We start from the raw sequence: 57671 nt of genomic DNA on the forward strand, positions 1-57671 counted from the left end.
ATTCACTGGGATGCTTATGGGACATCAGGTACGTTTTTGATAGAATATACAACTGATAATGGAGCAACTTGGACAACTATTGCTGCTGCTGCACCTGGTACTAGCCGATTTCTAAATTGGACAATTCCTGCAACGATAACAGGAGAAGCAAGAGTACGCATATCAAGATCTGGCGTAACAGATGAAAGTGATGCGAACTTTACGATTATAGAGCGACCTCAAAACATACGTGTCAACCGAGTGTGTCCAAATGTAAATGAAATTCAATTGGCTTGGGATGCGGTGCCAGGAGCAACGGGATACGATGTATTTTTATTAGGACAAAAATTCATGGATTCAATAGGAACCACCACAGCATTGACCTATAATGTGGCTGTAACTGACATCAACGATCCTCAATGGTTCTCTGTTCGAGCTGTTGGGTCCAATGGAATAAGAGGCTTACGCCAAATTGCTGTTAATTATGCAGGTGCTTCTGGTGGCACTTCTGTTTGTTTCTTGTCTTGTTCTGGTGATAATGATGCTGGAGTAGCGAGTTTGGACGCCCCTAGTTCTATTTTGGAAACTTGTGGAGGGGTTTCAACGGCAACGGTTTCTATGACAGTAGAAAATATTGGCTTGTTTACAGAATCTAACTTTCCTGTTTATTATCAATTTGGAAACGATCCTATGGTAACAGAAACCTATACGGCTAATCTAGCAGCAGGAGGTTCGGCAAGTTTCTCCTTTACAACACCGATTAATATTCCAACAGCAGGAGTCTATGAGTTAAAAGTCTGGACAGGATTGAGTGCTGATAGTACGCATTGTAACGATACGATTACACAAATGATAACGGTGTTGGATCCTTTGGGCAGCTTCCCTTATGCAGAAGATTTTGATGGTGGAACGTTTCCTCCTCCTTCTTCTTATATTATAAATGGGGATAATGATAGAACATGGGAATTGGTCACGACGACAGGAGCAGCAGGAGGAAATACAGCTGCTATGTTTGTGAATAACTTTTCTTATAATGCTCCAGGACAGGAAGATATTTTCAGTTTTGTAACTTTAGACATGACCCAAGCTCCTGCGACAGCTAGTGCTATGCTTACCTTTGACGTGGCTTACCGTCGTTTTAGTGCAAATTTGTCCGATGATTTACGCATTGATTTGTCAACAGATTGTGGGCAAACTTTTTCTCAAGTATACTTTAAGGGAGGAGCAGCTTTAGCAACAGGACCTGATGCAGGACAAACATGGCAGCCTAATGCAGCAAGTGACTGGAGAAATGATACGGTGGATTTGTCGGCTTATTTAGGTAGTAATGTAGTATTGAGGTTTGTTAATATTAATGGGTATGGTAATAATTTGTATGTTGATAATATCAATGTAGATGTACTAGGCGCATTGCCGCCTGTAGCCGATTTTTCTTCTAATTTGTTGTACACTTGTGATGGAACAATTGAATTTAAAGATGAATCAGGAAATCAACCTTCGCAGTGGTTGTGGACGTTTGGAGATGGCGGTGTTTCTACGCAAGCAAACCCAACCCATACTTATGCATCAAGTGGAACATACAATGTGTCTTTGCAAGTAACCAATAGTTTGGGAGTGGATACCGAAGTTAAAAATGCTTATATCGTGGTAGAATATCCTGAAGTAACCTCTACTAATAATGGTGCTGGATGTCCTAATACGTCTATAGCTTTATCTGCAACGAATAATAATGGGACCTTGCATTGGTACGATGGAGCCAATAGTTTGGTACACGTAGGAGATACTTTCAACACTCCTACATTGGTAGCAACAACGAATTATCAAGTACAAAATATTATTCTTACACCTACTTTGAATGCAGGTCCTGCTAATGGAACTGCTGTAGGTGGTGGTGGATATCACGGTAGTGGTTTCTATGGGGTTATCAACTTTACAGCTTACAATAGTTTTGAATTGATTTCAGTATGGGTAGATGCTGATGGAGCAGGACCAAGAACCTTCACATTGTGGGATGGTTCTATTGCCAACGGCGGTGCAGCACCCACGAATACTGTTTTGGCGCAAACAACAGTTAATTTAGTAAATGGAGGGCAACGTATTTTATTAAATTTCCAAGTGCCAGGACCAGGGGATTATAGTATAGGAGGAAATAATATGGATTTGTATAGAAATAATACAGGAACAGCTTACCCATATACACTCCCCAATGTATTGACCATGACAAGTTCTGCTGCAAATAATCCAACAGATTTTTATTACTATCTATACGATTGGGAAGTACGTTTGGATTCTTGTGCAGGTGCTTTGTCAACCGTAACGGCAGAAATTGTAGAGGCTCAATTTACAGCAGTTACTAGCGGCGGAACAGCTGCGTTTACAGATGCATCAACAGGGGCAACTAGTTGGTTGTGGAATTTTGGAGATGGAAATACTTCTACACAGCAAAATCCAACCCATACATATACTAGCAATGGCCCTCATTATGTTACTCTAACAATTAATAATGGTGCTTGTTCCTTTGCAGATTCCGTTTCAGTTTCTGTTGGTATAGAAGAAATTAGTAATAATATGAACCTCGTCATTTTGCCCAATCCTGCTACTTCAGAAACAACACTTCGCCTTAGCGAAGTATTGCCAACAGAATTAATGGTAGAGGTGATTGCAGTTAATGGAAAGGTTTTATTGGAGACTCAAATTCCAGCAGGAGTGACTAATAAAACACTAGATGTAAGCCATTTGCCACCAGCAATGTATTTGATTCGATTGAGTACAGATGCTGTTGTTGACGTTCGAAAATTGATTATTAGCAAATAAAGATCTTATAAAAATGGATAGAATGACTGCTTTGAAGTACTTTCAGGGCAGTCATTTTTTTGTATAATAATTCAAGTTTTAACAATAAAAACTAGCATCTTCGTTAATTATCCATTATTTTATGACTTTTACCAGAGTTCCCCACGCAAACTTCGTGTATTAGCTTCTGATACCTTATTGACAAACTATGATAAGTTGTGTCTATATGTAAATCGAATTTATTGATGATTGCATTCAGACTAAACTACTTGCAAGGCGTCTGCTTAAGTTGTCTATGTTCTGATAGGCTTGCCATGGAGTAAAATATAAACATAATTTCAACTCAATTTACGTTATGAAGTACGTTTTATTAATGGGTGTTTTTTTATTCCCAATCCTAACTTTTGCCCAACCTACTCGGTTAATGGTCCCCTTTGAATCTGCTAGTGGTGATGTCTACGAATACGCACTTACGGGAGGTTTGACCAATCCTCAGTTTTCAGAAATAGACTTAGATGGAGATGGAGATCAAGATTTAGTGTATTTTGATCGCGTTGGATTTGCAGTGGTTCCTTTTTTAAATGGAGGAACACCAAATACGGTGGACTATACATTTGCACCAGAATATGCCTATCGGTTTCCAAAAGTAGAAAACTGGATGTTGTTACGAGATTATAATTGTGATAATTTAGAAGATTTGTTTGCGTATAAATACGACAATACAACAGGTGTGGTCAGTATTACCGTTTATCGAGCGAGTCGAGATGCGCAAAATAAAGTACAATTTTCTTTGGTCAAAAATACAATTGAATACACTTTAAAAGGACAAAATCAAGGGTATAACTTATTTAATTCAACCGTTGACTTGCCTGCTGTAGATGATATTGATGGAGATGGAGATATGGACATTCTCAATTTTAACTCATCTGGAGGGTATATTGAAATGTTCAGAAACGAATCTCAAGAAAATGGTTGGGGATGTGACAGTTTGAATTATGTCTATTATGATAACTGCTGGGGGCGTATGTACGAAAGTGGAATAACAGAGACGATTGATTTGAGTCCTAGAATAGATAGTTGTGCAGGATACCCCAATTGGAATCCTGTTAGAAGTGGTCGTCATGCAGGATCAACTATTTTGACTTTGGATATGAATAATGATGGGGTCAAAGAAATTATTTTGGGCGATTTATCTTTTTCTAATCTAAACTTATTGACCAATGGAGGGAATAAAGATACAGCGCATTTAACAGCACAAGAAACCTTCTTTCCAATGAACTCTATTTCTGCTGATGTTGAAATTTTTCCAGCTGCTTTTTATGTAGATGTGAACAATGATGGCGCAAAGGATCTGATCGCAGCACCTAATATTTTAGGAAATTCTAAAAACTTAGAAAATTGGTATTACAAAAATACTGGAACGGCGAATTTTCCTGTGTTTACTTACGAAGAGAATCATTTTTTGGTGGACGAAATGATTGATTTAGGAACAGGGGCAGCACCTGTTTTTTGGGATTATAATGGAGATGGTTTGATGGACATTGTGGTCGGAAATTATAATAAATATGTTAGTGTAGCCAATCAAGGCTGCTATTTGAGTTTGTATGAAAATGTAGGCTCAATTACTCAACCAGCTTATCGATTGGTCGATGATGATTTGGCAAGTATGAAGCAGTTTAATTTGCGTCGTTTGGTACCGACTTTTGCCGATTTGGATGGCGATAATGATAAAGATATGCTATTGGGCGATCAAGATGGGCTATTGATTTATGTAGAAAACCAAGGAACAGTTTCTAGTCCCAGTTTTACAAGTTGGGTGCCCAATTATGCGAACATTGACGTGGGGCAAAATGCAACCCCTCAATTGGTCGATGTCAACAGAGATGGAAAAATTGATTTATTGGTAGGCGAACGAAATGGGAATACCAATTATTTTGAAAATACAGGTACACCAACGGCACCTGCTTTTTCTAGTACTGCCACGAGCGAAACATTTGGACTTATAGATGCCAAATTACCAGGAACAATTGAGGGGAATTCTGCGCCGCATTTGGTGGATATTAATGGAGAGTACCACTTGTTTATGGGAAATGAAGCAGGAGAGGTGTGGCAATATACCAATATTGACAACAACTTGCAGGGAGCTTTTACTAGAATAAACAGTGTGCTAGATACGATAGACGAAGGAGAAGAGTCTATTATTAGTGTTGCCAACATTAATAACGATGGACAATATGAGTTTTTGATTGGCAACAAACGTGGTGGATTGGGGTTGTATACGGAATATATCTTATCTTCTATTGAGGCAATAGAAAAGAATACCAATTCGTTTACAATTGCCCCTAATCCTACTTCTGAACAAATAAATATTCAGTTTGATCAACTACTTAATGAAGAAGTTATGATTCGAGTAACCAATGCCTTAGGTCAAGTAGTGCTTGATCAAAAGGAGTGGTTGGAGCAAAATACGACTCTAAATCTTCGCTCTCTACCAACAGGAACATATATTTTAAGCATCGAAACAGAAAAAGAACGTTATATTAGCAAATTGGTCAAACAATAAGCTTTTTCCTTCTTGCAAAAAAGAAATAGAGGAACGTGCAATCGTTCGTTGTAACCACACAGTACACCGAAGATCATCAAAGAGCTACTAAACGGGATAAAATAATTAAAAACAGGAATCCAAGAATTGGCATTGTGGAGTGTTTTATTGTTTGAATGCAGGAAGCGAAAGTAGCTTGACCTTCGTTATAAGGGAAACCTATTAATTGTTATACAAATACTAAAATTAACTATGAAAACAGTATTACTTTTTATGGTCTTGTTTTGGGGGGCAAATGTTGTTGCACAATATACCCCAATGGACATTCCTCTTGTTAAAAATGGAACGAACATGCGCAATGCTTGGGCAGGAGGACTTAATTTACCCCAATTTTCACCAGTAGACCTCAATAATGATGGAATCAAAGATTTAGTTGCTTTTGACCGAGATGGTCGAGTAGGCACTGCATTTATCAATCACGGAACGCCAGGGATCGTAGACTACGAACATGCACCAGCTTATACGAAACGCTTGCCGAAAGACATACAGAATTTTATGCTTTTTAGAGATTATAACTGTGATGGCATTGAAGACATCTTTGGTATGTATTCTGTTTATGGACAAGGATTAGGAGTGGCTATTTGGGAAGGAAGTTATGATGTCAACGATACCATTCAATATACTTTGGTTAAAGAGCAAGTACGTTATGATGTGCCAGGAAATAATCCATTTGATTATAAAATGTTTGTATACAATACAGACTTGCCTTCCATAGACGATGTTGATGGTGATGGCGATCTAGATATTTTAGCATTTACTTTAGATATATGCTTTCCAACGAATGTATTTTGGTATAGAAATATGTCTGTAGAAAATGGCCATAGTTGCGATTCGATTCAATTTTATTTAGAATCTGAATGTTGGGGATTGTTTCAAGAGTCAGGAGATAGTAGTAAAGTAAACTTTGGACCAAGTACAGATAGCTGTTATAATAATCCTTGGTTTAATCAACGATTGGATGTGCAACCTGATAGAACAGGAAGTGTTCATAGTGTGAGTAATGGTAGAAATGCACGACATGTAGGTGCCAATGTTACAACATTAGATTTTAATGGTGATAATGTTCGGGATATGGCTTTGGGTGGTGTAACCTTTAAGAATGTGAATATGGTTAATGGTACCGAAATTAATGACACGATTCTTATTACGACACAAGATTACCATTATCCTGTTTATGACAAACCTGTTGATATTTACACCTTTCCAGCGACATTTTTTATGGATGTGAACAACGATGGATTAACGGATATGTTAGCAACACCTTCTGAAATGGGAGTAGGAGAAGCCGTAATGGATAGCGTTGCTTGGTTTTATCAAAACACAGGAAGTAATGCTAATATGATTTTTGATTTTCAACAAAAAGACTTTTTAGTAGGTGAAATGTTGGATGTTGGACAATATGCTTTTCCTGTGTTGTTAGATTATAATGCCGATGGTTTGATGGATATGATAATAGGGGGCTATGGTCGTTGCCAAGATGGAGGTAGTTATGATTATGGAATGACATTGCTAGAAAATACGGGGACACTGACAAGTCCAGCTTTTGAATATGTGACTAATGATTATGCGGGGACCAATGCTTTGCAAATGAATAGTTTGTACCCAACGGTGGGTGATCTTGATGGAGATGGAGATATGGATATGATTTGTGGACGGCAAGATGGTAGATTGACTTTCTTTGAAAATACAGCAGGTCCTGGTAATCCAGTTGCTTGGAGTGCGCCTTCTAACTTCTTTTTTAATATTGATGTAGGCGACAAAAGCACTCCTCAATTGGTTGATTTGGATCGAGATCTAGATTTAGATTTGGTTATTGGACGTTATGGTGGCATGATTCACTATTATGAAAATACAGGCAATGCAACTAGCCCTAACTTCTCGTCTACTCCTACGTCAACTATGTTGGGAGGATATAGTGTGCAAAACTTTAGCCGTACGCCAATGCCATTTGTTTATGATAACAATGGCTCTTACGAATTATTTATAGGACACCAAGTAGGGAATATCATTCAGTTAGGGAATATTGATGGGAATATTCTAGGTACTTACGATACTTTATCCGAAAATTATAATAATTTCTACGAAGGTTGGAATACCAATATGTCTATAGCAGATCTAAATAATGATGGTAAGTTGGATTATATCTTTGGAACTGGACGAGGAGGTGTTGTAGTTTTGGAAGAAAAAGATACAATAACAACTGTTCTGCAACCTGAAACAACACAAAAAGTAGTGCACCTTTATCCAAATCCAGCACAAAATTCTTTAAATATTAGCTTTTTGACTCCCAATACAGAAACTTTACACTTAACGGTTTACAATGCCTTAGGTCAAGTCGTTTTACAACAGACGACAACAAGCAATGATCAACAGTATGAGTTGGATATTACTAGTTTAGCAGCAGGAGTTTTGTTCTTAGATATTCGAACAGATACTTATCAAGAAGTCGTTCGATTTGTTAAGAAATAAATGGATAAGGAGCGAATTACTAGATTGCTCTATCTATGGTAGTTGGTACCAACTATCTTTAAACTTAATGCCTCACGATCAAAGGAAGCTAATTCTCCTTTGGTCGTGAGTTTTATGCTTGTGGTTTTGTTTCTAAGCTATAAAAACTACTTTTTTGAAGGCATCTATTGTTCAACTCAGGATAGAAGCCACAATTCCTAGCTTGATTTTAACCAATCATTTATAGGATTTAATAGCGACTCTATAATAATAGTAGTTAGCTACGCTGCTACTTCGTGGTCGTTGATTAGCTACGTTGCTACTTCGTGAGATCGCAAGCTTAGTTACCAAAAAGACAAAAAAGCACATTTATATTATTTTACTTCGTGAGTGCGCAGCTGACTATTGTAATAATAGAAAGCCACTTGTTTATTCCCTTCCTCTACAAACTTCCTTCAGTTATGAGAATACTAATTTTATTTATAACCACTTTTTTAACTGTTCATGCATTTGCTCAATATGTTCCAATGGATATACCTCTTGTTAAGAATGGAATCAACATGCGGAATGCTTGGGCGGGAGGACTTAATTTGCCTCAATTTTCAGAAGTAGATTTAAACAATGATGGTATTAAAGACTTAGTTGTGTATGATCGTGAAGAATCTATAGCATCTACTTTTATTAATAATGGTACTGCTGGTCAAGTTGATTATACTTATGCACCTGCTTATATGAAACGTCTTCCTCAGCGTTTGGCGCGTAATTTTATGTTATTGAGAGATTATAACTGCGATGGGATTGAAGATGTTTTTATGTATAATGCAACCCTACAAGGATTAGGGCTAGCTGTTTGGGAGGGAAGTTACGATGCGAATGACACCATTCAGTATACGTTGGTAGTTGATAGATTGATGTATAGCAAAAAAAGTGGCAATCCATTTCCTTCACAGCTGTTTATTTATAATGGAGATTTGCCTGCTATCGATGATGTCGATGGAGATGGAGACATTGATATATTAGCTTTTACTTTGTCATCACGTTTCCCTTTTAATATTCATTGGTATAGAAATATGTCTATGGAAAATAGTGGTAATTGTGATTCCTTAGAATATGTATTGGAGTCAGAGTGTTGGGGCTTGTTCCAAGAATCAGGAGATAGTAATAAAGTAAGTGTTAGCCCTAGTGTTGATAGTTGTTATAACAATCCTTATTTTAATTTAATGCAACGAGTATCTACCCATATTACCCAAGACCTACAAAGTATGGCTTCTAACTCAAGAAGTGCGAGAGATGTTGGTGCAAGTTTGACGTTGATAGACTTTAATGGAGATGGAGTAAAAGATATGATTTTGGGTGGAAATGATTATACTACGGCTAATATGATTAGTGGAGTAGAAATTAACGATACAATTTTGATAACAACACAGCACAATTTTTATCCAACATACGATGCGTCAATAGATATTTATACATTTCCCGGTATGTATTTCTTAGATGTAAACAACGATGGGAAAAAAGATATGTTGGCAGCTCCTTCCAAGACTGCTCCTGGTGGCTCTATCAAGGATAGTGTGGCGTGGTATTATCAAAATACAGGCACCAATGCCAATATGATTTTTGACTTTCAACAAAAAGACTTTTTAGTAGGGGAGATGTTGGACGTTGGTGAGGATGCGTATCCTGTGTTGCTAGATTATAATGCAGATGGATTGATGGATCTATTAATTGGTGGCTTGGGACGTTGTCAATATGGAGGAAATTATGAGTATGGAATGACATTACTAGAAAATACAGGAACATTAAGTAGTCCCTCTTTCGAATACATTACCAATAATTATGCAGGAACAGATTCGCTACAAAAAAATGGTTTGTATCCAACAATAGGCGATCTAGATGGGGATGGCGATATGGATATGATTTGCGGAATGCAAGATGGAACACTTAGTTATTTTGAAAATACCGCAGGTGTTGGGAATCCTATCGTTTTAAATGCGCCGGTACATTCGTTTTTTAATATTGATGTAGGTGGCCGAAGTACTCCCCAATTGGTAGATTTAGATCGAGATTTGGATTTAGATTTAGTCATTGGGCGCCGTGGAGGAACAATTCATTATTACGAGAATACAGGAACATCAACTAATCCTGTTTTTTCCTCTAGCCCAACAACCAATACTTTAGGTGGTTACAGCTTACAAGGCTACAGCGATGACCCGATGCCTTTTGTCTATGATAATAATGGTACTTATGAGCTGTTTATTGGGCATTGGATTGGTGGCAATATCATTCAGTTAGGAAATATAGAGGGTAATATATTGGGAACATATGATACGCTATCTCAAAATTACAAGGATTTTTATCAAGGGTGGAGTACGCATTTTTCGATGGCTGATTTGAACAATGATAATAAGCTAGATTATATAATGGGAACTAGCCGTGGTGGAGTGATTATACTAGAAGAAAAGGATACTATAACTACTGTTTTGCAACCTAAAATAATACAAAAAGTAGTACATCTTTATCCAAATCCAGCCAAAGAAACGGTGCATATTCGTTGGCTAGAAGACAATGCTCAATCGATAGAATTACGGGTTTACAATGCATTGGGACAACTAATTTTAGAGCGGGAAGTTGCTAGTGGAGACAATCAATACGTATTGGATGTTTCAAGCCTAGCCGCAGGTGTGTTGTTTTTAGAAGTTAGAGCAGGTGATTATCAAGAAACATTGCCTTTTGTTAAGGAATAGGAGTAAGGCAAGCAAGTAGTATTTTTAAAAATAAAGAAATGAAGCAAATTTTAGAGAAAATTTTTGAGCAAGCCAATGCTGCAAAAAGTTTAGAACCTACTGAACAAGCACCATCTTCTACATGGTTAGGCTTTTCACCCGCTACAGAAGCAGCAATTGTAGAAAAAGAAAATGAGCTTGGAGTAAGATTTCCAGACGACTATAGGGCATTTCTAAAACTTTGTAACGGTTATGCTAGGGTTTCAGAATACGAGTCTCGTATGTTAAAAGTAAATGAGGTAAAACGATTAGAAGATGTTAGTGTCATAGGAATAGAAATCTGGAAATACAACAACCCAGAGGTCGAAGAACCAAAGATAGAACGAGGAATTGTTATAGGAGGAGAAATTGAAGACGGGTATATCGTCAATAAAAATGGCTATGTTTTATTGATTCCTCCTTTAAATGAAGGCGAGGACTGGGAATATTGGGGACTTACTTACCGAATGGCATATGAAGATGTTTATGAGAACTTAACAGGTTATTTTGAAGATGTTTTAGAGTTTATAACAAAACATCCGACCTAAGGAATTGAAACCTATTCTATCTATACAATAAGAGAGACCACCTGATCAAAACTTATATCAGGTGGTCTCATTTTTTTATTTAGGACAAATTGCTTACTTAAAACAAAGTGTTTTGTTTGTCTTCTTCAGTAGCTTCCCTTTTAGAAGCTTTAGCCTTTGCTTTAGCATCATCATCTTCTTCCGAAGGTTCAATTTCTTTATGAATCGCTTTGACGCTAATAAGCTTGCTGTCACTTAATTTATTTCCTAAGGACTTCCATCCTTTTATATCAATGAAGTCCGTTAGTTTAAGTTCTCCTTCGATACTCTTAGAACGTCCCGCTCGAACTTTGTATTCTACAACAGGGTTGGGATGTAGAGAGCCAAAGAGCAATTTGGTGCTAACATATTCATTGGGTAGAAAGTTGAATTTTTGATTCAACGTATTGGTTTCAATATTAAAGCGCTTAACGTATGTAGATTTGCGTTCCCCATCGTAGTGTATAGAGGAAACGACCATATCCTTATGCCATTTTCTGAGTTCGATAATTGTTTTGGGATCAAATCGATTGGTCAATTCATAATTGGTTAATTCATAGGACCCGTCTTGATACAATGCAATAATTTTATCTTCTTCCTCAAACGCACCAACGTATTTCCCATAAGCAGAAGAATTGATACGCCCAGTTGTATCATCATACCAAATTTTGATAGCTCCTAGCGTTGAAGTTCCCTGTTGTGTAACTTTGATTTTTCGAATTGGATACTTAGTAATAATGTTTCCCCTAGAACTGCGACCTTTGACTGCTAATTCTGCAAAGTCATATTCAAATTCTTTCTTTTTGGCGCTACAGCTCTGAGTCAATTGCACACTGATAATCTCAGCTTCACCATTAGGATTGGCAGAAAAATGCAGCACTTTGGACTTTTCTATTTTAGAGGCAACAGGATATTGTTTGTCTCTAGTAATAGCGGAAACATTGAAGCGTTTGGCATAGTTGACCCCTTTGTTGAGATCCGCATAAACCATATTATAAACCATTCGTTTGTCTCCCTTTTTCCAAATGGCGACATGAAGAGGATGTTTACCAATAAACACCTTGTCAGCAATACGAACAACTTTGTAACTACCATCTTTGTAGAATACAATCACATCATCAATATCAGAACACTCTGAAATAAACTCATCTTTTTTGAGACCATAGCCCATAAAACCTTCGGCTCTATTGATATAGAGTTTGGCATTATTAACGACCACACTTGCCGCGTTAATGGTTCCAAAATTGGTGATTTCTGTTTTGCGTTCTCTACCTTTCCCATACTTTTGCAAAAGGTCTTTGTAATAAGCAATTGTATATTCAACAATATGAATTAAATGATGTTCAACTTCTTTTAATTCCTCTTCAATGGCTTTGAGTAGCTCATCAGCTTTGAATTTATTGTATTTAGAGATACGCTTGATTTTAATTTCAGTCAATCGAATCAAGTCATCTTCAACCACCTCTCGCTTTAGGTTCTTTATAAATGGCTTTAGGCCATTATCAATCGCCTCTAGTACTTCTTCCCAAGATTCACAATCCTCAATGTCTTGATAAATTTTATTCTCAATAAAGATTTTTTCCAAGCTTGACTGATGCCATTTATCTTCTAATTCCTTTTTGCGAATTTTCAATTCCCATTCTAACAAAAATTGAGTTTGATCGGTACAAATTTGTAACAATTCCTCAACAGTAGTAAATACAGGAGTGTCCTCATTAATAGTACATGCATTGGGCGAAATAGAAATTTCACAATCGGTAAAGGCATATAGCGCATCCATGGTCATTTCAGGAGAAGCTCCAGATGGCAATTCAACCGAGATTTCCACATCAGCCGCCGTATTATCAATGACCTTTTTAATTTTAATTTTATTCTTATTATTAGCTTTGATAATACTATCTATAACACCTGTCGTAGTCGTGCCATAAGGGATTTCTGTGATAGTCAAGTGCCTTTTATCAATGATATTAATTTTGGCACGAACACGAACTTTACCGCCTCGTTTACCACCATTATAGTTAGAGAAGTCAGCTAGCCCTCCAGTATGGAAATCAGGGAAGATTTGAACTTTTTTGCCTTTTAGTAAACTAATAGAAGCTTTTATTAATTCGACAAAATTATGAGGCAGTATCTTGGTCGAAAGTCCGACAGCAATACCCTCTACACCTTGTGCTAGTAACAATGGAAACTTCATAGGAAGCATGATCGGCTCCTTTTTTCGACCATCGTAGGACAATTGAAAATTAGTTGTCTTAGGGTTAAATGCAATATCTAGTGCAAATTTTGATAAACGAGCCTCGATGTAACGAGAAGCCGCTGCACGGTCTCCTGTTCTGACATCTCCCCAGTTCCCTTGACAATCAATCATTAGGTCTTTTTGACCAATATGAACCAAAGCATCTCCAATCGCAGCATCACCATGTGGATGAAATTGCATTGTTTGCCCAATAATATTAGCAACTTTATGAAAACGACCATCATTCATTAAGAACATAGAATGCAAAATCCTTCTCTGAACAGGTTTTAGACCATCCTGTGCGGTAGGTATGGCACGTTCTAAAATAACATAGGAGGCATAATCTAGAAAGTAATCCTTATACATATCCTCAATAACATCTATTTGTGTCACTTTAGAGGCGTCTATTTCATTTTCTTCTAAATTATCGTCTAAGTTTTCGTTGTTTTCTTCCATTCTAGTTTATTAATTATAGAATATGATTTTTTGATATATTTAGTAGCTGATTAAATACATCATTTCATTTAAAGGGATTTTGAGAACACGAATATACAACTTTTTGTTTGTTTTTGCATAAAAAAGCAACAGAAAGTGTCACTTTTTTGTTTTATGTTTTCACTATTGTAAACAAATAATAGATTTTAGGATGTGTGTTATAACAGTCTGCTTGTTGTTTGGCTAACGAATGTTTTTACAATAGTTCGGTGAAACCATACAGTAGCAACGCAGTTAAACAACGAACTACTATTTTTAAAGAAAAGAAATAAAATAAATAGGTGTTTTTTTTATACCAATAGATGATGGTATTATTTTATGAATATTAGTAACTTATTGCAATAGATCATCGTATGATAATAAGATGTAATGATTAAGACCTCCCCTTATACTACAATATATTATTGTTAATTTAATCTTATTATACGAATGAACCGTCTCAAAAAATCAACAATTTTGTTCCTTATGTCAGCTGTTAGTATCGCTATGGTATCCTGTGCAGGGAATAAAGAAGTCGCTGAAAAATCAAATTACAAAGAAAAAGGTGTTTTTGTACGAGGAGTAGATAGTCGACAGGATGAAACCTATAGCGTTATCAAAGGAAGCGTAAAACGCCTACACTCTATTATGTGTGGCAAATTTGTACAATACAACACAGCTTTAGATCCCGAAGGAAAAAAATATTCTACATGGCTAATTAATGAAGGGCAAGATAGTGTAGTTGTTTACCATTTGCCTGTTGGTAATCCTAACAAAGAAGGTTATTGGATGTACAATTGCCAAGTGATGACTAGTTTGCCCAATGAGCCCTTGCATGCAACCTTTTCTAAGTTGGTAGAAATTAATAGAGATACTATTCATGCGGTTTATTATGACCTACCAGAAGAGTTTGAAGCATCCTTGGAAGATATGTTGTCTAACCCTGAAAAAGCATTTGAATCAGTTAATCTGCTAGAGTTGAAAGAATCGGAGGGGGCAGAAGTCGTTTATGTAAGAGAATCGCCCATACATTATAAAGGAGAAACTAGGTGGTTTGCTGACGAGCGAGAAAACAACGAGGGTGGTTTTGTAGCGACTTATTTTTTGGTTCGCCCACAAATGATGGTTTTTGGAAGGAATGTTTACAATAAAGACAAGGAATATCTTGGACAAACGCAAGGAGAACGTTTAAGAAAAGATGCAATGATAAATCCAAGTTATTTGCGATAGCTATCAAATCTCTAGCCAGCTAAAGCTGGCTTCTCTTGGTATCAAACGGTTAACAGTAATGTCTTATTTTGATAAAAAAAACAAGCTTTTCAAGGAAGTATTACTATAAATAATGTAATTTGTGCCCTCTTAAAATTTACTGTTTAGATTGATAACATAAAACAATGGTGCCTGGTCAGAAATATGATTTTAAAGAAGGAGCAACTCTTTTAGTAGACAAGCCTTTAGAGTGGACTTCTTTTGATGTGGTTAATAAAATTCGTTACGCATTAAAAAAAGCATTGGGTGTACGCAAAATTAAAGTAGGACATGCTGGGACTTTAGACCCGTTGGCTACCGGTTTGTTGATTATTTGTACAGGTAAGTTTACGAAGAAAATTGAAACCTACCAAAGCCAATATAAGGTATATGATGGAAGTATTCGTTTGGGGGCTACAACCCCTTCTTACGATGCAGAAACAGCTGTTAATGAGATTTTTACATTAGACAACATTACCCCTGAAATGATTGCGAATAATGTGCCACATTTCGTGGGAGAAATAGAGCAAATTCCGCCAATGTTTTCTGCAATCAAAGTAGATGGTCAACCTTTGTATAAAAAAGCACGAAAAGGACAGGAAGTAAAGGTGAAATCGAGAAAAGTGACCATTCACGATTTTAAAATAACGAATATTCGTTTTCCTGACTTGGATTTTGAGGTGAAGTGCAGCAAAGGGACTTATATCCGTTCTCTAGCGCATGATTTTGGACAAAAATTGGACAATGGTGCTTATTTAACAAAATTAAGACGCACACAAATAGGAGAGCACACTTTGAAAGATGCTTGGCAATTGGATGATTTAATTACACACATTCAAGAAAATTATCATCCAGAAGTGACAGAATAAATTTTCACTTTTAGCGATATGCTTGCCATATTTCTGCTACTCTATCTGGATAATCCGAAATCAAACCATTGACCCCCATTTGGATTAATCGGTCAATATCTGCTTTTTCATTAACAGTCCAAGGAATAACTTGGATGTTATTGGCATTGGCGTAATCCATCATAGCGGCATCAATTTGCTTAAAATAAGGACCATAAACAGGTGGTTGGAAACCTAAGTCGGTCATGTTTTCTGCTATACTTTTATCGTTATCAACCAAAAATGATAACCGTAGGTTTGGAGCTAATTGGCGTGCTATCTGCATACATTCGATATCAAAAGATTGAAATTGACTGCGATGCAGCACATTTTTTTCTTTTAAAATATCAATGATTAAGGTAGTAAATTCGAGACCATTTGGATGAAATAGACCATCGTCTTTAGGGTGGCGTTTGACTTCGATATTGTAAGCGATTGGTAATAGACCATTTAGTGTCGTATATGCTTCCATGGCATCAATCATATCTCGCAACGAAGGTTTGTAGGTGCGCATTGGCTTTTGAGAGGGGAAACGAGGGTGTCCAATACTTCCACAATCAATTTGCTTTATTTGGGCATAGGTCATTTGGTACAAATTGTACTCTTTTTCATTGGAGGGATTTAGCGCTTTACCATCAGGAGCCAAGCAAATTTCATGATTTAACCAAGGTTCATGGGAAACTAAAACTTCCTTGTCTTTAGTAACTACAACATCCATTTCTAAGAAATGACAGCCCATGTCAATTGCTTTGTAAAAAGCAGGAATTGTATTTTCGGGTAAATATCCTCTACAACCTCTATGTCCGTGTATTGTAAACATTGCAACTAAGATTAATGATAAAAAAGAAGGGGTACTTTTGTTCTTTAAGTGCTTTGGCATATTGGGCATACTACTGATGCCCAATATATAATGTTTTTGTTGGGTAGAGCTACAAACAACGCCCCAACAGGACGGCTAATTTGTACAAAATGCGTGCCCCAACATTACCATCCCACTCACTAGCACTGCCCACTTCACACAAATCAAAGCCAATAATGCGTCGACCACTATTGATAATTTGATGCAACAAATGGACAGCTTCCATATATTCTATCCCCTCAGGAACGGGAGTGCCTGTATGAGGGCACAGTTTGGGATCTAACCCATCAATGTCAAAACTAATATATACTTTGGGCGGTAAGGAGTCAATGATTTGTTGGCAAATTTCGTGGTAAGTTTGAAATTGTGCATAAAGTTGCTCTCGAATATAATTAACTCCATATAGCGTGATTCTATCGTTATGGGCATGAGCATAGTCAAATTCTGCCTGACAAGCATCTCGTACCCCAACTTGTGTCAGTTGTGTGATTTGTGGAATTTGTTCCAAAGCATTATAAAAAATAGAGGCATGAGAATAGGTAAATCCCTCGTAAGCAGCACGTAGGTCACAATGGGCATCAATTTGCAAAATACCAAATTCTCCTTCCTGTTCTGCTAATGCTTTTAGGTAGCCTAAAGGAACACTATGTTCGCCCCCAACTAAGCCTACTTTTTTCCCTTTTTTTAAAAATGCTTTGCTTTGCTCGTAGACCCAATTGTTGAGTTGCTCTGAATTTTGATTGACTTGTTGTACTAAGTTGGGATCCGAAGCTTTTGCTTGCTCTAGATTGTCAATATGTTGCGTTGCCAATTGGCGAGTTGAGTCGCTCAATGCTTGTATGCTCGCATCTACTGGCATCATATAAATGGGCGTCTCCCATGCATTGCCAAACTTCCAATCTACTAAGTCCAATTGATAAGAAGCCTCTAGAATATTGCTAGGTCCTAGAGCTGTTCCCGCAGCATAAGAAACCGTAGCTTCCCAAGGCACTGGAAGAAGTATAATTTTAGCGTTTTCTTGATCGTAAGGCAATCCAATAAAATTACCGTTTTTAATGGCATAGCCACTAGGATCAAAGTCTTTTTGCATGAATATGAAATTTAATAATTGACGAAAATGAAAAAGTTGATAAAGTCTTTTATTTTTAAGTAGAGATATTGCCAAAGAACGGTAATAATCTTAATACTTGCAATCTAATTTAAAATTACTTTGTTAGATATTTAATGGTTAATACATTAGAATTAGAAAGTATATCTACTGCTGGAAGTGTTGGCTTTTTATTGGTATTTGCTATTGTAAATTCGGTAGGTTTTAAGTTGTCCAATAAAACCAAAGGAAACGCTTTTGTTCCTGCTTTGGCTTGTGTGGCTTGTTTGGTAGCAATAATTGTCATGTTAGTACAGCATTATTCGACTAGCAAGTTAGATGTTTTTATCGCCTTGGGAGTGGTTGTCATTTGTTTTGTATTGGAATTTGTTTATAAGAAAATAGAACAAAAATCATAAGAGATGGAAACTAGATATATCAAGACAAATGGCATTCAATTGCAAGTTAGAATGATAGGTCCATCAGATGGAAAGCCTATCTTTTTACTGCATGGATTTCCTGATTTTTGGTTTACGTGGGAAAAGCAAATGGAAGCGCTTGCTGCCAGTGGCTTTAGAGTTATTGCACCGGATCAACGAGGATACAATCACAGTGATAAACCTCTAGAAAAAGAGGCGTACCGTCAGCGTATACTTGCAGCAGATATTATGGGCTTGGCGGATGCGTTAGGCTATGATACAATAAGTTTGGCCGGACATGATTTTGGGGGTATTGTTGCTTGGTCTATAGCAACTTTGTATCCAGCGCGAGTCCAAAAGCTGGCAATAATTAGTGCACCTCATTTTTTGGCTAGCATGAAATATAGCAGAACGAATACATCTCAAAAATTTAAAAGTTGGTATGTCTTATTTTTTCAATTACCTTTCTTGCCAGAACGATTGATCAAAGCATTTAACTACAGAGTGTTGCGAAAGAGCATGCCTAAATCTTTGTCACCTCAACTGTTAAAACGATACTTGTCTGCTTGGTCACAACCCAATGCCATTCATACGATGGTCAATTGGTATCGAGGATTTGTAGATGGTGTTAAAAGTAGAGAAATACAGTATGGGCAAATTGACATTCCGACTCATATTTTGTGGGGCGAGCAGGATAAGTATCTAGAAGTAGGGTTGGCAGAATTGAGCTTAAAACAATGTACAGAAGGACGTTTGACAGTTTTTGATAAAACAAGTCATTGGGTAATGCACGAACGTTCAAATGAAGTTAATGCTATTTTGTTGAAGCATTTTAGTTCTTTGTAGTATTGAATAAACTAGGTTACTATAATTGTATCAGGAACTTATTGGCTATACAGGACTCAAAAAATGGCACCGTAAATAAGTGGACAGACTGTGCCGCTTAAAATAAGTGCGCAGAAAAAAAATAATAATTGGATTAAACCTTGCAGGGTATGTGTTGTCGAACTAGGCAAAGTATACCTTGTAAGGTTTTTTTATGGGGGTATTATGAATATAATAGTTAGCTACGCTGCTACTGCGTGGTTTTAACGAACTATTGATGAATAAATAAAATGAATCAATTGGCCATTCATGTTTTTTTAATAAGAAACCAATGACAGAAGAACAAAAGATACAACACTTATATTGGCGGGCAGGCTTTGGTTTGTCTCCTATTGAATTCCAAAAAAAGAAAAAACAACCACTAGAGAAGGTTCTGAATGATTTGTTCAAGGAGGCTAAAAAAGTCAATCCTGTTCGAATACCTTATTATAATATGCCTTCTGCGCAAAGTTTCAAAGCAATGGAAAAAAAAGAACGCAGAGAAAAAATGAAGGAAATACAGCAACTAACAACGGAGGTTAACTTAAACTGGGTGCGCCAAATGACCTCAAATGAGTCCAATTGTTTACAAGAAAAAATGACATTATTTTGGCATGGTCACTTTGCTTGCGAGTCGAAGCGGTTTGATTATGCTGCTCAGCAAATTAATACCATTCGTCGCTATGCTTTGGGGAATTTTAGAGATTTAGTGTTGGCTATATCCAAAGATGCTGCAATGATTTTGTATCTAAACAATCAGCAAAATAGAAAAAATAAGCCCAATGAGAATTATGCTCGTGAACTAATGGAGCTATTTACTATTGGTAGAGGGAATTACACCGAAAAAGATATTCAAGAAGCGGCAAGAGCTTTTACGGGGTGGTTTTCAGATCGAGTAACTGGAGATTTTAAGTTTACAGAGCGGCAACATGATTTTGAGAAAAAGGTGTTTATGGGCAAAACAGGGAATTGGAATGGGGATGATATTATTGATATTATTTTAGATCGAAAGGAAACAGCAACGTTTTTGGCAAGAAAGGTTTATCGTTATTTTGTTAATGAGCAAGTGAATGAAAACAATGTTGCTGTATTGGCAAAAGTGTTGTACCAGTCCAATTATAATATTGAAACTATGATGCGCACATTATTTGAAAGCGATTGGTTTTATGCCGCAGAAAATGTGGGGACAAAAATAAAATCACCAATAGAATTGTTGGTTGGAATAGGAAAGGTGTTGAATTTGAAATATGGAAATGCTAAATCTGTTTTGTTTCCACAACGGGCATTGGGGCAAACGTTGTTTAGACCTCCTAACGTAGCAGGTTGGCCAGGAGGAAAAACGTGGATTGATAATGCTACCTTAATGCTTCGAATGAATTTTGCGGCGTTTGTGTTTCAACGAGCTGAATTAACGTTAGAATTAAAAAATGAACCAGAAGAGGCAAAAGGAGGACGACTCAAAAATTTGGAACTAACGGGCGATGTTAATGGATTAACCAAAGCGTTTTCAAAGATAAAAAACGATGATTTGGGAGTGGCCCTAGAAGCCTATTTATTACAAACACCATTTTCTATTCAAAATTCATTCATTGAAACAATGGCTAAAGAGGCTAGCTCAACAGAAGGCACTATGAAGGCTTATGTATTGGGTATAATGAGTTTGCCAGAATATCAAGTATGTTAACTCCATTTATAACTGCTTGTAGTGATTTATAGTAGTTCGTTGATTTTTACTTTTTTAGCTCGCTGCGCTCGTGAGATCGCAAGCTTAGTTGCCAAAAAGATAAAAAAGCACATTTATATTAGGTTGATAATCAAAAATTTAACATAAAGTGCAACAAGTTTGCAACTTACTGGTTATCAATCTAATAAAGTTTTTTGACGAACTATTGATTTACCAACGAAAAACAGTAACTATGAAAAATATATCACGTCGTCAATTTATAAAACACACAGGTTTGGCAACTGCAGGAACAATGTTGTTACCTATGTTCCTAAATGCATTTGATCGACAAAGCATACAAAATTATAAAAATAGAAAATTGGTTGTGGTACAATTTTCGGGAGGAAACGATGGTTTGAATGCCATTGTTCCTTATACAAACGATGTTTACTATAAGAGTCGACCAACAATTGCAGTGCCATCCAATAAGGTTTTAAAGGCGACGGATGCATTGGGGTTTAATCCCAAGCTTCAAGTTTTGCAGCAATTATACGATAGTGGAGATGTATGTATTATTAACAATATCGGTTATCCTAATCCAGACCGTTCTCATTTTAGATCCATGGATATTTGGCATACCGCAAGTGCTTCCAATGAATTTTTATCAACAGGTTGGTTGGGGCGTTATTTAGACGGCAACTGTGCTCATTGTCAAAATCCACACCATGCAATAGAGATAGACGATACCTTGAGTTTGGCTCTAAAAGGTTATCAGAAGAGCGGTTTTGCCATGAAAAATCCTAACCAATTAAGAAATACGACTCGCAGCAAAATTGTGCAGGCAGTAGCACAGCACCATCATCATCACGAACATGAAGAAAATGTTGCTTATTTATACAAAACATTGGCAAATACAATTTCTTCGGCAGATTACATTTATGAAAAATCAAAGGTCTATACTTCTAAAGCTAATTATCCTAAAGGACAGCTGGGAAAAGAACTGAAACAGGTAGCAGAGTTGATTGTTTCGGAGGCGGATACGCAAATTTACTATGTGACATTGGGTGGTTTTGATACCCACAACAACCAAGTAGCTCAGCAAGAGCGGCTGTTACAGGCTTATTCGGATGCTATGATGGCTTTTGTTCGCGATTTGAAGCAAAATAATAAATGGGAAGATACCTTGGTCATGACTTTTTCAGAATTTGGTCGTCGAGTAGCCGAAAATGGAAGTCGAGGAACCGACCATGGTGCAGGAAATAACCTTTACTTAATGGGAGGCAAGCTTAAAAAACAAGGCTTTTACAACGAAGGCCCTAATTTGTTAAATTTAGATAAGGGAGATGTAAAGTACGCCATTGATTTTAGAAATGTTTATGCGACAATTCTCAAAGATTGGTTGAAAACAGATGACCAAGTAGTCTTGCAGCAACCATTTGATTCTTTGGGTTTTGTATGATAACGTGTGGGTTGAACTAGAACGCATCTAGAATGCTCCAATGGATATTTGTGATGAGCAAAAAAAAACGCCACCTACTAAAAAGATTAATAGGCAGCGCATTGATTCAAACTATTTATTATTCAGGTGGAAGTTTGCTAATTTACTTTTTTACAAAATGTTTTGTGATTAAGGTACCATTCGGTTCTCTAAGCGTTAAGTTGTACATTCCCTTCGCTAATTTTTGAATGTTAATATTATATTTATTGGTTGTCAATTCATTAGACCAAACCAAACGCCCTGTTCCGTCAATAATAGATACCTGTGTTCCTGCTTTTAGATGATCTAATTCAAGGACTAGTTGTTCGCTAGCAGGATTTGGATAGATGACCAAATTAGAAGCCGTTTCTTTTTCTGTTGCCATTAGAGATGATCCGTCGGAAAATACATTAACATTTGGATTACCTGAGCCATTAGAGTTAGAACTTGCTGTAGCGACACAGAAATTCGTTGCTTCTGTACTATTAAATGAACCTCCAGTCTTGATAGTTGTCGATCCTTCAACTAATGAGTAGGAGCCATTACCATAAGCACAACAAATACCATCTCCATAAGAATCATTGATGGTAAATGTATAATTGCCATCTGCTAAAGTCCAATTGAACGTATAGGTACGACTATTGGCGTAGTTGCTACCAGAAGCCACTGTTGCGCCATTACTGTTGGTTAATACCCATGAAGTTTCTGAACCATAACGATCCGTATTTAAGGTAAAAGTTACATTGGTTCCAACACAAGTAGGGTTGGGGTTACCTCCGCCGCCACCATTAGCTGCAAGAAGTGCTTGATGCGCGTTGACACGTCCGTGACCAAATTCTACATCGAACCCACTAGCTCCCATATCATCGGCGGTTGTCTCTAAGATGTTTTGAACTTGAGCACTCGTTAAGTTTCCATTGGCTGACAAAACTAATGCGGCTACACCACTCACTAAAGGACAGGCAGAAGATGTTCCTCCAAAGTTGCCTGTATAATTGCCACTAGAGTAACCTGCACTACCCATTCTATCAGTTGTGTAAACGCCTAAAGTACCACCAGATGAAGGAGCAGAAATATCTAATTTGTTCCCTCTATTGCTGTAAGCCGAACGAACACCAGTATTCGTAATCGCACCTACTCCAATAACATTTGAACTGTTGCCAGGATAACTAACACATGAGGCATAGTCATTACCAGCAGCAAATACAATCACACAGCCTTTTCCGCCTCGACCGTTATTTTTGGCGTCGGCCAAAGCTGTATTTAAAACATCAAGACTATATGTACAAGAAGAGTAGCCCCAAGAATTACTCATGACATCTGCATTTTGATTCTTGGAATAAGTGATTGCATTGGCAAGGTCACTACCTGTTTCTCCTCCATAAAAAATATTAACAGAAAAGATTTCTACATTAGGTGCAATACCAGCAACACCAACATTATTATGAGCAGCACTAATGCTACCTGCGCAAGCAACGCCATGTCTTCCGCTAGAGGTTGGTGTACCATTGCCATTATTGGCAGGTGTGTATCCCAAAGAAGTATTCAACGTAGGCAAGTCTTCGTGTGTTTCTAAACCGTCGTCGATTACAGCAACACGTATGCTAGATGAACCTTTGTTGATATCCCATGCTTCAGGAGCATCACAGTCAACATCATTGGAATTGTTCATTTGAAACTGATTGCTATAAAGAGGATCTGAAGGTGTAAAACTATGCTTTATTTTTGCATAAAAATCAGGATGTGCCCATACTACAGTAGGACTTTCGTAGAGTTTATTTGCTAGCGTTACCACCTTGTTAATGTCGCTAACTTCTAAAATAATTCTATTGTATTTTGACTCCTTGATCGTTGCTTTTGTCTCGCCTATAATAGCATTTAAATCACTCATAGTAGCATCTTTGCGTAGTGCCAAGACGATTTGATGGGTGGGCCAGATTTGAAAACCATCGTTAAGTGTTAATCCAAAAGAAGCGCTTTCTAATTGGTTGACATCAATACCTAGTTTTTCGGCAACAGCAATAGGGCTAGAGGTCTGTTTGGACGTTAATTGAACAACGGCTCTGCCTTGAACATCGTGTATTTCTACCGATGCAATCAAGCTGTTTGCCTGTTTGAAGTAGGATTGGATGGTAGTATTGTCTTTAAATTGAAAAATAATACTACTGCGATCTTCTTGAATTGGTATCTTGTTATTGTTGGACCAGTAGTAGGTAGATTGAGCGCTAACTGTAGTTCCCATAATACAGCTTAAAATAAAACATAGTGTCCCTAATCCCAATCTAGTAGATTGAAATAATATTTTTGTGAGTCTCATAAATGTTGATTATAAAAGGTAATGATTAAATAAATATTTTGTGTTTACTTACCCCTGTTATACAGGTGCTATTCAAGAATTCGTCAGACCAGACTTAGTTCGATATAGGCAATAGCTTCTTTTTCAGATCTAAATAATTAGAAATGACAAAGGATAGCCCTCTTTTTTATCGAGTGCTTTGGTCTTTACAATAGTTCGTTGAAATCGTATTCTAATAGCGCACTACTGATCTTGTGATCTTATAATTGAGCTAAAGGTTGAAGAATCAACGAATTGATTTATTGAATTAAGTATAAAATAATTAGAGGGGAAGCAATGGTCTTCATTTGTAGGAATATCCTACTGTAAATGGGCAAAAACAGCCAATTAAAAGCAATTGATTATTTTTGCCATTTACTCGTTAAAATGCAATATTTATCATTGGTCAGCAATAAATATTATTCGTACTTCAATGTTCTAAGTCATAGTGAATTTTTTTAATTGTGATAACAGTACTCTTTGAAATTATATGTGCTATAATTTCAAAAAATTGCTTGTTATACAATTTTTCTCGGAACAGTAGTAGTGTCTCTTATTGCATAGGGGAGCGGTGGAATAAGAGATTTGAATATTGATGCTTTTGTAGTTCTTTTTTTTTGTGCTTCTGTAATAATATTTTATGTATTGCTGACTCTACAATATTATAAATTTTATTTTAATAAATGAAAAGAATAATAAACTGAATCAATCTATAAAAAAGCTTTTAAGTTATTCAAAATCAATGTCTCTGATTTATTCTTTTGGAGAGTGTTTGAAATTTTAGCGCTGATAGTCAGTTAGTTATGATTTGTTTTCTGTATGTGCACTAATGAATATATTAAGTATTCAAATCATAAAAAAATATAAAATTATTTCTTTTGAGTTGATTATCTGATTGTTGTAGTGCTTCGGGAACACTTCGAGAGCAAAGAGAGAAAGATTGCTAAATAATGAACAAATAGAAGAAGTAAAGCAAAAAAAAACTTGTATTTTGTGCCAAATTTCAATTAAAAAATCAGCAATGAAACAATATTTAGACTTACTAAAACATATTCAAGAGCATGGTGTTTCTAAAGAAGACCGTACAGGAACAGGAACAAAATCTGTTTTTGGTTACCAAATGCGTTTTAATTTAGAGGATGGTTTCCCTTTAGTTACTACTAAAAAAATACATTTAAAAAGTATTATTTATGAACTGTTGTGGTTTTTGAATGGTGATACCAATGTACAATATTTGCAAGAAAATGGCGTGCGTATATGGAATGAATGGGCTGATGAAAATGGAGATTTAGGACCTGTTTATGGCAAACAGTGGAGAAGCTGGGTTGGGTCTAATGGCGAAACTATTGATCAGATCCAAGAAGTGATTCATACACTCAAAACAAATCCCGATTCTCGTCGAATTATTGTTAATGCTTGGAACGTAGCCGATTTGCCAAAGATGGCTCTATCACCTTGTCATACCATGTTTCAGTTTTATGTGGCGAATGGGAAGCTTTCTTGTCAGTTGTACCAACGCAGTGCAGATTGCTTTTTGGGCGTTCCATTTAATATTGCATCTTATGCTTTATTAACAATGATGATTGCACAAGTATGTGATTTAGGTTTAGGAGACTTTGTGCATACTTTTGGAGATGCTCATTTGTATAATAACCATTTAGAGCAAACAAAATTACAACTAAGTAGAACACCGAGACCTTTGCCAACTATGAAAATCAATTCAGCTGTTACGTCGATTTTTGATTTTAAGTATGAAGATTTTGAACTGGTAGATTACAACCCACATCCCCACATCAAAGGTGTTGTCGCAGTTTAGCGATTGTTATTCTATCTAAACCTATTTCAGAGCTGTGAGAGTTCCCCCAATTATTTGTAATATTCCTATAAGAAGCGAATAAATGAAACAGCTATTATTACTAACATTAGTATGTATTACAATCAATTTAGTAGGTCAAGTAGACCCTAGTGGAAAAAAGATATTAAAGGCTATTTATGTTGAAAATGCTCCTAAGATAGACGGTGTTTTGGATGAATCTGTTTGGGATCAGGCACCTATTGCAACTGATTTTGTTGAAAATACCCCAAATCCAGGACGCAAAGCTTCTCAACGGACAGAAGTTAAAGTTTTGTACACGACAGAGGGAATTTATATTGGAGCAAAAATGTACGATACTGCTCCTGATAGTATTTTAAAACAATTGAGTGTACGAGATGCGACTGGAAATGTTAATGCGGATAATTTTGCCGTTTATATTGATGGTATGTACACGCAGCAAACGGATTTTACGTTCCAAGTTACCGCAGCGGGCGTACAGGTTGACCAAAATGATGGAGATGGTATCTGGGATGCTGTCTGGAAAAGTGGTGTCAAAATAGTAGAAGATGGATGGGTAGCTGAACTCGAAATTCCATATTCGCAACTGCGTTTTCCGAAAAGCGATATCCAAACTTGGGGCATTAACTTTGGTAGAAACATTCGTAGAAGTCGTCAAGGCTTTTTTTGGAGCAATATAGATCCCACCCAAGACAATGAAGTTCAGCAACAAGGCTTGTTAAAAGGAATCGAACGCATTCAACCTCCTGTTCGTTTATCGTTTACTCCTTATGTGGCAGGGTATTTAAATCATGCTTATGATGGCGCAACAGGAAAGCATACGTTTACACCCAATTTTTCGGCAGGAGCGGATATGAAATACGGTATTAATGAAAGTTTTACATTGGATGTTGCCCTTGTCCCCGATTTTGGAGATGTTCAGTCTGATAATTTAGTATTTAATCTTAGTCCTTTTGAAATTTACTATGCGGAGCGACGCCCTTTTTTTACAGAGGGAGTAGAATTGTTTAGTCGAGCTAATTTGTTTTATTCTAGGCGAATAGGAAGTTCTCCTGCACGATATAGATTGGCTGCTCAGCAACTGGATAGCACAGAGTTTATTACTAAAAACCCTGAAAAACCCTATTTAATTAATGCCCTAAAAGTTTCAGGTAGGACTAAAAAAGGCTTAGGGTTAGGACTGTTTAACGCTGTGACGGCACCTGCGTTTGCACAAATTCAGAATGATTCAGGGGCAACTCGACGTTACGAGACAGAGTCGTTTACGAATTACAATGTAGTCGTAGTCGATCAGCAATTTTGGAGACATTCTTATGTAAGTTTGATCAATGCATCTGTTGTTCGTTTTGGAGGGTATACGGATGCTTTGGCTACAGGGACAGAGTTTAAGATCGCAGATAAGAAAAATGTGTATGGAGTAGCAGGAAGCGCAGCGATGAGTCATCGATTTTTAGATACTTTAAAGCATAATAAGGATTATGATAATGGGTATCGATATGATATTAGTTTCCAAAAGTTTAGTGGGAACTTTAGATTTAGAGTGCGCCAACAAACCATGAGCAAAGATTATAATATTAATGACATTGGTTTTGTAGGGAGAACAAACTTTATCAATACTTCAGCTTGGGTTGGATACAATACATATCAACCATTTGGGCATATTTTAAGAATGTGGTCTGGACTAGATTTTTCTTATGAAATGCTGTATAATCCTGCTGTTTTTACAAGGATACAGGTTGGTGGGGAATGGGGAGCTACATTGACTAATTTTTTGTCTTTGGGAGCTGATTTTCGGATAGAACCAATGGGCTACAACGATTATTTTGAAGCAAGAACAGATGGGCAAGTTTGGGCAAAGCCAACATGGACAAGAATTAATTTTTGGTTTTCAAGTGATTATCGGAAAGTATTTGCCTTGGATGGAGGGCTTAATTATCGCCGGTTTTGGGGGCAAGGAGCTTGGGCTGCATCGGATGTTATTGGAGCACGCCTAAAACCTTTGATTCGTTTTAGTGATAATTTTAATATGATTCTTAGCGCAGATTTAACGGTTCGTAGGAATAGTTTGGGCTATGTGACGAAAACAACCGATAATGGCACCGGAGAACAACAAATCATTTTTGGCAGTCGTTTTCGACAAGATTTAGAAACGTCTATATCTGCTAATTATCTTTTTACGAATAAAATATCACTTACCTTAAGGGTTCGTCATTACTGGGCAGTAGTAGACTACAACCAATTCTATGGGCTCTCGACGAATGGTCAAATGAATGATATTATCTACTGGGGCGATCACGATACTAATTTTAATGCATTCAACATTGACCTTATTTTTAGATGGAGATTTGCCCCTGGGTCTGAACTGAATGTTGTTTGGAAAAATGCCATACTTAGTTACGGGACAGATCCCAACTACGATTACTTTAATAACTTTGGGGGGATGTTTGAGACTGGACAAAACAATCAATTTTCTATAAAAGCATTGTACTATTTAGACTTCTTTACATTGTTTAAGAAGAAAAATAGAGGAAAACGCTTGAACTAATTGCAGTTTATGGCTTAGGTTTTGTAGATTTAAAGAGGAAATAAAACCATAACACGATTGCAAAAGAATTAAAATAATTATCATGAAACATAGAATCCTCCTAACAAGTATATTAGTCGTGTTTATATGTGGTTTATCGAAGGCACAGACGGTTCAAGAACTTGCTGATTTGGCAGCTGATGGTCTTTGTAGTTGTGTTAATGAAACTTACAGCGATATTGACAATGATGTAAAACGGGCAATGGCACGAATTATCAAGTATCAAATGCAAGGGAATGAAGAGGGAATGGAAAACTATGTGGCTAAATTGCCAACAGATTTGACGACTAGGATAGAAGCACAAGCGTCAATTATGGAAGAAAACGACGACCTTTTTCAAATGTGTTTGGATGATATGGAGGCAGCAATGGGGGAAATTGATTTTAAAGAAGAACAATACAATGGCATTACAGAGGAAGAATTTACAGAAATGATGGTGGCGTCCATGAAAGAGGCAACAGGCTGTAAATTTGCTTATATTCTGATGGAGTTAGGACTGCAAGTTCAAGAAGAAGAGGAAAAAGGTCAGGTAAAAATAAGTCAAGTGAAAAAGACGAATGATTCTAAGGAGTCGAGCGATAGCAAGAAATATGAAGGAACTGGAGGGAATTGAGATGATCCAGTTCTTTTCTTTAATAAAGAAGCGTCCAGTTGCCATGCAATTGGACGCTTTGTATTTATTCATTACAATGAATTTTTATTTCTACTCTTCTATTCAAAATACTCCCTTCTTTTATCAAAGGTTTTGTAGAACCAAAGTATTCATAATTAACTCGATGTTGTTTGATGCCATACATGGTTAACCAACGTTGAATTTTGACAACACGCTGTTTGGATAGTTCTAGATTTCTGTCTTCCGAACCAAAAATATCACTATGCCCATAGAGCGAAATACTTGACTTGGGGTGTTCTCTGAGATAGTTAAAAATAATGTTCAGCGTTTTATTAGCCGCAATCATTCCTTTGAACTTAGTGCTATTGTCGTGAAATTTAATATTGTCAAGTACCAATAATTGATTACAAGTTAAATCTTCTGAACTATGTAAATTTTTGTATGCTGTAGCTGCCTTTTCTGTTGGGGAAGGGTTAGTATTGGTTGTTGTTGTTGGGTTTCCTACATACTTCTTCTCAAAGTTTTCAACTACGCTTTTACTATCCGTTTCATCACCTAGATCTGCATCATTCCAAGTTTTTAATTTTATATTAAAACAATTAAAATGCCTTCGGTTAAATTCTTGCCCTCTACCTTCGATTAAGTCCGCTTCTTTCATGTCGTCATCAAGGCGAGGAAAATGCACTTCACAACTAAAAATACTATGCCCTATTTTAGATGGAGGGTCAGCATGAAATGCCTCTGTGCTAACATCTTCTTTGATTAAAACACCATCTCGACGTACGTTTTTTACAGCTGTGATATCAAATTCTTTTTTTACATCTCGCCCTCGTAGATACCACGGTGATTCCCCTTCGGGAGGGTAAAAAGTAGCTCCACCAGAACGGGCATTATCACAGACGAATCGAAAGTAAAAAATAGTACTATTAGGGGTGTATTCAATTTTGTCTAAGATGTAAGAGTCGAGCCATTTTCTATATACAGGTTTGTGGTCAGTATAGTTGTGTGCTGTCTGAGCACTAGCGAATTCTGTTACCAGTAGAAACAGTAGAAACAGTATGATATTTGGGGTCGTTTTTTTCATAGTTTAAGCATTCTTTGATACGCAAGGCTTATGCATGTAATTGATTTACAAAACGAAGGCATAGACCAAAATCGTTAAGAAACAAATGACGAACTAAATATTACTTATTACTTACTCACAATTGACTTTTATTTCAACCCTTCTATTAATGGGGCTACCTTCAGGCTTTAGCGGTTGATCGGGACCAAACCATTCGTAGTTAATTCTATGTGTTTTAATACCATACATCGTTAGCCAGCGCTGAATTTTTATGACACGTTGCTTGGACAATTCCATATTACGCTCTTTGGGACCAAAAACATCTGTATGCCCGTAAAGCGTCAAGGTAGATTCTGGATGTTCTTTCATGTAATTAAAAAGAATAAAAAGCGTTCGGTTGGCTGCGACCATTCCCTTAAATTTAGTGCTGTTGTCGTGAAACTTAATTTTATCCAAAACCAACATTTTACCACATTCAATGTCTTTGTATGACCCTAAGCGACTAATAGAATAATCTTCTTCAGGTTTAGGCTTTGGCTCTGGTTTGGGTTCAGGCTGGGGTTCAGGTTCAGGGATTGGTTCGGGTTCGGGATCAGGAGTAGGCTCTGGCTTTGGATCAGGCTTTGGTTTGGGCTTTGGTTTGGGTTTGGGTGTTGGGCTAACATTTCTAGGTTTGGAGTCGACACCATATTTTTTTTCAAAGTCAGAAACTTTTTTATCGCTATCCGATTCTTTTCCAAGGTCGTCATCCCAAGTTTTTAGGGTAACATTGAAGCAATTGAAGTGATTTTTATTGTATTCTTGACCTTTTCCTTCAATCAAATCGGCAGTCGTTAAATCATTAGGTAAGCGATCAAAGTGTACTTCACAGCTAAAAACCGTGTATCCACGACCATCGAGTGCAGGAATACTATAAGCAGAGTTGCGTACTTTGGACTTCATGAGCACACCATTTCGGCGAACATTTCGAATTTCCTTAATATCGAAATTTTTCTTGACATTTCTACCTTTTAGATACCAAGGGTGTTCTCCTCCTGGCGGATAAAAGATGGCATTGGTATATTTGCCGCTTTTACAGACAAAACGAAAATAGAAAATCGTTCGACTTTTGGTATACTCAATTTTATCTAAGATATAACTATCCTGCCATTTTCTGTACTGCGGCTTAAAATCCGTATACGTTCTTTGTGCCGATAGATTACTTATAGATAATAAGAAGATTATTATTAAAGTAATATGAATTGATATTGCTTTCATTTATTGTCAATTGTTGTTTGGGATTAGAACAGTTTATAAGACCAAGAGCATTAAGTAACTGTTATATAAGAAACAATATTTTTGCCAATATTATTGTTTGTCGTATGGACTAATGATTTTTGTCAACCAATAGAAGCTGTACGAGTGACTTTTACTTCAGTTTAATGTTAAAAAAGTTAAAATGGTTCTTGTTATTGGCTTTGCCTCTACCTTCAATCAAATGCACTTCTTTACCCCAAGTAGCGGCTGGACGGTCAAAATGGACTCTACAAGTAAAAACAGTTTGTTGATTACTGTTGGTTTTTATACTCAATGGATAATCTTTTAATTCTAGAGCTTCTAGCTGACCATCTTTTTTTATCCTGCGAACCGATTTAAAAGATTGTCGCCGCCCTGTGAGTGTATTTTTTAAAAACCAATGATCGGCATGATTTCTAGGATAAAAAATAGCATTGGAATAGGATTGAGGCTCAAAATAAATCGCTAAAGAAAAAATTATTTCTGTTTCTGTATAAACTATTTTTTCAAGCACATAGTTCGGTTTAGAAGATTTGTACTGAGGAGTTTCATCAATGGTTGCTTTACCTTGATAATCCTCAAACATGTCTTCATTGTCATTTTCAAGGATAATGGTAGGTGAAACAGACGAAGATGGTTTGGTCTTGGATAAGTTGTCTTCAACATATTCTACTTTTGGAACAATAACTTTAGAAGTTCTGCTTCTGCCAAATTGTGCGAATAGATGATCTGATATTCCTATTATTAGGAATAGTATAAAAAATATAGTGCAAGACTTCTTTATCATAATTTGATATAGGTTTTAGCTTAAATAGCTAACTATTAGCAATGTGCAAGCGTATGAGTTAATGAAGGGTTGCGGCTTGGGTTTAGTTCTGTGTAGTTGAGTGGAATGCAACCTTGGTATCTAATTTAACAAAAAATCAGTTAAAACTTCTAAAAAGAGTTTAGGTTGTTCGGCATGAACCCAGTGGCCTGCTTTTTCAATTGTTTTTAAAACAGCATTGGGAAAATACGTTTTATACGTCTCAAATTCTTCTGGTAAAATATAATTGGATTGGGCACCTTTAATGAAAAGAGTAGGGTGTTCAAAAGGAGCTGACAAATTTCCTTTATCCAAAATATGCTGATATGCACCATGAATAACAGGTAAATTCATTTTCCATTCATAATGTTGCGTTTCTTTATTGATGCTAAGATTTTTTAGAATAAACTGTCGAACACTATAAGAATCAATTTTTTCTTGAAGCAATTGATCGGCTTGTTTTCTAGATTCCAACTCTTTTAGATCCAAGGAAAATAAGGCTTCAAAAATTGTTTGATGATTTCCTTTATAAGTCTTGGGAGCAATATCTACAACGGCTAATTTTTGAATCAAATCTGGTTCTTCAGATGCTAATTGCATGGCGACTTTTCCTCCCATGGAGTGCCCAACTACATGAGCTTCATAGATCCAGTTGTTTTCCATAAATTCACGAATGTCATTAGCCATAATCGTGTAATCAAACTCATCAGAGTGAGGAGAGCGTCCATGATTTCTAAGATCAATAATAAAAACCATAAAATGTTCTGCTAATTTTTTTGCAATCGTTTGCCAGTTGTCTAAGGTGCCAAACATACCGTGTAAAATCAAAACAGGGTCTCCTTCTCCAAATACTTTATAATTCAGTTGCATGTTAATAGTTTAATAAGATTGATTGTCAAAGAACTGCAATTGTTCTGCCAATAAGTGATAGGATGCCACTCAATTGGGCAACTACATTTATCAATTATTCATAAAAGGGTATAACAAAAACACAGAAAAACAAGGTGCAGCTCATCTATCTAATAATACAATTTTGAGTGGCTAAAGTTCCACAAAAAAATGCGCATCTTGGATAAATTCACTATATTTTATATATCCTTGTGTTATTTAAGGAGTCTTGTCCCAATTGGGCAAACTATTTAAGACTTCTTGTTTGGTCATTTTTTGAGACGAACCTCCAAAAATAGTATAGATTCCTGGTTGGTCAGTTTTTAAGCGCAATTCGTGAGATTCTGGTAAGTTATGTATGGTGTTGGATAAAGCACTGTAACCTAAAATTTCTGTACTAATCTCATTTTCTCTAGCGTTTTTTTGAGGAATGATTTTATCATCATAAGCCCAATAAATGTTCCCTTCACCTCGTACACTAAAGCCTGTTTCTGCAAATACATAGTGACCAGTTGATGTGAATTCGTTATCAATATAAACACGGCTGATAGGACATGGCGCAATGATTTTTAGAGTTCTTTTAGTGCCAACGATAAGAGCCTTTTTGGTAGGATGAAATCGAGTTGTGTGCGCATCAAAAGCATTTGGAGTTTCAGCCTGCACAATAGGACTTTGACTATCTAAGTCCCATAGGTTAATATGATTTGAATTAAACATGACCATAGACCAATCAGGGCTAAAAGAAAAATGTCCGTTGCTGCTTCCTTGATTTTGAGTAATATAATGAATGGAATTTAAGTTGGATTCAATTCTAAAAATTCGACCATTACGTCCAATACTAGTAATGAGATCTCCATTTTGTTGTACGGCTAATTCGTGCAACGGAAAATTTGATCGTTTAGAACCTTTGTCATCTAATTTTTGCGTAAGAATTACATTAATCCTTTCACCAAAATCAGCCACTCGAACCAACTGAAAGGTACTAGTTTTGTACTGAGCAATTTGAGCTTTGCAGTTGCTAATATAGATATATTGACCGTCAGGGCTAAAGGCAAAATGATGTTTTTGATCACACTTTGTCCACTCAAAATCATCGGGAATTGCTCTTTTAGAAGCTTTGATAGTTCCAGTGACAGGGTCAATGATAATTAGTTGTTCTTCGAGACTTGCTTTGCATTGATTTTCATCAAAACCATGATTTTTGAACCAGATAGCCAATTGTGTTCCATCGGGAGAGTAAACAACACTAGAAGGGTAGAGCGTTGTATTTTCCATGACATCCATAAAATAAGAAGCCTCATAACAATCTGGCACCCGCTTAATTCTTAATAGAACTCGACCATCTTTGGTATCTCTAATTTCTAATTTTTTGCTGCCTGTTTTAATGTAATTATAACAAATAGCAATCGTTCTTCCATCAGGACTAGCTGCCATGTCTAGAATATAACTATAACTTAATTTAACTTTCCATTTTTCCGAAAAATCGCTAGCAGAGAAATGATATAGATAACCACTGTTATCGACGGTATATATTCCACCCTTTTGATCTGTATCGACATAAATAATTTTACTTTGGTTCGATGGATCAGACAATTCAAAATTAGCCAAACAAGCCCATTGAAATTTTTCTGTTCCCATAGGAAAAGATTCTTTGCTTTGAATAGGAATAAGTGCTAGTCCTATTTGACTTGTTGTCGTTGTACAAAAATAGCAGCTGATGGCAAAAATTAACCAACAGGTTCTTATATGTTGAAGATTAAACATTGTTGAATTTCAATAACGTTATTGTAAGAATATGTTTAAAATTTATGTTCTTCAAAAGCAATAGTTTTGGCAAAAATGAGCTGGTTTTAGTGCCTAAAAAAGCTCTTTTTTCAGTACTATCAAGATTCAAAAAAACAATCAATAGGGGCGAAATCAAGCATTTGTAGTTTGAAAATAGAATTTAAACATGCTCTAAGAATGATATTTAATACAAAATTGGTTCCAATGCAATTGCTTGAGCATATGGAACGTCAGGTTTAAGCTGTCTTGTATTAAAGTAAAAATAAGAAAAAAGCTTCGTTTGAACTAAAAATTTTATCTGATTCAACAAACAGAAATACTTTCCGACTGTTTAAGATTTATATGTGCTATATTAGCCCTTCACAACACCAAAATCTGTCTCAAAATAGACTATTTTTTAAGAACAGTCTAAATAGATAAAAATAACAAAAATGAGCTATAAAAGTTTAAAGGATTGCGTAAGAGATTTGGAAAAAAATGGTAAATTACTAAGGATTAAATCTGAGGTGGATCCAAATTTAGAAATGGCAGAAATTCATCGCCGAGTATTTGATGCAAAAGGACCCGCTATTTTTTATGAAAATGTAAAAGGAAGCCCTTTTCCTGCTCTATCTAATCTATACGGAACAAAAGAACGGACTCGTTTCTTATTTCGACATACGATGGAAAATGTTCAAAAAGTCATCGAATTAAAAATTGATCCTATTCAATTGCTTAAAAAGCCAAGCAGGTATTGGAGAGCGCCGTTTACAGCGTTGACAGGCTTGCCTCAAAAAGCACGTTTTAGCAAACCAATTTTGTTTGGTGAAACAAAGATTAGTCAATTGCCACAAGTAAAATCTTGGGGGATGGATGGCGGTGCTTTTGTGACGCTTCCACAAGTTTTTTCTATGGGACCTCAGTCAAAGGATATTATGAAATCCAATTTGGGAATGTATCGAATTCAGTTGTCAGGAAATGATTATCAAATGGACAAAGAAATTGGATTGCATTATCAATTGCATCGTGGTATTGGGGTGCATCACAAGGCATATAATAATTCAGATGAACCTTTTAAAGTTTCAATTTTTGTAGGAGGTCCTCCGTCTAATGCTTTTTCTGCAATTATGCCATTACCTGAGAATTTGTCAGAATTGACGTTTGCAGGTTTGTTGAATGGGCGTCGTTTTCGGTATTTTCAACAAAATGGATATACCCTATCAGCGGATGCTGATTTTTGTATTACGGGGACTGTTGTGAAAAATAAAAAAATGCCAGAAGGACCTTTTGGAGATCACTTGGGGTATTATAGTTTAAAACATGATTTTCCTGTTATGGAGGTGGATAAGGTGTACCATCGAAAGGATGCTATTTGGCATTTTACGGTAGTAGGGAGACCACCTGCGGAAGATTCTAGTTTTGGATATTTGATACATGAGTTGGTCAAAGAACTAGCACCGCAAGAATTTCCAGGCTTAAAAGATGTTAATGCTGTAGATGCTGCTGGCGTACATCCGTTGTTGTTAGCCATTGGCAGCGAACGGTATATGCCTTTTCGTGAACGTCGACCAGAGGAGTTGCTGACAATTGCCAATCACTTGTTGGGAAAGGGGCAGACAACGTTAGCTAAATATTTGTTCATTGCCGACCATAGCGATGACCCTAAATTAGATACGCATAATATTGAGCATTATTTTAATCATGTGTTGGAGCGAGTTGATTGGACTAGAGATTTGCATTTTCAAACTAAAACGACGATTGATACCTTAGATTATTCTGGCGATGGTTGGAATGCAGGATCCAAAGTGGTGGTGGCTTGTTGTGGAGACAAAAAGCGTTTGTTAAAAGCAGAATTGCCCGAAAATTTTGATTTACCTGATGGGTTTTCTAAGCCTAAATTTGTACAAAAAGGAATTTTGGCGATCCAAGCAATGCCTTATACCGATCATGAATCTGGGCAGAAAGCCATCCACCAATTAGAACAGTATTTGGAGCGTTATGATTGGCAACACGTTCCTATGGTTTTGGTAGTGGATGATAGCGATTTTGTTACACAAACCTTGAATAATTTTCTTTGGGTGACTTTTACTCGTTCCAATCCTTCGCACGATATTCATGGTGTGCATAGTTTTATAGAGCATAAACATTGGGGATGTAGAGGTGCCTTGATTATTGATGCTAGAATCAAACCACATCATGCTCCACCTTTGATTGTTGATGAAAAGGTAAAATTGAAAGTGGATAAACTGTTCTCTAAAGGAGGGGAGCTGTATAATAAAATCTAAATCACTTATTTTTAGTTTTATTTTACTCAGTCTGAAAAATATTGCAATTTGTTTTTGCAACTTGTTGTTCAATAATATTAATATTTTGTTAATAACTCCCGACTCTTTTAGGATAAGTTGTTGGAAGGGAGTTGTATTTTTAGATGCAAAGTATTTATCTTTCTAAGAACTTAGAAAATGCCTGCTTTTGTAGTAATTTGCAGTTTGATGAAAGAAAGCATTAATGATTTCTAGCTTATTTTTAATAACCTTATGCTAATCATAGGATTTAGCAATAAGTACTTATTAAGAAGGAGAATATTAGAGCTATTTTCAAAACAAGATTAGGAGTAGAAAATATGAAAAAGGTTACTTTAATTTTAATATGTTTAGCGGGTTTCCTATATTGTTGTAATAGTAATTTGGCACATCAGGAGGTTGATGAAGATGGTGAAGTTATCATAGAAGATGAGTTTACAAAAGGCGAAATTGATTTGGAAGATACCCTGCGCTTGACAGAAGGCAAAATACCAGAGAATTGGATTAAAATGCCTTTGTTGGACAATGGTTATTATATTGCTTTTCCAAAAGAACCAACGAGGAAAGAACGAAAAAGTAGCCGAAGGATTGACTACAAACTTAAAAGAAGTAAGTACCGCTTGAGTTGTAATTTGACAGATTTATTGGAAGAACCCTCTTTTCAAGAAAATAAGCAGTATAGAGAAGAATATTATACGGCTATTGTAGATGATTTGGCAGAAGGGATTGATGGTGTTGTAGAAGCTCAAGATTTATTTTATAGTCAAAATATCTATGAAGGAGTTCGTGCAACAATTGTGGCTGAAGACGTTCGCATTTATCTACAATGTATTATTATAGAATCCATTTTATATACCATAAGTTTGACTTTATTTGATGACGAAAAACCTGTATATTTGCAACTTCGAGACAAGTTTTTTTACTCTTTTGGCAATGAACTGTACCGAAATAAGACCGAGCGAGATAGTAGTCAGCAAAAATGATGGCATGGTGCCAATGTATTCGGTTCTTTAGCAATCCTTGTTAGCTGTGCGGCTACTTCATGAATGTGCGCAGTTGATGCCTATTTGTATATAAAATGTAATAAAATTTCAATTGTTGATAACCCATTAAAAAACGATTTTTTACGGAGCGGAGCAGTTTTTTACAAACAACCATATCAATCCAACCATTCCAATAAGTACACAATATTCACACATAATAAAAGTCTAAGATAGCTATAGATCTTGTATTAAAATATTCCCATTCTAAGATTATGAAAATACTATCCACAACACAAACACGAGAAGCAGATGCCTATACAATAGAGCACGAACCTATTTTGTCCATTGACTTAATGGAAAGAGCCAGTAGAACTTTCGTAGAGTGGTTTGAAGAACAATTTCCGAAAGAAAAATTTGAAATGGTCAGCGTAATTTGCGGTAAAGGCAATAATGGAGGAGATGGCTTGGCTATTGCTCGGTTATTAGAAGAAAGAGGTTATGATATCGCTATCTTTATACTAAACCTAACAGATAAAGTTACAGAGGATTTTAAAACCAACCTAGAACGTGTTCAACAATTACAAGGACTCAATAAGTTAATTATAAAAGAAATTACCTCTGTAGAGGATATGCCTGTTTTTGGTGAAGAAGAAATTTTGATTGATGCTATTTTAGGCTCTGGATTGAGTCGTCCAATAGAAGGGGAGTTGGCTGAGATCTTGCACTTTCTGAATGAGTGCAAAAATACCGTTGTTGCTGTGGATATTCCAACAGGGGTATTTACCGATGCACCAACTACGGGAGCATGCATCGAAGCAGATTATACCTTTGCGTTTGAATTTCCAAAGTTGGCGTTTTTGTTTCCTGAGAATTTTCATTGTGTGGGTGATTTTGTTTGCAAACCTATTGGTTTAGATCAACGTTACATTGATGCTGCGGATTCTCCATTTTATTATATAACTTCTGATATTGTTAAGAAAATATATAAAAAACGGGACAAATTTGCTCACAAAGGGGTATTTGGGCATGCTTTGTTGATCATGGGATCATACGGTAAAATGGGGGCTGCTATTCTAGCGACACGGGCTTGTCTTCGAGCAGGAGTTGGATTGGTAACCGTACACGTACCTATCTGCGGTTATGAAGTGATGCAAACAGCTGTACCTGAGGCGATGGTGAGTTTGGATGAAGATCGTTTTATTTTTACCAAAGTATACGATTTGCCCAAGTATTCTACCATTGCGATTGGTTGTGGCTTGAGCACTAAAAATAGAACTAGAAATGCCTTGTGTTATATGCTTAAGCATATGAATAGCCCAACTGTTTTGGACGCTGATGCGCTGAATATATTAGGGCAAAGCCCAGATTGGTTTGAATACATTCCTAAGAATAGTATCCTAACGCCACATCCCAAGGAGTTTGAACGAATGTTTGGCAAGGCCTATGATAACTTTGAACGCAATGAGTTACAGCGCCAAAAAGCACAAGAATTTGGGGTTTATATTATTTTGAAAGGTGCCAATACGTGTATTGCAACTCCTGAAGGCGATTGTTATTTTAATTCTACAGGAAACCCTGGTATGGGAACTGCTGGGAGTGGAGATGTATTGACGGGCATACTGGCAGGGTTGTTGGCACAAGAATACAATCCTTTAGAAGCTTGTATACTAGGTGTGTATATTCATGGATTAGCAGGTGATATTGCCGCAGAAATAGAAAGTGAGGAAAGTTTGACCGCAGGCGATTTGGTCAATTATTTAGGAAAAGCATTTTTAAATTTGAGAGCGTTGTAACGAGGCTATTCCATTATTTTTTATGGAGAACTTATAACGTTAATTTCTATGATTCATAAGCTCACTTTGTTGGGCTTATGAGTGTTATTTATAATAATTATACAGTTTATCCGACTAGCCCAAAATCTTTACAATCATTTCTCGCAGCAATTCTCCGTGAGGAATACTGACATTATTAACCCCTTTTGAGCGCAAGTCATATTCTTTTAAAGTAGTTATGATGGCTTCTATTTGGGAGCGATTGTAAGACTTTGCTGCAATTTTATAGTCTTTGACAAAAAACTTATTGGCACCAATGGCACTAGCAATTTCCCCATCAGAAGCTCGCAAAAGAGATTGACAAATATAAACTTTGCTAAAGAAGTTGTATAAAGTTGCCGTAATCATAGGCAAAGGATGATTTTTGGGATTAGCAATAAAGTACTTGACAATTAAAAAGCTTTTAAAACGATCTCGTTTTCCTAGAGCCTGTTGTAATTCAAAAACATTAAAATCTTTACTAATACCAATGTTTCGCTGAATAATATGCTTGTCAATGGCTGTTCCTTCTGGCAAGTTGATGGTTAATTTATTCAGTTCATTTGAGATTTTTGACAAATCGGTGCCGAGATATTCTGCCAATAAATTGGTGGCGGCTGGTTTGATGGCAATGTTTTTATCTTTTAGGTAATTGTTAATCCAATTGGGCACTTGATTATCATAGAGTCGAGTAGACTCAAATACACAAACTTTGTTGGAGCCCGTCAGTGCTTTGGCGTATTTCTTTCGTTTATCTAGTTTTTTGTATTTGTGTGCCAAAACTAAAATCGTACTATCCAAAGGATTTTGAAAATAGCTTTCTAATTTATCTATTGTTTTTAACTCTTGGGCTTCTTTGATAATAACCACTTGCTTTTCAGACATGACAGGATAACGACGGGCACTATCTAGAACCGTTTTATAGTCAATCTCTTTACCATACAAAACGGTTTGATTAAAAGCTTTAGCCGTATCATCTAAGACATTCTCTTCAATATGTTTGGTTAATTCATCAATATAAAAGCTCTCTTCTCCATGCAATAAATATATGGGGAAATATTCCTTTTTTTTGAGAGAATTAAGGACTTGCTTATAAGAGAGCGATTTTGCTTTAGCCATTTATAATGCTAGGTTGATGATTGTATGAATAGAACTCCTAAAGGTACATTTTTTTGGAACCAAACCGAAGTTTTTAGGACTTAACTATTTTTTGAGTTGGCAAAAAATGACCATCACTTTCTACTTGTAGAAAATAAACACCTTGAGGCAAATTAGATAAATCTGGAGTGGTTTTTATATTGACAGATGGTAAGTCTTGCTCCCAAACTAGTTGCCCCTGTACAGAATAAATACGGAGTTTATTATTGGTTGAACAAGCTTTTAGATGTATGCTTAGGGTAGCTTGTTGGTGGATTATATTAGGCTGAACTAGTAGAACACTCTCTGTGCAAGGAAGCGACTCTACAGGGAATTGGTGGAAAGAAAAAGCAGCATAGCCCATTGTGTTTTTTAACCATATCATTTGGTTATTATAAATAGGATCATCCACTAGTAAATAGCTTAACGCATCAACATTTTGATAGTCAATTGTTAGGTGAATTTTGTTTTTTTGAGAATAAACATTAGAAATATCAATAAAAGGAATTAGTTGGTTATTTTTATAAAATTCAAATTGTTGCTCAATCCCATCAGGCAAGGTGGCAATGTCTTGATCAAATTCTAGAATGAGTTCTTCATAAGCGTAATAAGCACGCATAATATTAGGAGAAGTAATACAATTGTTATTAGAATAAAAATCACGTCCAATAACTTGGAACAAACGCTCTGCTAATGTATTGTAAGCTTCTTTTGAAAAATGGCATTCTGAATAAGGGTCGTAAAGTGGAGAAGAACGTTCTCCAATACCACATGCTGTAATGGGAATAATTTCTGAAAAGCTATGAGAAGGACGTTGGATGCTTCGTTGTTGTTCTCGAACAATTTGACCATACCCATGGTGGTTGCATCCCGTATGAATTTGGATAACATATACTTTGGAGAAGTTGCCCCAGTATTTTTCCCAATGATCAATCAGAAAATTCAGGCTATCAGCATAGGTGGCAGCTTTGTTATAAGAGTTTTCGCTCTCTCCTTGATACCAAATAACGCCTTTGATTTTTCCTTTAAGATTTGCTTGTTGGATTCTGTAATTTAACGAACCAAAGAGTGTGTGCAGATCGTAAGGATCATTGTTTTGACTATAATAAAGTTGGTGCTGACTGATGTAAGAACCTCCATAAGAGCCATTGATAAAACAAGTCGGCATTTGATATTTTTCTTGTAATAAATATTGGAGCTTTAGCCCCCACAAACCAACAAATCCTGTCAAAGAGCCTGAGGCTTTTGCAGGTTGCCAGTGATTGTTATTAGGATTATAATTGGTTAAATGACCATTAATGCCATAATATTCAGGCATATTGCCAAAAGATTTGCTAAAAATGTGACTGGAATCTCTAGGATAAGTTTGGTACAAGCTATCTTGCTCAATTCCTGCTTGGGGCAAGCCAACCATGATTCCCATGCCATTAGATTGACCGCTAATGATATAAGCATCTCCACAGACCACATTTTGGGCAAGTTGTTCTTGCCGAAAAACGATTTGACTTCGTTTAAGGCGTAGTTGGAAAGAGTAGAGGTACATGCCCGCTTCAATGATGGGGGCAAAATGGAAGGTATCTGTTGTATTTTGACTATATATGGAGTCTTTAAAACTACCATCTAAAAAACGTTTGCGAACAATCAACTCTACCTGGTCTATGGAATAGTTGGTAACAGTACCTTTGAGAATAACCATTGCTTGATTTTTTTCATTTCTTGGATACAATTGATGCGATTGAGGATACAATCGAATGCCATTATGATCCTTGAAATACAAGACTTGACCAATAAGCGTGTGAAAGGTGCTAGAAAAAATAATAATACAATAAACAATTTTTAAGAATGGCATTGATGATAATTTATTTTACACACTAGTTTAGATACATTTAGAGCTTCAAAAATAAATATTTTAATAAAACTATGCTATTTTGCTTCTGTATAACTTGGAGAGAAGCAGGCTGTTCGGATTAGAATATAATGGTCTAAAGATAGTAGCTTGTATTTTAGGAGAAAAGTTAATAGATCAATTCAACTGCCAAACTATCAAATATTCTTAAATAAGAAGCTTACAAAATAAGAACGTATACTATGCACTATCTAACGTTTGTTGGTACTATTTTGCTACTAACAACTTACAATTTTAACAGAATACAAGCCCAACAATCATTTCCAAGCAAAGTAGATTCTACTTTGTATGACACGCTTCAATGGCGCAATATAGGACCTTTTAGAGGAGGTCGTTCTTGTGCTGTGACAGGTGTAGAAGGGAAACGAAATTTGTTTTATTTTGGTGCCGCTGGAGGAGGCGTGTGGAAAACAAAAGATGGGGGAAGAAGTTGGAGTAATATCTCAGATGGCTTTTTTGGTGGTTCAATAGGGGCAATAGAAGTCAGTAAGTCAGATAACAATGTTATTTATGTAGGTGGTGGAGAACGAACGGTTCGAGGCAATGTATCAATGGGCTATGGAATATGGAAAAGTGAGGATGCTGGTAAGACGTGGGTATCCAAGGGCTTGAAAAAATCGCGTCATATTGCTCGAGTTCGAGTACATCCAACGAACCACGACATTGTTTATGCTGCCTCAATGGGAAACCTGTTTAAGCCCAATGCAGAGCGTGGTATTTTTAAAAGTACAGATGGAGGCGATAGTTGGCAAAAAGTTTTGTTTGTTAATAATGAAGTAGGTGCTGTAGATTTGGTCATTGACCCTACCAACCCAAGGATTTTATATGCAACAACTTGGCGCATTAGTCGTACACCGTATAGTTTGTCTAGTGGAGGGCAAGGGTGTGGTATTTGGAAAAGTACAGATGGTGGTGAAACATGGAATGATATTACTAAGAGTAAAGGACTACCAACAGATACGCTGGGCATTATTGGCATTACAGTTTCTCCTGCAAACCCAGACCGTGTTTGGGCAATTATAGAATCTAAAACAGGGGGGCTATTCCGTTCTGATAATGCAGGAGAAACGTGGAAAAAAGTTAATGACAGTAGAAAACTAAGACAAAGAGCTTGGTACTATAGTGTTATTCAAGCTGATCCTAAGGATGAAAACGTAGTTTATGTCTTGAATGTGCGTTACCATCGTTCCGAAGATGGTGGAAAAACGTTTAAACAGTTTAGTGCTGGTCATGTCGATCACCATGATTTGTGGATTGATCCTCAAGATCCCGAACGTATGATTATAGGTGACGATGGTGGTGCTCAAGTTACTTACGATAGGGGAGCTACATGGTCAACCTACCACAACCAACCCACGGCTCAGTTTTATCGAGTGACGACAGACAATCATTTTCCATATCGAATTTATGCTGCACAACAAGATAATAGCACCATTCGCATTCCACATCGTACCAAAGGGTGGGGAATCACAGAAAAAGATTGGGAAAGTACCGCAGGTTGCGAGTGTGGGCATATTGCCGTTGATCCTTTGGATCCAGAGATTGTATATGGTGGTTGTTATGATGGCTATTTGCAGCGAAAAAATCATAGAAACGATCAATCAAGAGCCATTAATGTTTGGCCAGATAATCCTATGGGACATGGTGCAGAAGCAATGAAATATCGTTTTCAATGGAATTTTCCATTGTTTTTTAGTCCACACGATCCCAAAAAACTTTATACGGCTTCCAATCACTTGCATGTTACTTATAATGAGGGACAATCTTGGACAACGATTAGCCCTGATTTGACAACGAATGATTCTTCTAAGCAGGTTTCTTCGGGTGGACCTATCACACAAGACAATACTTCTGTGGAGTATTACTGTACTATTTTTGCGGCTTGCGAATCTCCTAGAGTGAAAGATTTGTTGTGGACGGGATCTGATGATGGCTTAATTCATATTTCGCAAGATGGGGGAAAGAATTGGGACAATGTAACTCCAAAAAAAATGCCTAAATGGATGCAGATCAATAGTATTGAAGCAGACCCATTTAATGATGGTGGTTTGTATGTGGCTGGAACTCGTTATAAAATGGGAGATTTTAAGCCTTATTTGTATTATACGAAAAATTATGGTGCTGATTGGATAGAGATTACCAAAGGAATTTCTAAAGAACATTTTACCAGAGTGATACGCGCTGATCCCAACCAAGAAGGATTGCTTTATGCAGGAACAGAAAGTGGGGTGTACATATCTTATAATAATGGTCAAAATTGGCATTCTTTGCAATTGAATTTGCCAATTGTTCCAATTACAGATATGACAATTAAGAACAACGATTTAATTGTCGCAACACAAGGGCGATCAATATGGATTTTGGACGATATCAATATCTTACAACAAGCCAAAAATGAGTTGAAAGAAAAGGATTTTCATCTTTATAAACCTTCTACTATTTATAGAATGGAAGGTGGGCAAAATTGGAATGCCAAAGGACAAGGTGTCAATCATACCAACGGTGTTGCGCTACATTATTATTTAAATCTAGAGCCAGATTCTGTTTCGACAGAGTTGTATATTGTCAATGAGCAAGGAGATACTTGCCGTCGCTTTAGTAAAGATGCAAAGGACAAACAAGACCAAATCAAATTAACAAAAGGAGCTGGTATTTGGACTTGGAATATGAATTATAAACCAGCCAAAACATTTCCTGGGATGATTAATTTTTGGGCATCAATGGCAGGACCAAGAGCATTGCCAGGCAATTACAAAGCAATTTTAGTTGTTGATAGTGTGGCGCAAGCAGTACCTTTTAAAATTGTTAATGATCCTAATTCTAAGGCTACTTTGGAGGATTTGCAAGAGCAATTTGATTTTGTAGAATCTATTCGAGATAAATTGACAGAAACGCATCAAACTATCTTAGATATTCGAGCAATACGCCAACAATTGAACAATCTTAGTCAACGATTGAAGGTAGATAGTACGTTCAGCGATTTGATCGACTTGTCAAAGTCTATTGACTCGACGATGACTCAAATCGAAAAAACATTGTATCAGACTAAAAACCAAAGCCCTCAAGATCCTCTTAATTTCCCAATTCGTCTAAACAACAAACTGGGACATTTAAATGCATTGTCCTACGGCGATTATCCTCCAACAGCGCAAGCGATAGCTGTCAAAGAGGAATTATTTGCTAAGATTGATGCTCAAATACAGTTGTTTAAAAAAATAAAGGAAGAAGATATCAAACAATTTAATACCTTATTCAGAGAGCGTATGGTAGATGTGATTTGGATTGAAGAAGAGTAGAAGGTATCTCAATACTTTAGGAGTAGAGGTGTTGTAAAAACATAGATTCAACTTGGTGAATAACTCATCTATTATACTATAATTGATAGAGGTACTCTATTGGTAATCAACTGCACAATACTCACGAAATACCACGAAGTAATGATACTATACAACTAACTATTATAACTATGAAAAATGTCATAACATTATTATTACTAGGAATGATAACAGCGATCAACGCTCAAACAAAGGTCGTGAAAACCCTAAATCCCCAAAAGTGCCCCAATGTAAATATCAAAGTACCCAACCATTTGTTAGAGCATCAGGCATGGGATGAAGGGGGAGTGCGAATAGACATTACTGTTGAGGTTGATTTGCCCGAAGTGATACTAAGAGAACTCGTAAAAGCAGGGCGGTATGCTTTGCAAGGAAAAAAAATGGAGACTTCTTATATTCTATCGGTGCCCAATATGGATATTCCACTTTTGGTAGAAGGTCAAAAGGTAAAAGAGGCGGTGTCTATTAATGTAACTACTCCTGAATATATTGTCATGAATAATACAGGCGTATTATACAAAGATATTGATGAAGATGCTATTCGTGGAACTGTACGTTCTGATACTAGAGAAGAAATTGAGGCAATAATTCAACGTATGAAAGAAATACGAGAGGATTTGAATGTGCATATCAAAATTGTCTCTAGTGCAAAGAACCAAACAGCAGATACTGCAACTTTTTTGTTGACGGTAGGGCGTCATACAGCAACAGTCAAAGAATTAGAATTTCCCGTTGTGGAGGATTGATAGAATAGAGTTAATAAATAGCTATCACAGTATTTTTTACCAAAAAAGTAATCCAATGAGTTATCATGTATACCTTTTTAGAAAAGAAGTTAAAGAACAAAACACAGGATTTGAATTTTTAGAAAATGAAAATTTGGTGTTGAATTTTACAGCAGAGCAATTTATATCTTTAAAAGAGAGATTGCTTAGATACCAGTTCCAGATTGAAAAAGAAACAGCTGATTCAATTGAGTTCAATTTCAAAGGAGGACAATATGGAATTGTTGCTATTTTGACAAAATCTCAACTGTCCTTTTCGTCTGGCTTTTCAGAAGATGGAATTTTTGAGATAGGCATGACAGCTTCTGAATTTACAGATACAGGGGATTTTGCTAAATTTGACCCTCAGTTGGGGGAGTGGGAGGAAATTTAGCAAAATCATAGATTAAATATTTAGGAGAATTTTTGCTGAAAACATCTCATCCGTGAAAAGGATTCATTTTTCTTCTAAAAAGTCACGAACCAAACTATAATATACCTTCTCCTTTTTGTTGAGAATATCATGACCAGCTCCTTCTATAATTTTCAGTTGAGTATTGCTGAAAAGCTCTGTGTATTCTTTGGTATAACCCCATTTTTGATTGTCACATTGCCCTCTCAAAATCAATATAGCTGTATGCAACTTTTTTAATTTATTTCTTTTATTTTCGACCTGATTAAAACTCTTTACAGTCATGATATGGCTATAGTATCCTCCACCACTTTCGTATGCTTCCTGATTTTCAATATGACAGTTAGTCGATTTATTTAATTCTTTATTGAGACAGGTAAAAAAGTTATCAACTTCGTTATCCGTTACCAACTTTGAGTTGAATAAATAAGCCCACCGAAAGATTGTTCTACTTCGCCAAGTATATATTTTTTCATTGCCTTCTTTGTTAGAAAATTCAGGTTCTTTTAAATTTAAGTGATCTGGCGGTACTTCATTAGCTATGGATCGATTGATAGGAAGTATGGGACCTGGACCAGTAAGAACAATTTTGTTTACGGTTTCTGGGTACTCTTGTAAATAATTAATAGCCAAACAAGCACCCCACGAGTGACCAATTAAAGTGACTTTATCGGCGCCAATTAGACGAACGATTTCTCTTAAATCCTCTCTGTGTCTTTTTACCGAGTATTGTGCAATGTTCTCTAATCTTGTGGAATGAGCGCTTCCTATTTGGTCGTAAAAGTATAAATCATGACCTTGCGTCCTCAATGGCGTCAATACTTCAATGATTCTGTTGGTAATTTTACCACCCGGTCCACCGTGTAGATAAATGATTGGTTCTTTCTTTTCAGAAGTATTTGCTTCTACTTTGGTATATCCAATTTTTACCCCTTTTTCTAATTGCCAATATTGAGTTCCCTTTCGCATTTTGAAAGGTTTTACATCATATTCAACCGGTATTAAAAATATAATTCCGAAAACCAGCATTCCCATTAATAGGATGAAACCAATAATTTTGAGTTTCCTCATTTCAATTTTATTTTGCTTGCCTCAATTGTAGTGGTTTAGAACATAGTTTAAACGAACTATTTATAACCGTCATAGCTTGCTTGAATTATAAATCTTAGATGTGCTTATTGACGACGCTTTTTTTTCTTGCGTTTTCCTTTGCCAGCAGGCGAACGAGTTTCCAAGATGTAGTTGCTAATCATTTGCATCATTTCATCGGGTAATTGATAAGCAATAAATGGAAGGTTTACCAAAAATATTTCATAGATAATAAACTCATCAAGTTGTTGATTTTTAAATGCCTTATCTAATGCTTTAAAGAATGGTTGTTTGTTAATTTTTTTATTATCAATATTTAGAATATAAAAACTTGCTAAAGCTTCTTTTTCTTCTAAGATCGAAAATTCCTCATCAGGAGAGACGCCCATTGAAGCTCGATAACCTGGTTCGTATGCCCAGGCTGCCTTGGTCAATGCGTAAGACATCCAATCTAAGTCGTAATAAACTTCAACTTTTTGAGAATCTGTAGAGACCAATTTATATTGAGGATTAAAGGTCCAGTCTTCATAATTTTTCTTAAATAAACTCATGATATCTTGGAGTTCCACTGTAATCATTTGGTGGTTTCGATTCAAAATATGTGCTGTGGTATATGCTTCGAGCGCTTTGTCAAAGTCTTTGATGGAGGCATAGGATCTAGCCAAGAACCAATGACCAATATAATCAATAGGATTTTGTTGGATAGCTTGTTTGTAGAGGCGAATAGATTTTTGTACATCACCTTCTAGATAATAAGTTTGCCCGATATAAGTTGTCAACTTAGAATACTCTGGGTAGTCTTGTTTTATCTCTTGGTAAATTTTTCTTGCTTTGGCATATTTCTTTTCTCTAAAAGCTGCTTCCGCTTGTTCTTTGAGTACGGCAGCTTCCTCAGAGAGTTGAACGGCCTTAGTCAATAATTGTCCTTCTTTTTCTTCGCGATAAAAATCACTCGTATTCAAATTGTACATTTGCTCTTTGAGTGGAATAGGCTCCTCAAGTCGATTGATAGTATAGCTTAGAGTGGATTTGTCTAAAATTTCAAAAATTTCTTTAGGAGTGTGCAAATCTTGAGCTATTAGACCACTATAAGATAAGCACAGAGCGAAGAATAGCATTTTTTTTAAGAACATGGTTTTAGTTTTTAGGTTGTAAGTAAAATTAACACGTGATAATGTTAGGAATGGATATTTGTAAAATAGGTAATATAAAAAAATACAAGTATTTATTGTTGAATACCGTGTAAATTAACATGTTTAGGACAAAAAGAAGAATAATTCTTGCTATTCCCAAGCAACAGCACAATGAGGTAGGCGAGCTTCGATAAATGCTCGTTTTTCTAAAGGGATGGCGTTGTTGAGTAAACGTAATTTTCGCAATGCCACCAAATCTAAAATAGATGGAGGAAGTTTGGAAAGTTGGTTCCCCTCTAAGTTGAGGTGGTTGAGGTAAATTAATTTCCCAATAGATTCAGGGATGGTTTCTAGATTATTATAACCAAGATCCAAATAAAGGAGTTTTTTTAACTTTCCGAGTGCCTTTGGAATACTTTTTAGGCGGTTGTTTTCCAAGTGCAATTGTCTTAAGTTTTCTAATTGCTCGAAAGAGTTAGGGAGTTGGGTTAAATTATTGAGTCGTAAATCTAATAATGTTAACTTAGTTAGTTTGCCAACAGACTCTGGTAGTGATGAAAAGGAATTAAAGCCAATTTTTAATTCTTGTAAAATGGTTAAATTTTCAAAAAATAATGGCAAGGTTGATAATTCATTGTTGCTAATGTCTAGATATTGCAATTGTTTTAAATGAATAATATTTTGTGGCAACAATTGCAACTGGTTGGCACTTAAATCCAAGTGTTGAAGCTCTGTTAGTAGCCCAATTTCTTCGGGGATTGTACTCAACAGATTGTTGCTAAGTGTTAGGTGCTTCAAATGTATAAAATAACCAATCCAATAAGGCAACTCTTCTAAGTTTTTGAAACTCAGGTCTAAATATTCAAGCTTGGTTATGTTTTCGATATTTTTAGGAATATAATCAATTTCATTCCAATCTAATTGTAGTGTTTGTAGGTTGGATAATTCTCCAAATGACTCAGGCAAAGAGACCAGTTCAGAACCTCTCAAATCTAGATATTCCAAACTAGATAATTCACCAAAAGAGGAGGGGAGCATCTGAAGCTTATTCCATTGGAATGACAACCGCTCTAGATGGGATAAATTGCCAAAAAATTCAGGTAATTGAATTAAGTTATTTGAAGAAAGCTCCAAAACACGAAGTTGGTTCAAATTGCCAAAAGAATAGGGCAGTTCCATAATTTTATTTCTTGATAAATTGAGGTAACTCAACTGTTCCAAATTGCCAATAGAATTGGGAAGTGCTCTAAGTTTGTTTCCCTCCAAATCCAAAAACTGTAATTGATGAAGTCGATCAATTGATTCTGGTATTTCGGATAGATTATTTTTAGACAATAGTAGAAATTTAAGTTTTGGAAAACGAAGGATAGAACTTGGAAATGTTTCTAAACCTTGATGACTCAAGTCTAAAACTTCTGTTTTAAGGGTGAGATCTTGGACGGATTTTGCCAAAAGAAAAAGTTGTCCTAAACTATCTAGCCAATACTGATGCTTGCCTTTTTGTACAACAGCGTGTGCCGTTGACGGTGAAAAGGGGAGTGCTGTGTTGTATTCATAGGGAAATACAACCTTTCCTTGTGCATTTAGATAGCCATATTTTCCATTTTGATAATCTAATACCAAGTTAGAATTGCCTAAGGGGTAATTGCCTTTTTGTCGATGTTCATACAACAATTCAAATAAAGCATGGATCTTTTTGTGAATACTGCCAGAAAATGTAGGGTCGCAGACTTGTACAGCTTGATAATGTGCTAGTGCTTGTTTGTATTCTCCTTGCAACAGGTAGTAGTTGGCGTTTTCTAATAACTCCTTGCAGTTAGGAGTAGCCGATTGTGCCGCTATGAATAGTGGATATAAAAATAGAAAAAATAGTGTTGTTATTATTTTCATAAATAAAATCACTTGGAAGTCTCTTGGGCATTATTAATTGATATTAGACAAAATCCCTGAGAACCATTGTTGCAAATTTTTATATACTACATAATGTAACAATTTGTTAGAGAAAAATACAAGGCTTTATGATGATTCAATTATTGGCTGTGGTTATTACTAACTTTAATGGAATAGCTACGAAAAAGGTCAACTGTTGAATTAGGACTTTTATGGGAAATATTATTTTGAAGCAATTCTTATAAACAATAGTTAGCTGCGCTGCTACTGCGTGGTTTCAACGACCACGAAGTAGCAGCATAGCTAACTACTATATAAAAATACCTTTCCCAAATTTTTAGTAGGTATAAAAGGTTTCTACTCTGTTTCTGTTTGGTTTAAATTAAGAACAGCTTCTAGGAAAATTCAAGTTCTAATCGTATCTTTGCTTTTACGACCATTATAATAAATTTAGTACATTCTAGACTTAGCGACATTACACATACAATAACGTAAATTTGTAACGATTTGTAACAATACTAGTTGCGAATTTCTTTAACTTTTGTTTGTATATGTGTACTTAATGAATTATCAAAGAGTGGGTTGGAGTATGAATAAGCTTTTATAGTTGATGTTTTAGTAGTTAGTTGTGTTGCTATTTCGATCAGCTTGGTTAATAATCAATAGTTTAGGGTGGATTGTGGTAGTGTTGTTGATTATTAGTTTGTTATGGCGGTGTTGGTGAAGACAAACACAAAAGCTTTACTTCAATAGGACGTAGCCTAAAAATACGAAATTTTATGAATAAAGTTGTTAATAAGAATAGAATAATAGGGGAACGCATCGGCGGTAAGCCAGGACCTTTAATGATTGTTTTTGCTCAAATTCATGGAAATGAACCTGCTGGATATAAGGCGGTTCAGGAGTTGTTTAAAGCAATTGATGCAGAATATATTAAAAATCCTAAGTTTGAGTTTTGTGGTAGAATCGTTGCTTTGTTGGGAAATATGAAAGCAGCGGCAGCAAATGTACGATATATAGAGAAGGATTTGAATAGGAGTTGGTTGCCACAAGAGATTAATCGCATTCGTCAAATAGAAAATATAGCAGATTTAGATGCTGAAGATCAAGAGATCAAAGAGAATTTAGAATTAATTGATGCTTATATTGATTTGTGCCAACCTCCTAGAGTTGTTGTTTTAGATTTGCATACAACGACTGCACATGGAGGAATCTTTACAATTCCTTCACAAAATCCAGAAGCGAGAAGAATTGGTTTAAATATGCATGCGCCCGTATTGCACGGATTTTTGGATGGCTTAAAAGGTACTACCTTACATTATTTTTCACAAGAAAATTTTGAAGTAGATATGAATGCTGTTTGCTTTGAGGCAGGGCAGCATCAAAGTGAAGATTCTTATAAGCATGCTGTCTCTGCAATTATCCAGTGTTTTAAATCGATAGGAGGTTTTTATGCAAAAGATATAGAAAATAAACACGATCAACTGTTAGAAGAACGGTCCAAGGGGCTTCCATTAGAAGCTAAGTTGATGTATGTGCATCAAATAAAACCAGATGATAACTTTAAAATGATTGACAGCAAGGTTTATAGCAACTTTGACCCTATTGAAAAGGGAGAAATTTTGGCATACGATAAAAATGGACCTGTATGTTCTCCTTATGATGGTCTGATTTTGATGCCGTTGTACCAACAACAAGGGAGCGATGGTTTTTTTGTTATTCAAGAAATAACGGCTCGCTCGAAAGAAGAACAAAATTCTAACCCTGTGGCTTCTAATCTTTCTTAATAGAGCATTTATGAGATATAGGTTTTGTTAACGACAGAATTTGCACCTATTTCTAGGTATTGCTCTAAAAGGTTTACCTTTTGAAGGTTAAGTAATCGTTTTTGTTCTTCTTTTTCTGACCTCTTACTTAATTGAATTATAAATAGTGTGCGCTATCTTGAATTAGTACTTGATTGTGTTGCTACTGTGTGGTCGTGAACTATTTTTTATGGTTCGTAAGTTTTATTAATTCTTAGTTTACATTAACTTAGAGGGAAATAGGACACTTACTCAAATACCTAAACCAAGACAATAAGCAGCTACAATGCCCCCTAGTAGCTTTCATGTAAAAAAAATAAAATGAAAGAATCTATTTCTCAGAAAATTGATGTGGCTCATTGGGTCAATACGCATAGTGATGCCCTTTATCGGTATGCTTACTCCAAAACAGGGGATCGGCATGTTGCAGAAGATTTAGTACAAGAGGCTTTTTTAGGTGCTTTGCAGAGCACAAAGCAAGCTGGAGAAATTCAAAACCAAAAATCGTGGTTGTTCTCTATTCTTAGAAACAAAATTGTTGATCATTATCGAAAACTAGAACGAGAAAGCAAACAAGCTACGCATGGATATAGTGAGGAGGAGATGGATGAGAATGCTCATTTTATAGGAATGGGAATGTGGCGCAAAGAAGCAAGAGATATTTCTTGGACCAATACAGAAAATTTAATCACAGACCAAGAATTTAATGCTGTCTTGGATGCTTGCTTGACGAAATTGCCAGAACACTATCGAACAGTTGTACGCCTAAAGATTATGGAAAGCGAAAATACAGATCTTATCTGTCAAGATTTGGGAATCAGCAATACCAATCTCTGGCAAATAATTCACCGAACAAAGCTTCGATTGCGTGCTTGTATCAACAAGTATTGGTTTCAAGCTTAGCTATACGCAGATGTTCTATAAAAATCTAGAATTTAAGGGGGCAAATTCCCTTTTTAATCGATACTAACTTCATTATGTATACTTGTAAAAAAGCCACTCAATTAATAGAAAAGGAAGCAACGGAAAACCTTTCTATTTTGACCAAAATACGACTAAAAATGCACTTAATGATGTGCAAAGCTTGCGCCGCTTACAAAAAACAAAGCCAATTATTATCATTTTGGATAAAAAATAAAAAAGCCTCAAATGTAGAACAAATGGGGCTTTCAGAGGATTTTAAAAAAGAAATGATAAAAAAAATGAAAAAAAAGCAAATGGATATGTAAGGATTCTGTCATTTTTACGACTATATAAATAAAAGACAGTTCATGTAGTATTACTACTCTGTAAGTACTACCATTTTTATCCATCACAATTATTAAGAAAAATGAAAATTACTAAATTATTTTTTGCAGCAACGGCTTTACTTTTTATTGCATACACTACTCAATCTTGTCAAGAAAAAACAACTGAACCTTCTGAATTTATTGCAGATGATGCTACTTTTTCTGGCTTCGCAAGCTGGCAATTGGCTGCTACAAAATCAGGTCCAGATCCTACCTTAGGAGCTGCACATGAAGGTAATGACAGTACTGTTACTCGTAAAATTTATTACAAAGATGCTCAAGGTCCAGTTAATGGAACGTACCCAGTAGGAACAGCGATTGCTAAACACGTGTACAACACTTCTGGTTCGGTAGAAGCATACGTAGGTATGGTTAAAAGAGGCAATAGTTTCAATTCATCTCACAACGACTGGGAATGGTTTATATTGAATGCAGATGGTACCATTGCAACAGATGCTTCAGGTGCAAAACAGCGTGGTGCTAACTTGATGAATGGCGCTTGTAACCTTTGTCATGAGAAAGCAACAACAGATTACAGTTTTATAAAATAAATAAGTTTGGTTAAATAGAAAGTGTTTGTGATAGCTTTTTAGCTATCCGTATTTACTTAATTCTTGATTCTTAATGTAACTCTATGTTGGGAATCGAGAATTTTTTTTATAAACTAGTCGTTCGTATTGATAAATGCTTTGTCGGTCAACGCATGTAAAAATTGAACCAAGCAATCTTTTTCCTCTTGGGTTAAATTTAGAGGTTCTTGCAACAAGGTATCTGTATTAATAGCTCCATGAACGAATTGTGTTGGATTGTCATAATAATCAACAACTTCTTCTAGTGTAGCAAACATGCCATTGTGCATATAAGGAGCTGTAATAGCTATATTTCGTAGACCTGGGACTTTTAGTTTGCCTAAATCACTAGAATCTTGGGTGTGCTCAAAGCGACCAACATCTCCCAAGGTATCGCTACCGTTAAACAAACCAATATTTCTAAATTCATCTCCTGTAAAATCTGGTCCAAAGTGGCAATCAAAACATTTGGCTTTTTCATTAAAAATATCCCTTCCTTTTATTTGTTCTGGAGTCATAGCAGTTGTATTGCCATTAATCCACTCATCGAAAGGAGAATCACCTGGCGATTCCAACGAAAAAACAAAGGCGCCTAAAGCTGCTCCTAATGTAGCAGAATCAGGATTGGTACCATAAATTGCTTGAAATGCTGCTTGATAATGACTATGATTGTTGAGGCGACTCAGCAGTTCAGAGATGGATAAATCCATTTCAATTGGATTGTGAATAGGCATTAATACTTGTTCTTCGATAGAGCCAGCTCGGCCATCATAGAAAAAATAAGGTCTTGATAGCATATTCATGGAAGAAGGGGTATTGCGAGTACCTTTCTGATTCCTAACGCCAATACTAAAAGCAACGGTATCAGCAAATGCAAAGGCTGGTTGGTGGCAGGATGCGCAACTAATAGTACTGTCCTTCGACAATAATGTATCAAAAAAAAGTTCTTTTCCTAGCTCTATGTCTGTTGTAGGGAGTTTGATAGAAATATTAGACAAACTGATCAAACCTATAAAAAGTAATAGACTAATTAACTTCATGCATCGGGGGCTTTATAAAAATAACTTAAAGTAAGTAATCATCCTTTGTTTTAACAATCTCATGGAATCATCCACGAAGTATTTATTAATTGAACAAAGATAAACTTTAAGTATGACTTTGATACAGATTCGAGGCGAATCATTTTCTTAATAACTCGTTAAACGCTACTTCAATTCTTCTACCCAACCCCACATTTCCTTTTTTTCAATCTTTTTTAAATGTTCTACCGAGATATTAAATTCTTTAGCGATCATTTTTCTACGATTTTTGCTCTCTTTTAATCGCTTTCTGATCAATTGAACTCGAGCAGGGTTAAGCTTATAGTGTGGGTTACGTTTTCTTTTTTGAGGATCAAAAACACCGTGCTCGGCAAGAAATTGTGTCATTTCTTCTTGAGACATCCATTTTAAATTCTGATAGAAATTATTGCTGACGTTTCGATCCAAATGGATTGCAAAGGTTTGACCTTCGTGTTCTTTGGGAACCCATTGTTCTGCAATTAATTTGTGTAAATAAAAGCGTTTTTGTTGACGGTTTTTAAGGAAAATATTAAAAAGAATAAAACCTTGTGTCAATTGGCAACCTTTTAGAAATTTTTCCTTGCCTGTAATTTTATCAATACTTTTCATTCTGCCATAATCCGAAAAGTAATAGGTTTTTCCGAGCGTTTCTATGTCAG

Annotated in this window: 40 protein-coding genes (2 of these 40 running past the window's edge); 24 read left to right on the forward strand and 16 right to left on the reverse strand. The window is 36.1% G+C overall.

What is annotated here, in order from left to right; translation table 11 throughout:
* The 5 genes from CG11_RS20240 to CG11_RS20260 all read left to right on the forward strand — a co-directional run.
* Nucleotides 1–2793: the 3' portion of a PKD domain-containing protein gene (locus CG11_RS20240; protein ID WP_052598660.1), read on the forward strand. 1956 nt of this gene lie to the left of the window's left edge; only the last 2793 of its 4749 coding nucleotides appear in the window; the start codon falls outside the window, past its left edge; the stop codon is at nucleotides 2791–2793.
* A 334-nt stretch (nucleotides 2794–3127) separates the two neighbouring features.
* Nucleotides 3128–5335, forward strand: a complete 2208-nt coding sequence (locus CG11_RS20245) for a T9SS type A sorting domain-containing protein (protein WP_081909611.1) — start codon at nucleotides 3128–3130, stop codon at nucleotides 5333–5335.
* A gap of 231 nt (nucleotides 5336–5566) precedes the next feature.
* Entirely contained in the window at nucleotides 5567–7843 is a 2277-nt protein-coding gene (locus CG11_RS20250; RefSeq protein ID WP_052598662.1) for a T9SS type A sorting domain-containing protein, read from the forward strand.
* Between the two features lie 440 nt (nucleotides 7844–8283).
* Nucleotides 8284–10566, forward strand: a complete 2283-nt coding sequence (locus CG11_RS20255) for a T9SS type A sorting domain-containing protein (protein ID WP_052598663.1) — start codon at nucleotides 8284–8286, stop codon at nucleotides 10564–10566.
* Nucleotides 10567–10604: 38 nt separating this feature from the next.
* Nucleotides 10605–11132, forward strand: coding sequence for an SMI1/KNR4 family protein (locus tag CG11_RS20260; protein WP_052598664.1), 528 nt, complete (start codon nucleotides 10605–10607; stop codon nucleotides 11130–11132).
* Nucleotides 11133–11229: 97 nt separating this feature from the next.
* On the opposite strand, the gene CG11_RS20265 is transcribed toward CG11_RS20260, so the two are convergent.
* Entirely contained in the window at nucleotides 11230–13842 is a 2613-nt protein-coding gene (locus CG11_RS20265) for a DNA gyrase/topoisomerase IV subunit A (protein ID WP_052598665.1), read from the reverse strand.
* A 468-nt stretch (nucleotides 13843–14310) separates the two neighbouring features.
* On the opposite strand from CG11_RS20265, the gene CG11_RS20270 reads away from it, so the two are divergent.
* Both CG11_RS20270 and truB read left to right on the forward strand, forming a co-directional pair.
* On the forward strand, nucleotides 14311–15090 hold the full coding sequence (locus tag CG11_RS20270) for a CpcT/CpeT family chromophore lyase (protein ID WP_156039837.1): 780 nt from the start codon (nucleotides 14311–14313) through the stop codon (nucleotides 15088–15090).
* A gap of 164 nt (nucleotides 15091–15254) precedes the next feature.
* A complete protein-coding gene (truB, locus tag CG11_RS20275; protein WP_052598667.1) occupies nucleotides 15255–15977 on the forward strand; it encodes a tRNA pseudouridine(55) synthase TruB in 723 nt (240 codons plus the stop codon).
* A 10-nt stretch (nucleotides 15978–15987) separates the two neighbouring features.
* On the opposite strand, the gene CG11_RS20280 is transcribed toward truB, so the two are convergent.
* Both CG11_RS20280 and CG11_RS20285 read right to left on the reverse strand, forming a co-directional pair.
* Nucleotides 15988–16815, reverse strand: a complete 828-nt coding sequence (locus tag CG11_RS20280; protein WP_197043892.1) for a glycerophosphodiester phosphodiesterase family protein — start codon at nucleotides 16813–16815, stop codon at nucleotides 15988–15990.
* Nucleotides 16816–16924: 109 nt separating this feature from the next.
* Entirely contained in the window at nucleotides 16925–17944 is a 1020-nt protein-coding gene (locus tag CG11_RS20285; RefSeq protein WP_052598669.1) for an agmatinase family protein, read from the reverse strand.
* A gap of 134 nt (nucleotides 17945–18078) precedes the next feature.
* On the opposite strand from CG11_RS20285, the gene CG11_RS20290 reads away from it, so the two are divergent.
* The 4 genes from CG11_RS20290 to CG11_RS20305 all read left to right on the forward strand — a co-directional run bounded on the left by CG11_RS20290 (nucleotide 18079) and on the right by CG11_RS20305 (nucleotide 22346).
* On the forward strand, nucleotides 18079–18360 hold the full coding sequence (locus CG11_RS20290) for a hypothetical protein (RefSeq protein ID WP_052598670.1): 282 nt from the start codon (nucleotides 18079–18081) through the stop codon (nucleotides 18358–18360).
* Between the two features lie 3 nt (nucleotides 18361–18363).
* The gene (locus tag CG11_RS20295) at nucleotides 18364–19206 is read left to right on the forward strand and encodes an alpha/beta fold hydrolase (protein ID WP_052598671.1); all 843 of its coding nucleotides are present in this window, start codon (nucleotides 18364–18366) and stop codon (nucleotides 19204–19206) included.
* A 310-nt stretch (nucleotides 19207–19516) separates the two neighbouring features.
* Nucleotides 19517–20908 carry a DUF1800 family protein gene (locus CG11_RS20300; RefSeq protein WP_052598672.1) on the forward strand — a complete coding sequence of 464 codons (1392 nt, stop codon included), beginning with the start codon at nucleotides 19517–19519 and terminating at the stop codon, nucleotides 20906–20908.
* A 232-nt stretch (nucleotides 20909–21140) separates the two neighbouring features.
* Nucleotides 21141–22346 carry a DUF1501 domain-containing protein gene (locus tag CG11_RS20305; RefSeq protein ID WP_052598713.1) on the forward strand — a complete coding sequence of 402 codons (1206 nt, stop codon included), beginning with the start codon at nucleotides 21141–21143 and terminating at the stop codon, nucleotides 22344–22346.
* 142 nt (nucleotides 22347–22488) lie between these two features.
* On the opposite strand, the gene CG11_RS20310 is transcribed toward CG11_RS20305, so the two are convergent.
* Nucleotides 22489–24681, reverse strand: a complete 2193-nt coding sequence (locus CG11_RS20310; protein ID WP_052598673.1) for a S8/S53 family peptidase — start codon at nucleotides 24679–24681, stop codon at nucleotides 22489–22491.
* 1039 nt (nucleotides 24682–25720) lie between these two features.
* Here CG11_RS20310 and CG11_RS20315 point away from each other — a divergent pair.
* The 3 genes from CG11_RS20315 (at nucleotide 25721) to CG11_RS20325 (ending at nucleotide 29730) form a co-directional block, all read left to right on the forward strand.
* Nucleotides 25721–26515, forward strand: a complete 795-nt coding sequence (locus tag CG11_RS20315) for a thymidylate synthase (RefSeq protein WP_052598714.1) — start codon at nucleotides 25721–25723, stop codon at nucleotides 26513–26515.
* A gap of 82 nt (nucleotides 26516–26597) precedes the next feature.
* Nucleotides 26598–29078: a DUF5916 domain-containing protein gene (locus tag CG11_RS20320; RefSeq protein ID WP_052598674.1), complete on the forward strand. Its 2481-nt coding sequence runs from the start codon at nucleotides 26598–26600 to the stop codon at nucleotides 29076–29078.
* Nucleotides 29079–29160: 82 nt separating this feature from the next.
* A complete protein-coding gene (locus CG11_RS20325; protein ID WP_052598675.1) occupies nucleotides 29161–29730 on the forward strand; it encodes a hypothetical protein in 570 nt (189 codons plus the stop codon).
* Between the two features lie 64 nt (nucleotides 29731–29794).
* Here the strand turns inward: CG11_RS20325 and CG11_RS20330 are convergent, their stop codons facing one another.
* The 5 genes from CG11_RS20330 to CG11_RS20350 form a co-directional block, all read right to left on the reverse strand.
* Nucleotides 29795–30814, reverse strand: a complete 1020-nt coding sequence (locus CG11_RS20330) for an OmpA family protein (protein WP_052598676.1) — start codon at nucleotides 30812–30814, stop codon at nucleotides 29795–29797.
* Nucleotides 30815–30925: 111 nt separating this feature from the next.
* Entirely contained in the window at nucleotides 30926–32050 is a 1125-nt protein-coding gene (locus CG11_RS20335; protein ID WP_081909612.1) for an OmpA family protein, read from the reverse strand.
* A 151-nt stretch (nucleotides 32051–32201) separates the two neighbouring features.
* Nucleotides 32202–32855 (reverse strand): hypothetical protein, encoded by a 654-nt coding sequence (locus CG11_RS20340; protein ID WP_052598677.1) that lies wholly within the window; start codon nucleotides 32853–32855, stop codon nucleotides 32202–32204.
* A gap of 120 nt (nucleotides 32856–32975) precedes the next feature.
* Nucleotides 32976–33743 (reverse strand): alpha/beta fold hydrolase, encoded by a 768-nt coding sequence (locus CG11_RS20345; protein ID WP_052598678.1) that lies wholly within the window; start codon nucleotides 33741–33743, stop codon nucleotides 32976–32978.
* Nucleotides 33744–33980: 237 nt separating this feature from the next.
* Nucleotides 33981–35525 carry a WD40 repeat domain-containing protein gene (locus CG11_RS20350; protein WP_052598679.1) on the reverse strand — a complete coding sequence of 515 codons (1545 nt, stop codon included), beginning with the start codon at nucleotides 35523–35525 and terminating at the stop codon, nucleotides 33981–33983.
* 452 nt (nucleotides 35526–35977) lie between these two features.
* Here CG11_RS20350 and CG11_RS20355 point away from each other — a divergent pair, with 452 nt between their 5' ends.
* From CG11_RS20355 to CG11_RS20365, 3 genes are all read left to right on the forward strand, one after another.
* Complete coding sequence (locus CG11_RS20355) at nucleotides 35978–37810, forward strand: UbiD family decarboxylase (RefSeq protein WP_052598680.1); 1833 nt, start codon at nucleotides 35978–35980, stop codon at nucleotides 37808–37810.
* A gap of 338 nt (nucleotides 37811–38148) precedes the next feature.
* On the forward strand, nucleotides 38149–38811 hold the full coding sequence (locus CG11_RS20360) for a hypothetical protein (RefSeq protein WP_052598681.1): 663 nt from the start codon (nucleotides 38149–38151) through the stop codon (nucleotides 38809–38811).
* Nucleotides 38812–39083: 272 nt separating this feature from the next.
* On the forward strand, nucleotides 39084–40604 hold the full coding sequence (locus tag CG11_RS20365; protein WP_052598682.1) for a bifunctional ADP-dependent NAD(P)H-hydrate dehydratase/NAD(P)H-hydrate epimerase: 1521 nt from the start codon (nucleotides 39084–39086) through the stop codon (nucleotides 40602–40604).
* 114 nt (nucleotides 40605–40718) lie between these two features.
* Here the strand turns inward: CG11_RS20365 and holA are convergent, their stop codons facing one another.
* Nucleotides 40719–41741 (reverse strand): DNA polymerase III subunit delta, encoded by a 1023-nt coding sequence (holA, locus tag CG11_RS20370; RefSeq protein WP_052598683.1) that lies wholly within the window; start codon nucleotides 41739–41741, stop codon nucleotides 40719–40721.
* 73 nt (nucleotides 41742–41814) lie between these two features.
* Nucleotides 41815–43608 (reverse strand): sialate O-acetylesterase, encoded by a 1794-nt coding sequence (locus tag CG11_RS20375; protein ID WP_052598684.1) that lies wholly within the window; start codon nucleotides 43606–43608, stop codon nucleotides 41815–41817.
* A 239-nt stretch (nucleotides 43609–43847) separates the two neighbouring features.
* On the opposite strand from CG11_RS20375, the gene CG11_RS20380 reads away from it, so the two are divergent.
* From CG11_RS20380 to CG11_RS20390, 3 genes are all read left to right on the forward strand, one after another.
* Nucleotides 43848–46961: a glycosyl hydrolase gene (locus CG11_RS20380; protein WP_052598685.1), complete on the forward strand. Its 3114-nt coding sequence runs from the start codon at nucleotides 43848–43850 to the stop codon at nucleotides 46959–46961.
* A 170-nt stretch (nucleotides 46962–47131) separates the two neighbouring features.
* Nucleotides 47132–47746 carry a hypothetical protein gene (locus CG11_RS20385; RefSeq protein ID WP_052598686.1) on the forward strand — a complete coding sequence of 205 codons (615 nt, stop codon included), beginning with the start codon at nucleotides 47132–47134 and terminating at the stop codon, nucleotides 47744–47746.
* A gap of 55 nt (nucleotides 47747–47801) precedes the next feature.
* On the forward strand, nucleotides 47802–48158 hold the full coding sequence (locus CG11_RS20390; RefSeq protein WP_052598687.1) for a hypothetical protein: 357 nt from the start codon (nucleotides 47802–47804) through the stop codon (nucleotides 48156–48158).
* Between the two features lie 63 nt (nucleotides 48159–48221).
* Here CG11_RS20390 and CG11_RS20395 read toward each other — a convergent pair whose 3' ends face one another.
* The 3 genes from CG11_RS20395 to CG11_RS20405 all read right to left on the reverse strand — a co-directional run bounded on the left by CG11_RS20395 (nucleotide 48222) and on the right by CG11_RS20405 (nucleotide 52288).
* Nucleotides 48222–49145 carry an alpha/beta fold hydrolase gene (locus tag CG11_RS20395; RefSeq protein ID WP_197043893.1) on the reverse strand — a complete coding sequence of 308 codons (924 nt, stop codon included), beginning with the start codon at nucleotides 49143–49145 and terminating at the stop codon, nucleotides 48222–48224.
* A gap of 206 nt (nucleotides 49146–49351) precedes the next feature.
* A complete protein-coding gene (locus tag CG11_RS20400; RefSeq protein ID WP_052598689.1) occupies nucleotides 49352–50398 on the reverse strand; it encodes a tetratricopeptide repeat protein in 1047 nt (348 codons plus the stop codon).
* A gap of 150 nt (nucleotides 50399–50548) precedes the next feature.
* Nucleotides 50549–52288, reverse strand: coding sequence for a leucine-rich repeat domain-containing protein (locus CG11_RS20405; protein ID WP_052598691.1), 1740 nt, complete (start codon nucleotides 52286–52288; stop codon nucleotides 50549–50551).
* A 779-nt stretch (nucleotides 52289–53067) separates the two neighbouring features.
* Between CG11_RS20405 and CG11_RS20410 the strand changes: the two genes are divergently transcribed.
* The 4 genes from CG11_RS20410 to CG11_RS20425 all read left to right on the forward strand — a co-directional run bounded on the left by CG11_RS20410 (nucleotide 53068) and on the right by CG11_RS20425 (nucleotide 55933).
* The gene (locus CG11_RS20410) at nucleotides 53068–54075 is read left to right on the forward strand and encodes a succinylglutamate desuccinylase/aspartoacylase family protein (RefSeq protein WP_052598693.1); all 1008 of its coding nucleotides are present in this window, start codon (nucleotides 53068–53070) and stop codon (nucleotides 54073–54075) included.
* 339 nt (nucleotides 54076–54414) lie between these two features.
* Nucleotides 54415–54996, forward strand: a complete 582-nt coding sequence (locus tag CG11_RS20415) for a sigma-70 family RNA polymerase sigma factor (RefSeq protein WP_052598695.1) — start codon at nucleotides 54415–54417, stop codon at nucleotides 54994–54996.
* 74 nt (nucleotides 54997–55070) lie between these two features.
* On the forward strand, nucleotides 55071–55322 hold the full coding sequence (locus tag CG11_RS20420; RefSeq protein WP_052598698.1) for a hypothetical protein: 252 nt from the start codon (nucleotides 55071–55073) through the stop codon (nucleotides 55320–55322).
* Between the two features lie 101 nt (nucleotides 55323–55423).
* A complete protein-coding gene (locus CG11_RS20425) occupies nucleotides 55424–55933 on the forward strand; it encodes a hypothetical protein (RefSeq protein ID WP_052598700.1) in 510 nt (169 codons plus the stop codon).
* 113 nt (nucleotides 55934–56046) lie between these two features.
* On the opposite strand, the gene CG11_RS20430 is transcribed toward CG11_RS20425, so the two are convergent.
* Both CG11_RS20430 and CG11_RS20435 read right to left on the reverse strand, forming a co-directional pair.
* Nucleotides 56047–56991 (reverse strand): cytochrome-c peroxidase, encoded by a 945-nt coding sequence (locus tag CG11_RS20430; protein ID WP_052598702.1) that lies wholly within the window; start codon nucleotides 56989–56991, stop codon nucleotides 56047–56049.
* Nucleotides 56992–57156: 165 nt separating this feature from the next.
* On the reverse strand, nucleotides 57157–57671 hold the 3' portion of the coding sequence (locus CG11_RS20435) for a hypothetical protein (RefSeq protein ID WP_052598703.1). It continues 52 nt past the right edge of the window; the window shows 515 of its 567 coding nt (coding positions 53–567); its start codon lies off the right edge, out of view; it ends in the stop codon at nucleotides 57157–57159.

The sequence above is a fragment of the Aureispira sp. CCB-QB1 genome, from assembly GCF_000724545.1.
Lineage (GTDB): Bacteria > Bacteroidota > Bacteroidia > Chitinophagales > Saprospiraceae > Aureispira.

Bases quoted from the DNA above. Each gene is read 5' to 3' on its own strand.
- CG11_RS20405 (WP_052598691.1), bottom strand. From the start codon at position 52,288: ATGAAAATAATAACAACACTATTTTTTCTATTTTTATATCCACTATTC.
- CG11_RS20285 (WP_052598669.1), bottom strand. From the start codon at position 17,944: ATGCAAAAAGACTTTGATCCTAGTGGCTATGCCATTAAAAACGGTAAT.
- CG11_RS20430 (WP_052598702.1), bottom strand. From the start codon at position 56,991: ATGAAGTTAATTAGTCTATTACTTTTTATAGGTTTGATCAGTTTGTCT.
- CG11_RS20295 (WP_052598671.1), top strand. From the start codon at position 18,364: ATGGAAACTAGATATATCAAGACAAATGGCATTCAATTGCAAGTTAGA.
- CG11_RS20255 (WP_052598663.1), top strand. From the start codon at position 8,284: ATGAGAATACTAATTTTATTTATAACCACTTTTTTAACTGTTCATGCA.
- CG11_RS20330 (WP_052598676.1), bottom strand. From the start codon at position 30,814: ATGAAAAAAACGACCCCAAATATCATACTGTTTCTACTGTTTCTACTG.
- holA (WP_052598683.1), bottom strand. From the start codon at position 41,741: ATGGCTAAAGCAAAATCGCTCTCTTATAAGCAAGTCCTTAATTCTCTC.
- CG11_RS20245 (WP_081909611.1), top strand. From the start codon at position 3,128: ATGAAGTACGTTTTATTAATGGGTGTTTTTTTATTCCCAATCCTAACT.
- CG11_RS20320 (WP_052598674.1), top strand. From the start codon at position 26,598: ATGAAACAGCTATTATTACTAACATTAGTATGTATTACAATCAATTTA.
- CG11_RS20300 (WP_052598672.1), top strand. From the start codon at position 19,517: ATGACAGAAGAACAAAAGATACAACACTTATATTGGCGGGCAGGCTTT.
- CG11_RS20265 (WP_052598665.1), bottom strand. From the start codon at position 13,842: ATGGAAGAAAACAACGAAAACTTAGACGATAATTTAGAAGAAAATGAA.
- CG11_RS20360 (WP_052598681.1), top strand. From the start codon at position 38,149: ATGAAAAAGGTTACTTTAATTTTAATATGTTTAGCGGGTTTCCTATAT.
- CG11_RS20340 (WP_052598677.1), bottom strand. From the start codon at position 32,855: ATGATAAAGAAGTCTTGCACTATATTTTTTATACTATTCCTAATAATA.
- CG11_RS20310 (WP_052598673.1), bottom strand. From the start codon at position 24,681: ATGAGACTCACAAAAATATTATTTCAATCTACTAGATTGGGATTAGGG.
- CG11_RS20260 (WP_052598664.1), top strand. From the start codon at position 10,605: ATGAAGCAAATTTTAGAGAAAATTTTTGAGCAAGCCAATGCTGCAAAA.
- CG11_RS20365 (WP_052598682.1), top strand. From the start codon at position 39,084: ATGAAAATACTATCCACAACACAAACACGAGAAGCAGATGCCTATACA.
- CG11_RS20385 (WP_052598686.1), top strand. From the start codon at position 47,132: ATGAAAAATGTCATAACATTATTATTACTAGGAATGATAACAGCGATC.
- CG11_RS20350 (WP_052598679.1), bottom strand. From the start codon at position 35,525: ATGTTTAATCTTCAACATATAAGAACCTGTTGGTTAATTTTTGCCATC.
- CG11_RS20290 (WP_052598670.1), top strand. From the start codon at position 18,079: ATGGTTAATACATTAGAATTAGAAAGTATATCTACTGCTGGAAGTGTT.
- CG11_RS20250 (WP_052598662.1), top strand. From the start codon at position 5,567: ATGAAAACAGTATTACTTTTTATGGTCTTGTTTTGGGGGGCAAATGTT.
- CG11_RS20335 (WP_081909612.1), bottom strand. From the start codon at position 32,050: ATGAAAGCAATATCAATTCATATTACTTTAATAATAATCTTCTTATTA.
- CG11_RS20315 (WP_052598714.1), top strand. From the start codon at position 25,721: ATGAAACAATATTTAGACTTACTAAAACATATTCAAGAGCATGGTGTT.
- CG11_RS20390 (WP_052598687.1), top strand. From the start codon at position 47,802: ATGAGTTATCATGTATACCTTTTTAGAAAAGAAGTTAAAGAACAAAAC.
- CG11_RS20425 (WP_052598700.1), top strand. From the start codon at position 55,424: ATGAAAATTACTAAATTATTTTTTGCAGCAACGGCTTTACTTTTTATT.
- CG11_RS20415 (WP_052598695.1), top strand. From the start codon at position 54,415: ATGAAAGAATCTATTTCTCAGAAAATTGATGTGGCTCATTGGGTCAAT.
- CG11_RS20280 (WP_197043892.1), bottom strand. From the start codon at position 16,815: ATGTTTACAATACACGGACATAGAGGTTGTAGAGGATATTTACCCGAA.
- CG11_RS20325 (WP_052598675.1), top strand. From the start codon at position 29,161: ATGAAACATAGAATCCTCCTAACAAGTATATTAGTCGTGTTTATATGT.
- CG11_RS20395 (WP_197043893.1), bottom strand. From the start codon at position 49,145: ATGCGAAAGGGAACTCAATATTGGCAATTAGAAAAAGGGGTAAAAATT.
- CG11_RS20305 (WP_052598713.1), top strand. From the start codon at position 21,141: ATGAAAAATATATCACGTCGTCAATTTATAAAACACACAGGTTTGGCA.
- CG11_RS20375 (WP_052598684.1), bottom strand. From the start codon at position 43,608: ATGCCATTCTTAAAAATTGTTTATTGTATTATTATTTTTTCTAGCACC.
- truB (WP_052598667.1), top strand. From the start codon at position 15,255: ATGGTGCCTGGTCAGAAATATGATTTTAAAGAAGGAGCAACTCTTTTA.
- CG11_RS20355 (WP_052598680.1), top strand. From the start codon at position 35,978: ATGAGCTATAAAAGTTTAAAGGATTGCGTAAGAGATTTGGAAAAAAAT.
- CG11_RS20270 (WP_156039837.1), top strand. From the start codon at position 14,311: ATGAACCGTCTCAAAAAATCAACAATTTTGTTCCTTATGTCAGCTGTT.
- CG11_RS20345 (WP_052598678.1), bottom strand. From the start codon at position 33,743: ATGCAACTGAATTATAAAGTATTTGGAGAAGGAGACCCTGTTTTGATT.
- CG11_RS20410 (WP_052598693.1), top strand. From the start codon at position 53,068: ATGAATAAAGTTGTTAATAAGAATAGAATAATAGGGGAACGCATCGGC.
- CG11_RS20380 (WP_052598685.1), top strand. From the start codon at position 43,848: ATGCACTATCTAACGTTTGTTGGTACTATTTTGCTACTAACAACTTAC.
- CG11_RS20400 (WP_052598689.1), bottom strand. From the start codon at position 50,398: ATGTTCTTAAAAAAAATGCTATTCTTCGCTCTGTGCTTATCTTATAGT.
- CG11_RS20420 (WP_052598698.1), top strand. From the start codon at position 55,071: ATGTATACTTGTAAAAAAGCCACTCAATTAATAGAAAAGGAAGCAACG.